Source organism: Haliscomenobacter sp. (genome assembly GCF_033763495.1).
Classification (GTDB): Bacteria; Bacteroidota; Bacteroidia; order Chitinophagales; family Saprospiraceae; genus Haliscomenobacter.
On record NZ_JANRKL010000197.1, the window covers coordinates 1 to 52,153 of the forward strand.

General features: G+C 46.8%; 46 protein-coding genes and 3 tRNA genes. 25 read left to right on the forward strand and 24 right to left on the reverse strand.

What is annotated here, in order from left to right; translation table 11 throughout:
- Positions 1 to 781: OmpA family protein (locus tag SFV55_RS22700; protein ID WP_320031852.1), on the forward strand; the 781-nt coding region annotated here is incomplete at its 5' end.
- Between the two features lie 130 nt (positions 782 to 911).
- Here SFV55_RS22700 and apaG read toward each other — a convergent pair.
- The 3 genes from apaG to SFV55_RS22715 are packed head-to-tail and all read right to left on the reverse strand — an operon-like array spanning position 912 to position 2,765.
- Complete coding sequence (gene apaG / locus SFV55_RS22705; protein WP_320031853.1) at positions 912 to 1,298, reverse strand: Co2+/Mg2+ efflux protein ApaG; 387 nt, start codon at positions 1,296 to 1,298, stop codon at positions 912 to 914.
- A 20-nt stretch (positions 1,299 to 1,318) separates the two neighbouring features.
- Positions 1,319 to 1,888, reverse strand: a complete 570-nt coding sequence (gene gmk, locus SFV55_RS22710) for a guanylate kinase (protein WP_320031854.1) — start codon at positions 1,886 to 1,888, stop codon at positions 1,319 to 1,321.
- Between the two features lies 1 nt (position 1,889).
- Positions 1,890 to 2,765, reverse strand: a complete 876-nt coding sequence (locus tag SFV55_RS22715; RefSeq protein WP_320031855.1) for a YicC/YloC family endoribonuclease — start codon at positions 2,763 to 2,765, stop codon at positions 1,890 to 1,892.
- Between the two features lie 200 nt (positions 2,766 to 2,965).
- Here SFV55_RS22715 and SFV55_RS22720 point away from each other — a divergent pair, with 200 nt between their 5' ends.
- The 3 genes from SFV55_RS22720 to SFV55_RS22730 all read left to right on the forward strand — a co-directional run bounded on the left by SFV55_RS22720 (position 2,966) and on the right by SFV55_RS22730 (position 6,301).
- Complete coding sequence (locus tag SFV55_RS22720; RefSeq protein ID WP_320031856.1) at positions 2,966 to 3,292, forward strand: HU family DNA-binding protein; 327 nt, start codon at positions 2,966 to 2,968, stop codon at positions 3,290 to 3,292.
- Positions 3,293 to 3,314: 22 nt separating this feature from the next.
- Positions 3,315 to 4,094, forward strand: coding sequence for a tetratricopeptide repeat protein (locus tag SFV55_RS22725; RefSeq protein ID WP_320031857.1), 780 nt, complete (start codon positions 3,315 to 3,317; stop codon positions 4,092 to 4,094).
- Positions 4,095 to 4,741: 647 nt separating this feature from the next.
- Positions 4,742 to 6,301 (forward strand): Rne/Rng family ribonuclease, encoded by a 1,560-nt coding sequence (locus SFV55_RS22730; RefSeq protein ID WP_320031858.1) that lies wholly within the window; start codon positions 4,742 to 4,744, stop codon positions 6,299 to 6,301.
- A 184-nt stretch (positions 6,302 to 6,485) separates the two neighbouring features.
- Here SFV55_RS22730 and SFV55_RS22735 read toward each other — a convergent pair whose 3' ends face one another.
- Both SFV55_RS22735 and SFV55_RS22740 read right to left on the reverse strand, forming a co-directional pair.
- On the reverse strand, positions 6,486 to 7,139 hold the full coding sequence (locus tag SFV55_RS22735; RefSeq protein ID WP_320031859.1) for a hypothetical protein: 654 nt from the start codon (positions 7,137 to 7,139) through the stop codon (positions 6,486 to 6,488).
- A gap of 77 nt (positions 7,140 to 7,216) precedes the next feature.
- The gene (locus SFV55_RS22740) at positions 7,217 to 8,053 is read right to left on the reverse strand and encodes a DUF6089 family protein (RefSeq protein WP_320031897.1); all 837 of its coding nucleotides are present in this window, start codon (positions 8,051 to 8,053) and stop codon (positions 7,217 to 7,219) included.
- Between the two features lie 214 nt (positions 8,054 to 8,267).
- Between SFV55_RS22740 and SFV55_RS22745 the strand changes: the two genes are divergently transcribed.
- Both SFV55_RS22745 and SFV55_RS22750 read left to right on the forward strand, forming a co-directional pair.
- Entirely contained in the window at positions 8,268 to 8,798 is a 531-nt protein-coding gene (locus SFV55_RS22745; protein ID WP_320031860.1) for a DUF6036 family nucleotidyltransferase, read from the forward strand.
- Positions 8,785 to 9,237, forward strand: a complete 453-nt coding sequence (locus SFV55_RS22750) for a hypothetical protein (protein ID WP_320031861.1) — start codon at positions 8,785 to 8,787, stop codon at positions 9,235 to 9,237. The genes SFV55_RS22745 and SFV55_RS22750 overlap by 14 nt, the downstream gene beginning before the upstream one ends.
- A gap of 45 nt (positions 9,238 to 9,282) precedes the next feature.
- On the opposite strand, the gene SFV55_RS22755 is transcribed toward SFV55_RS22750, so the two are convergent.
- The 3 genes from SFV55_RS22755 to modB form a co-directional block, all read right to left on the reverse strand.
- On the reverse strand, positions 9,283 to 9,705 hold the full coding sequence (locus SFV55_RS22755) for a hypothetical protein (protein ID WP_320031862.1): 423 nt from the start codon (positions 9,703 to 9,705) through the stop codon (positions 9,283 to 9,285).
- A 74-nt stretch (positions 9,706 to 9,779) separates the two neighbouring features.
- Positions 9,780 to 10,661, reverse strand: coding sequence for an ABC transporter ATP-binding protein (locus SFV55_RS22760; protein WP_320031863.1), 882 nt, complete (start codon positions 10,659 to 10,661; stop codon positions 9,780 to 9,782).
- Positions 10,646 to 11,320 (reverse strand): molybdate ABC transporter permease subunit, encoded by a 675-nt coding sequence (gene modB / locus SFV55_RS22765; protein ID WP_320031864.1) that lies wholly within the window; start codon positions 11,318 to 11,320, stop codon positions 10,646 to 10,648. Before modB ends, SFV55_RS22760 begins: the two co-directional genes overlap by 16 nt.
- Before the next feature lie 107 nt (positions 11,321 to 11,427).
- Here modB and SFV55_RS22770 point away from each other — a divergent pair, with 107 nt between their 5' ends.
- Positions 11,428 to 11,949 (forward strand): hypothetical protein, encoded by a 522-nt coding sequence (locus tag SFV55_RS22770; protein WP_320031865.1) that lies wholly within the window; start codon positions 11,428 to 11,430, stop codon positions 11,947 to 11,949.
- A gap of 49 nt (positions 11,950 to 11,998) precedes the next feature.
- Here SFV55_RS22770 and SFV55_RS22775 read toward each other — a convergent pair whose 3' ends face one another.
- From SFV55_RS22775 to SFV55_RS22785, 3 genes are all read right to left on the reverse strand, one after another.
- Positions 11,999 to 12,472: a hypothetical protein gene (locus SFV55_RS22775; protein WP_320031866.1), complete on the reverse strand. Its 474-nt coding sequence runs from the start codon at positions 12,470 to 12,472 to the stop codon at positions 11,999 to 12,001.
- 108 nt (positions 12,473 to 12,580) lie between these two features.
- On the reverse strand, positions 12,581 to 13,288 hold the full coding sequence (locus SFV55_RS22780) for an SAM-dependent methyltransferase (RefSeq protein ID WP_320031867.1): 708 nt from the start codon (positions 13,286 to 13,288) through the stop codon (positions 12,581 to 12,583).
- Positions 13,289 to 13,290: 2 nt separating this feature from the next.
- Positions 13,291 to 14,355 (reverse strand): alkane 1-monooxygenase, encoded by a 1,065-nt coding sequence (locus SFV55_RS22785; RefSeq protein WP_320031868.1) that lies wholly within the window; start codon positions 14,353 to 14,355, stop codon positions 13,291 to 13,293.
- Between the two features lie 254 nt (positions 14,356 to 14,609).
- Between SFV55_RS22785 and SFV55_RS22790 the strand changes: the two genes are divergently transcribed.
- Positions 14,610 to 15,710 carry a ferredoxin--NADP reductase gene (locus tag SFV55_RS22790; protein WP_320031869.1) on the forward strand — a complete coding sequence of 367 codons (1,101 nt, stop codon included), beginning with the start codon at positions 14,610 to 14,612 and terminating at the stop codon, positions 15,708 to 15,710.
- Between the two features lie 24 nt (positions 15,711 to 15,734).
- The gene (locus SFV55_RS22795) at positions 15,735 to 18,116 is read left to right on the forward strand and encodes an OmpA family protein (RefSeq protein ID WP_320031870.1); all 2,382 of its coding nucleotides are present in this window, start codon (positions 15,735 to 15,737) and stop codon (positions 18,114 to 18,116) included.
- Positions 18,117 to 18,239: 123 nt separating this feature from the next.
- Here the strand turns inward: SFV55_RS22795 and SFV55_RS22800 are convergent, their stop codons facing one another.
- Positions 18,240 to 19,952 carry a RagB/SusD family nutrient uptake outer membrane protein gene (locus SFV55_RS22800; RefSeq protein WP_320031871.1) on the reverse strand — a complete coding sequence of 571 codons (1,713 nt, stop codon included), beginning with the start codon at positions 19,950 to 19,952 and terminating at the stop codon, positions 18,240 to 18,242.
- A 47-nt stretch (positions 19,953 to 19,999) separates the two neighbouring features.
- Entirely contained in the window at positions 20,000 to 23,236 is a 3,237-nt protein-coding gene (locus SFV55_RS22805; RefSeq protein WP_320031872.1) for a TonB-dependent receptor, read from the reverse strand.
- 208 nt (positions 23,237 to 23,444) lie between these two features.
- Here SFV55_RS22805 and nadB point away from each other — a divergent pair, with 208 nt between their 5' ends.
- On the forward strand, positions 23,445 to 25,052 hold the full coding sequence (gene nadB, locus SFV55_RS22810; RefSeq protein ID WP_320031873.1) for an L-aspartate oxidase: 1,608 nt from the start codon (positions 23,445 to 23,447) through the stop codon (positions 25,050 to 25,052).
- A gap of 31 nt (positions 25,053 to 25,083) precedes the next feature.
- Here the strand turns inward: nadB and SFV55_RS22815 are convergent, their stop codons facing one another.
- The 3 genes from SFV55_RS22815 to SFV55_RS22825 form a co-directional block, all read right to left on the reverse strand.
- Positions 25,084 to 26,088, reverse strand: a complete 1,005-nt coding sequence (locus SFV55_RS22815; protein ID WP_320031874.1) for a TlpA disulfide reductase family protein — start codon at positions 26,086 to 26,088, stop codon at positions 25,084 to 25,086.
- A gap of 148 nt (positions 26,089 to 26,236) precedes the next feature.
- Positions 26,237 to 26,310: transfer RNA gene (locus tag SFV55_RS22820), tRNA-Asp, on the reverse strand.
- A gap of 29 nt (positions 26,311 to 26,339) precedes the next feature.
- Positions 26,340 to 26,413 (reverse strand) — tRNA-Asp (locus SFV55_RS22825).
- Positions 26,414 to 26,648: 235 nt separating this feature from the next.
- Between SFV55_RS22825 and SFV55_RS22830 the strand changes: the two genes are divergently transcribed.
- The 8 genes from SFV55_RS22830 to SFV55_RS22865 all read left to right on the forward strand — a co-directional run bounded on the left by SFV55_RS22830 (position 26,649) and on the right by SFV55_RS22865 (position 34,526).
- Entirely contained in the window at positions 26,649 to 27,629 is a 981-nt protein-coding gene (locus tag SFV55_RS22830; protein WP_320031875.1) for an acetyl-CoA carboxylase carboxyltransferase subunit alpha, read from the forward strand.
- A 61-nt stretch (positions 27,630 to 27,690) separates the two neighbouring features.
- Positions 27,691 to 28,245 carry a DUF6913 domain-containing protein gene (locus tag SFV55_RS22835; protein ID WP_320031876.1) on the forward strand — a complete coding sequence of 185 codons (555 nt, stop codon included), beginning with the start codon at positions 27,691 to 27,693 and terminating at the stop codon, positions 28,243 to 28,245.
- Positions 28,226 to 29,125, forward strand: coding sequence for a 4-hydroxy-tetrahydrodipicolinate synthase (dapA, locus tag SFV55_RS22840; protein ID WP_320031877.1), 900 nt, complete (start codon positions 28,226 to 28,228; stop codon positions 29,123 to 29,125). The genes SFV55_RS22835 and dapA overlap by 20 nt, the downstream gene beginning before the upstream one ends.
- A gap of 112 nt (positions 29,126 to 29,237) precedes the next feature.
- Positions 29,238 to 29,308, forward strand: a tRNA-Cys gene (locus tag SFV55_RS22845).
- A gap of 217 nt (positions 29,309 to 29,525) precedes the next feature.
- Positions 29,526 to 30,551 (forward strand): TerC family protein, encoded by a 1,026-nt coding sequence (locus SFV55_RS22850; RefSeq protein WP_320031878.1) that lies wholly within the window; start codon positions 29,526 to 29,528, stop codon positions 30,549 to 30,551.
- A 13-nt stretch (positions 30,552 to 30,564) separates the two neighbouring features.
- Positions 30,565 to 31,401, forward strand: a complete 837-nt coding sequence (locus SFV55_RS22855; RefSeq protein WP_320031879.1) for a universal stress protein — start codon at positions 30,565 to 30,567, stop codon at positions 31,399 to 31,401.
- A gap of 6 nt (positions 31,402 to 31,407) precedes the next feature.
- Positions 31,408 to 32,787, forward strand: a complete 1,380-nt coding sequence (locus tag SFV55_RS22860; RefSeq protein ID WP_320031880.1) for a sigma-54 dependent transcriptional regulator — start codon at positions 31,408 to 31,410, stop codon at positions 32,785 to 32,787.
- Between the two features lie 170 nt (positions 32,788 to 32,957).
- Positions 32,958 to 34,526, forward strand: a complete 1,569-nt coding sequence (locus SFV55_RS22865) for a M28 family peptidase (RefSeq protein WP_320031881.1) — start codon at positions 32,958 to 32,960, stop codon at positions 34,524 to 34,526.
- A 111-nt stretch (positions 34,527 to 34,637) separates the two neighbouring features.
- On the opposite strand, the gene SFV55_RS22870 is transcribed toward SFV55_RS22865, so the two are convergent.
- Both SFV55_RS22870 and SFV55_RS22875 read right to left on the reverse strand, forming a co-directional pair.
- A complete protein-coding gene (locus SFV55_RS22870) occupies positions 34,638 to 35,864 on the reverse strand; it encodes a T9SS type A sorting domain-containing protein (RefSeq protein WP_320031882.1) in 1,227 nt (408 codons plus the stop codon).
- A 26-nt stretch (positions 35,865 to 35,890) separates the two neighbouring features.
- Positions 35,891 to 37,552, reverse strand: coding sequence for an AMP-binding protein (locus SFV55_RS22875; protein WP_320031883.1), 1,662 nt, complete (start codon positions 37,550 to 37,552; stop codon positions 35,891 to 35,893).
- A gap of 89 nt (positions 37,553 to 37,641) precedes the next feature.
- On the opposite strand from SFV55_RS22875, the gene SFV55_RS22880 reads away from it, so the two are divergent.
- The 5 genes from SFV55_RS22880 to SFV55_RS22900 all read left to right on the forward strand — a co-directional run bounded on the left by SFV55_RS22880 (position 37,642) and on the right by SFV55_RS22900 (position 43,355).
- Positions 37,642 to 38,682 carry an LD-carboxypeptidase gene (locus SFV55_RS22880; protein WP_320031884.1) on the forward strand — a complete coding sequence of 347 codons (1,041 nt, stop codon included), beginning with the start codon at positions 37,642 to 37,644 and terminating at the stop codon, positions 38,680 to 38,682.
- Between the two features lie 267 nt (positions 38,683 to 38,949).
- The gene (locus SFV55_RS22885; protein ID WP_320031885.1) at positions 38,950 to 39,636 is read left to right on the forward strand and encodes a CPBP family intramembrane glutamic endopeptidase; all 687 of its coding nucleotides are present in this window, start codon (positions 38,950 to 38,952) and stop codon (positions 39,634 to 39,636) included.
- Between the two features lie 51 nt (positions 39,637 to 39,687).
- The gene (locus SFV55_RS22890; protein ID WP_320031886.1) at positions 39,688 to 40,758 is read left to right on the forward strand and encodes a hypothetical protein; all 1,071 of its coding nucleotides are present in this window, start codon (positions 39,688 to 39,690) and stop codon (positions 40,756 to 40,758) included.
- Positions 40,759 to 40,779: 21 nt separating this feature from the next.
- The gene (locus tag SFV55_RS22895; protein ID WP_320031887.1) at positions 40,780 to 41,793 is read left to right on the forward strand and encodes a patatin-like phospholipase family protein; all 1,014 of its coding nucleotides are present in this window, start codon (positions 40,780 to 40,782) and stop codon (positions 41,791 to 41,793) included.
- A complete protein-coding gene (locus tag SFV55_RS22900; protein WP_320031888.1) occupies positions 41,790 to 43,355 on the forward strand; it encodes an FAD-binding protein in 1,566 nt (521 codons plus the stop codon). The genes SFV55_RS22895 and SFV55_RS22900 overlap by 4 nt, the downstream gene beginning before the upstream one ends.
- A gap of 40 nt (positions 43,356 to 43,395) precedes the next feature.
- Here the strand turns inward: SFV55_RS22900 and SFV55_RS22905 are convergent, their stop codons facing one another.
- The 6 genes from SFV55_RS22905 to SFV55_RS22930 form a co-directional block, all read right to left on the reverse strand.
- A complete protein-coding gene (locus tag SFV55_RS22905; RefSeq protein WP_320031889.1) occupies positions 43,396 to 45,885 on the reverse strand; it encodes a penicillin-binding protein 1A in 2,490 nt (829 codons plus the stop codon).
- A 178-nt stretch (positions 45,886 to 46,063) separates the two neighbouring features.
- A complete protein-coding gene (locus SFV55_RS22910; protein WP_320031890.1) occupies positions 46,064 to 46,423 on the reverse strand; it encodes a response regulator transcription factor in 360 nt (119 codons plus the stop codon).
- Positions 46,424 to 46,487: 64 nt separating this feature from the next.
- Entirely contained in the window at positions 46,488 to 46,835 is a 348-nt protein-coding gene (locus tag SFV55_RS22915) for a hypothetical protein (protein WP_320031891.1), read from the reverse strand.
- Between the two features lies 1 nt (position 46,836).
- Positions 46,837 to 48,246, reverse strand: coding sequence for a 23S rRNA (uracil(1939)-C(5))-methyltransferase RlmD (rlmD, locus tag SFV55_RS22920; protein WP_320031892.1), 1,410 nt, complete (start codon positions 48,244 to 48,246; stop codon positions 46,837 to 46,839).
- 93 nt (positions 48,247 to 48,339) lie between these two features.
- The gene (locus SFV55_RS22925) at positions 48,340 to 49,077 is read right to left on the reverse strand and encodes an RDD family protein (protein WP_320031893.1); all 738 of its coding nucleotides are present in this window, start codon (positions 49,075 to 49,077) and stop codon (positions 48,340 to 48,342) included.
- Positions 49,078 to 49,174: 97 nt separating this feature from the next.
- Entirely contained in the window at positions 49,175 to 49,594 is a 420-nt protein-coding gene (locus SFV55_RS22930; RefSeq protein WP_320031894.1) for a hypothetical protein, read from the reverse strand.
- A 282-nt stretch (positions 49,595 to 49,876) separates the two neighbouring features.
- Between SFV55_RS22930 and SFV55_RS22935 the strand changes: the two genes are divergently transcribed.
- Positions 49,877 to 51,121, forward strand: coding sequence for an efflux RND transporter periplasmic adaptor subunit (locus SFV55_RS22935; protein WP_320031895.1), 1,245 nt, complete (start codon positions 49,877 to 49,879; stop codon positions 51,119 to 51,121).
- 78 nt (positions 51,122 to 51,199) lie between these two features.
- Complete coding sequence (locus SFV55_RS22940; RefSeq protein ID WP_320031896.1) at positions 51,200 to 51,877, forward strand: ABC transporter ATP-binding protein; 678 nt, start codon at positions 51,200 to 51,202, stop codon at positions 51,875 to 51,877.
- Positions 51,878 to 52,153 lie beyond the last annotated feature (276 nt).

Below are 52,153 nucleotides of genomic sequence, written 5' to 3' on the forward strand. Positions count from 1 at the left end.
ACAGAAAAACATGCGTCTAGTACTCAACTTACTAGTAGTTGTTCTTGCGCTAGGTTCTATGCAATCTTGTGTTTCTAAGAAAAAGTTCGATGAACTGCTCGCCAGCAAAGAAGCAGCAGACAAGGCTTTGGCTGAAACACAGACAAAGGTAGCCAACCTGGAGAAAGAAAACGCTGACCTGAAAGCCCAATTGGAAGCTGAAAAAGCACGCTTGAACGGCGAAATCGCTAACTTGCGCAAAGATCTTGATGCCACTAAGGCTCAAATCAGCGCAGTTCAGCAAAAATTGGACATGAGTCAGGCTGAACTCACCAAAATCAAGAACGAGGTTAACGGAATTTTCTCTGCTTACAAAAGCAGTGGCTTGACTGCTGAAGAAAGAGATGGCCGTTTGTACCTGATGACCAGTGCACCAATGGACTACAAAACTGGTTCATATGCACTGTCTAAAGCACAACGTGAAGCTGTTGCTCAATTGGCTGCTACGCTGAAAAGCAATCCAAAGTTGAAAATTTTGGTTGAAGGCCACACCGATACTGACAAAGTACGTGGTGGTGCTGCTTACCAGGATAACTGGGAACTGTCTTCCAAGCGTTCTTTGGCCATTTGCCGCGAGTTGATCAAAAATGGTGTTAGCCCTGCACAAGTGGCTACTGTTGGCCGTGGCGAAACCATGCCAAAAGCTGACAACAGCACCAAAGAAGGCAAAGCTGCTAACCGTAGATCTGACGTTGTTGCAGATCCAGAAATGGCACCTCTGCTCCAAATCACCAAGCAATAATCAGCATTAGAGACGCACGGTTGTGCGTCTCCACTTAGGAAAAGACGCACAACCGTGCGTCTCTACCACAAAAAGAAAGCCGGATTGTAGCTCAGCTACAATCCGGCTTTCTTTTTATTATGGCAAAAATTTAGTTGAGTTGGAATGGTGCAATCAATTGAAATGCGGGAATATCTACCTGAAACAGGTCGCCTGAATGAATGTTTTGCATCTCGTACGATCCCACCATACGCCCCATTCCGGTATGTAAGTTGCACCAGGATACATATTGATGTGATTCATTGGGCTCCAGTACGGGCTGTCGGCCAATCACTCCTTCCCCTTCTACTTCCCGTACAATGCCATCTGAATCAGTGATGACCCAATGGCGCCGCATGAGCTGGACCGTCATGTCGCTCAGGTTTTCAATCGTAATCCGATAGGCATGAATGAATTTAGCCTCAACCGGATTCGAGTAGCTGGGTTGATAGAACGTTTCAACCGAAATTTTTATGCCATTGGTAATGAGTGTGTCCATAACGTATGCTAGCTAAGAGCTCATTTATAGGTATGGATAAATCGGCGAACGAGCATTTGGGCTTCGTCGAGTGCATCTTCCAGTACGTCGTTAACCAGAATATGGTCAAATTTGTTTTCAAATGTAAGCTCTTCTTCGGCTTTTGCCAAACGCTTGCGCAAGCTTTCTTCATTTTCTGTCTTGCGTCGGCGCAATCGTTCAAATAAAGCTTCCTTGGAAGGAGGTTTTACAAAAATGGCCAATGACTGATCGGGGTAGGTATTCTTCAGGTTGACGGCCCCTTTTACATCAATGTCAAAAACGATGTGTTTGCCTGTTGCCCAAATTCGATCTATTTCGCTACGCAGGGTTCCGTAAAACTGATCAGGGTAAACTTCTTGCCATTCGGCAAAAGCTTCCTCCGCAATCAGTTGTTTGAATTCAGGTACACCTATATAATAGTAATCTTTTCCTTCCGCTTCATCTGGACGGCGCTCGCGTGTAGTTGCCGAGATGGAAAAAGCCAACTCGGGCATGGTATTCAACAAATGCCGCACAATGGTCGTTTTACCTGCCCCTGAGGGTGCAGTCAAGATGATGAGCTTGCTCATTTTACAAACAATTAGCGACCTGCTCTTTGATTTTTTCCAACTCATCCTTCATCACGACCACCAGGCGTTGAATTTCGGACGAGTATGCCTTGGCTCCCAAGGTGTTGATCTCCCGGCCAATTTCCTGGCTGATAAAGCTGAGTTTGCGGCCTTTCTGGGTGCCCGGCTGGCTTAGTTCTTCAATGAAATACTTGCAGTGTTGAGCCAGGCGTACTTTTTCTTCAGTGATGTCCAGCTTTTCGAGGTAATGGATGATTTCCTGCTCAAAACGGTTTTCATCAATTTTTTCCTTACCTAGCGACTCCTCCAGATTTTGGTGCAAACGCTGGCGCATCCGGACTACCCGCTCACCTTCCAGAGGGCCCACTTTTTCCAGGTTCTCTTGAATTAGTACAATCCGGCTGCGCAATTCTTCTTGCAATACCTTGCCCTCAGAGGCCCGAAACTGTTCAAACTGCTCGATGGCTTCCTTTATGGCCGAATAAACGTTTTCCCACTCTTGTTCCTCAATTTCGTCGTTGGCGGTAGCTACTACGTTCGGTAAACGCAAAACTGCCTGCAACAAATCACCCGTTTCCACCTTCAATTCGGCACTGAGCTGCCGCAACTCCGTAACATACCGTTTAAATAGAGGGATATTGAGCGCAAAACCGTCTTCTCCCGTGGAAGAATTGATTTCCAGGGTAAAATCGATTTTACCACGTTCCAGGCGCTCAGTCAGAATTTTCCGAATATCTGGTTCCTTTTCTTTGTAATGCTGGGGAGCCTTTAGCCTAAGGTCTGTGAATTTACTATTCAGCGACCGAATCTCTACAATAATCGTCTTGTCGCGGTAGTTTCGGCTTACCCTACCATAGCCCGTCATCGATAATAACATAGAGTTGAAAGTATACATTCCTCGCACAGAGTCCGAGGGTGCTAGGTGAGGGGCAAAGATAATGAATTGAAAATTAAAGAAAACTAAAGAAATAAAAGCGCTTTTAGTTTTTAAATAAGGAAGAAAATTACGAAATTTGCCACTCGCTTTCCGAATAAGACGGAAACATTTATAACTTACTATAAACCAAGTATATACCGATGAGAAAAGCTGATCTAGTTGCAGCAATATCTGAGAAGACAGGTGTACCAAAAGTTGATGTACTGGTAACGTTGGAGACTTTCTTCAAAGAAGTAAAAGGCTCTTTAGCCGAAGGGGAGAATGTTTACATTCGCGGGTTCGGTAGTTTTGTGATCAAAAGACGCGCCAAGAAGATTGGTCGCCACATCAAGAAAAATGTAGCGATTGAGATTCCTGAGCACTTTATTCCGTCTTTCAAACCAGCAAAAGTATTCGTTGAGCAAGTAAAAGCCAACGTGGACTCTTTGCCGAAAGACAGCTACGACGAAGACGAAGACGAAGACTAAGCCTACGTAATAACCAGCACCTATGACAAAATTGCAATATGCTGTAATCGCAGCCGCTTTATTGCTGTTGCTGGTTCTCCGCTTCGGTTGTGAAACCAAAGCACCAAATATGAAAGGCCTGGAAAAGTCCCGGTCGTTGGTTGCACAAAACACAGACATCAATGTGCTCTTACCTGCAGCAAAGGATAGCCTGGAGGCGAACGATGTTGCACTGATTGAAGCATTGGAGGATGAATTGGCCCGTCAAAGCAGCGATACCGCAAAAGTTGCGGTACTCAAACGCCTGGCAGGCGAGTGGTACAGTTTGGGCAATGCGGTTATTTCTGGGCATTATGCCCAACAAATTGCTGAATTGCTCAACACGGAGGAAAGTTGGTCAATTGCAGGAACGACGTTTGCCCTTGCCTTACCCGGGTTGAGTGACCCTGTAGTAAAGGACTTCGCCGCTTCACGCGCTAGCAAAGCTTTTGAAAATGCCATCTCTCTCAATCCTGAGGAGTTGTCGCATAAAATCAACCTGGCTTTGGTATATACCGACAATCCACCTCAGGACAATCCAATGAAAGGGATCCTGATGCTCCGTGAATTGAACGACAGCAACCCCGATAATCCGGCAATTTTGGTGCAATTGGGACGTTTGGCAATGCGGACGAATCAATTCGACCGCGCCGTAGAGCGTTTGGGACGGGCCTTTGAACTCGATCCAAGCCTTACTGAAGCAGCCTGTATGCTTGCCGATGCGTATAATGCGTTAGGCGACAAGGCCAAAGCAAATTCGTTTGCAGAAAAGTGTACCCAGTAGAGACGCACGGCCGTGCGTCTCTACTGGGACTCAGGAAATAAATTTATTCACCTTTAAAAGGTCATACTATGCCTTGCGGTAAAAAACGTAAAAGACATAAGATTGCCACGCACAAGCGCAAAAAGAGATTGCGCAAGAACCGTCATAAGAAGAAGAACAGATAGTGAACTATGCTGGTGCGTATCGTAAAGATCGGGCGATTGAAATAAGCCCCAATCACATCGGTGCGCAGCATATTTCATTGATCAACTTATTTTTATAAAGTGGCTCCGGAATTTGTGAGGGGCATTCCTTGCGGCATTAGTCATCAAGTTTGTCATCTGCCGGAAAATCCAGATTATAGGTCGTGTTGCCTATAGTCTGGATTATGTGCTTATGGCCTACTCGAAAATTATAAAGACGGCATTACCATTTTTTATGTCCAGCTTGGACGGAACCGGTCAAGATAAGAGCAGTTGCGAGCTTTTTAATGTTGATGTACTTTTTTTCGTCTCCTTGTCAGCCCCAACAATACAGAAAAAGATTCCTCTTATTTTTGATTTCCACAAGAGCTAATGACCATAGGTACTGCCCGATTATTTTAGTTTACGCTTCACGACCGCATTTGTAAGCTCCCTGCAATCCGGATCGCCTTAAATTGGCAGTCTGTGGAAAAAGATCTTATTATTAATTCTACTCCCACAGAAGTCGAAATTGCCCTTTTGGAAGATGGCAAACTGGTGGAAATACACTACCAGAAGACCAACAACAATTTCACGGTTGGTGATATTTTCCTGGGCAAAGTCCGGCGTTTGATGCCTGGACTGAATGCGGCTTTTGTAGACATTGGGCACAAAAAAGATGCCTTCTTGCATTACACTGACTTAGGACCGAAACTCCGTTCCTTGTTGAAATTCACCCAACAAGTTTCTAACGGACAATCCAATTCCTATAGTTTGGACAATTTTGCCATTGAACCAGAGATCAATAAAAATGGCAAAATCGATCAGGTGCTCAACAAGCGCCAGAATGTACTCGTACAAGTACTCAAAGAACCCATTTCCACCAAAGGCCCACGCCTGAGTTGTGAAATTACCATTCCTGGCCGTTACCTGGTCCTGACCCCTTTCACCGATGTGGTGGCTGTTTCCAAAAAAATTGCCAACAACGAAGAGCGCAAACGTTTGAAGGTGCTCATCGAAAGCATCAAGCCTAAAAACTTTGGCGTCATTGTGCGTACGGCTGCGGAAGGAAAAAAGGTGGCTGACTTGCACGAAGAGCTCTCCTACATGATGGAAAAGTGGGAGGAGATGTACAAATCCATGTACAAAACGGACGGCCCGGCCAAATTGCTGAGTGAACTGGACAAAACCTCCAGTATCCTGCGCGATTTGCTGAGCGATTCCTTCAGCCGCATCGTAGTCAACGACAAGGAGTTGTACCTCAATATCAAGAGTTACCTGGGCTCCATTGCACCGGATCAGGTCAACATTGTAAGCCATTACAAAGGCACCAAGCCGATTTTTGAGACTCATGGGGTCACCCGCCAGATTCAGGCATCATTTGGCAAAACGGCCACGATGTCCAGCGGGGCTTATCTGGTGATCGAATCAACCGAAGCCATGCACGTCATCGACGTGAACAGCGGGCACAAAATGTCCAGCACCAACGCCGAAGAAGCAGTGTCGAAGGTCAACATGGAAGCGGTGGAAGAGATCGCCCGCCAGTTGCGCCTGCGCGACATCGGGGGCATCATCATCATCGACTTCATCGACATGAAAAATCCGGAATACAAGAAGGATTTGGTCAAGGAGATGAAGAATGCCATGAAAAAAGACCGGGCGCAACACACCATTTTGCCGCTGAGCAAATTTGGCTTGATGCAAATTACCCGTCAAAGGGTTCGGCCTGAAGTGAAGATCGACACCACCGAGGTTTGTCCTACTTGTGATGGCACTGGTAAAACAAATGCCTCCATCCTGATGGTAAGCGATATCGAGCGCGATTTGGCTTATATTCAGTCTACTCACCCCAAGTCAAAAATCAAGCTGGTGGTACACCCTTACCTGCAAGCTTATCTGACCAAGGGTTGGTTCAGCAGCTACCAATGGAAGTGGTTCAAACAATACTTCCGGCGCATCGACATTACTGCAGATGGCACCTACCACCTGGGGAAATACCGTTTCTTTGACGACAACGACGATGAAATCAGGCTAAATGCCATGTGATGATGGTAACTCATCTGGATAAAACGCGGGAGAGGATTCTGGGGCAACCTGGAATCCTCTTTCTGTTTGGGCCATGGGGCAACCGCAGCCAGTACGGCAAGATTGTAGGCCAAGTATTAAGAGGGCGATGGCTAAACTCCAGAGTAGGCGTGGGTAGGTGTTTTTTTTTGTCACAAGGTTATTTTTATTCCAATTTAAACCCTTCCTGTTCAATGTAGGCTGCAATGTTTACTTTAACGTTTTCAAAGAGAATTACGTCTTTGTTCCAATCATCCATCTGCCAAGGTTGATTAGGAAGTGCGATGAACACCTTTTTGCTTTTGCTAAAAAACCAGATTACTTTTTCCACCCCATTTTTGAACAGATTTTCAACCTTGTGGATGACGTACTCCTGGAATAGGTCCGAATTGCGATCGGGCAATTCGACGTTGACGTCAATTTCGATGACCACTTTGGGTGCTACGGTTACGTAGCGTGGGGTGATTTGATCGGGAGTAAGTTTTGCGCGGTCAAAAATGACTACCCCCAACTCCATATTGTCATTGTTATTTGCAGTAAACCCTAATTGGCCACATCCGATTCGATACAGTTGATTATTAAGTCCGGCTTTAAGCGCGTCGGCTAAAAAAAGCTTCAAGAAAAATGTGAGCCCTCCATCCCCCCTTATTTCCTCTACTTGCTTCCGCTTGTCCAAAACTTGACGAAAGCCTGGATAATAAAATTCTACCTCATCGATGGTTTCCCGTACGAGATAGGTTGGAATTTTACGGCGTTTCGTTCTGGTTTTGGTTTCCGTGGGTGCGGAAACGGGTGCTGAAATCATGAGCACTTTTTTCAAATATAGAAAGATTGGAGGGAAAAGGCAATAGTGCGGAGGATTTTAGGGCAAGTACGAATGGCAAGTTTATGGTAGCACTAAGGCTTCGGACAAGCCAAATTCCCAAAATACCGTACAATCCCAATCTGGATAAACACCAAATTGTCCTTATTCTTGCTGTTCCCCCGTTGGGAGCCTTCCTTGCCCAATTGACTGCTGTCAACACCAGGAATCATAATCGAGCGATCTGCAAGTGCAGCAGCTACTTCGCCCCGGCTGCGCAGGATGTCTTTGTTGTCCGCATAAACTGTGCTTACATCATCGATGTAATCTGTAAAAGCAGCCCGGGCACCAAGTTCCAGGTTGAGGCTCCAGGTTTTGCTCACGTCAATTTTTAACCCACCGCCGTAGACAAAACTGCCGCTCACGCTGTAATATTCTTCACCTTTAAATTGACCTTCGGTACCCAATTCGCGCAAATTATAGCGGGTACCGTTCAAATCCGCAGTAGGGTTGAAGGAAAAAGCCGAAAAGCCCGCGAAAAGGTAGGGGGTAAAAAACTCCGTGCGGCTGCCGTGCATGTAGGGCAAAAAGTTGATTTCCAGTTGGCCGCTCACGTCAAAAATTTCCGAACGAAAACTGAGGTTACGTGCCTTTTCAAAAGGGTTGCTCGAACGGGCATCATCACCGCTGACGATACCGTAACCGCCTCCCATTTTGAAACAAACCCGATTGTTGAAATTGTATCGGGCAATGATCCCACCGGCTGGCCGGGGATCACTCAGGTTGTAGCTGGTATTCAGATCGCCAAAATAATAGGCTGTTCCCAGCCAAACACCGGCTTCCCAGCCTTTTTGGGCCCATGTTGTAACCAGAAACAAGCTGAAAATAACACCAAAAACAATCCGCAAAAACGGCTTTCCACTCAGAATCATAGTATGCACAGTCTTAATTTTGCATTAGGAACGATAAAAATTGGCGCAAAGGTACAGTGTTGGGTGTTTTTTTCGCTATAAGGTGCTCATTATGTGTTGAATTTTACAGATTCGTACACTTCAAAGTGTTTCAGCCGAAAGTATGTCAAGTTGGAGAACCAAGAATTTAGCTTTAAGATTTTGAAAAAAGTAAACATATGTTTACTTTCGTTCCATGAACAAATTAGTAGAAGCCTTAAACAAAGTAGCTCAGGTACTGGAAAAGGAGCAAATCTCCTACATGCTGGTGGGTGGATTCGCCGTTGGTTTTTACAATCACGTCCGGTTTACACTGGATATTGATTTGATCATCCAGATTCATGTGCATCACATTGACAAAATCATTCCCCATTTTCCGGAATGGGAAGGACAACTGCAAGGCTTAAAAGACAGCGCTACCCAGCTAAAATTCTTCAACATCATTGATTTTTCAACGGGAGTTAAGCTCGATTTTATGCTTTACCAAGATTCCGATTACAATTGGACAGCATTCGAGCGCAGGCGAAAAGTAGATTTTCTGGGTGTTGACTGCTACATCGCAGCCATCGAAGACCTGATCATTGGCAAACTCTTGTGGTATGCAGCCTCCAAAAGTGAAAAACAATTGGGCGATATTCAGTACCTTTTGACCGTTCCGAAGGTCAATTTCGACTATTTAACCTTATGGTGTGACCGCTTATTAATCAATCGTTATGGACTATTTTGAGCTCATCAATTCCCGCAAAGCAGCCGAACTGGCTTATGCCAATTGGTATTACCATTTGTCCAATGAGCGCAAAGCGCAAATCATGTGCGATACCTTTGAATTTGGGATAAATGCCGTAATGCACAACTACCGCAAGGAACACCCATTTTGTACCGAAGCGGAAGCATTGTTGTTTTACATGGAACAAAACCTCAAGCCCCATTTTTCGGAGAGCACCTGGGCTTTTATCCGCAAAACCATGGAAGAGAAGGCTGAGCAAGAATGGAAAAACCGTTTCAAAGCCATGAAAGATGACCTGGATTGGTCTTATACTGATATGGCGAACATCATGAATAGTGACAGTGCGGATGCGGTAAAATCCTCGGTTTCGCGGAAACTTCCTGGCTTTGCAAAGCTGGCCATTGGGGTGTATGAGTCGATGCGGGGGAAGCAGAAGTAGGTGGTCTATTTGTCAATCAACTCATAATCAATGATATTTTTTTTGCTAATCACAATTGAAATATTTATCTAAGAATACTTTTAAACTGTCAGGATACTTTAAATCATATTTGGAATACTGTATCTTTTTGAGAAGCATTTCATTGATTTTGGGGTTTTGTTTATAGTAAATTACCGGAATCTTACTTTGGGCAATTTCTAAATCTTCTTGATATGAACGATACCTCTCGCAGAAGGCACTCTCATAAAAAGATCCATTGAATTTTTGACCATTGACAACAAACTCATAGGTATATGACCTCCCTAGCCTGCCTGAGGGGGGCTTAAAGGAATCAATTATTTGTCCTAAAGTTAGACTAGGATCAGAACGAATTAACTTTTCTTCATAGGCAACTTGGATGATCACAGCGGCAACTGCAACAATAAAAATAGACAATATAATAATGTTCTTGTTGAGTAATTTTTTCATTGTTTGTTATTTTGATTTTCAGATTTATTTCTCTTTTCTTCAGCTTCGATAGTGCTATCTAGCGCTATTGTATTTTAATCCATTGATTTCTTGATGAGATCCTCACATACCTCAAACCACTCCGCCGACACCATCCGAATCCACACCTCCTGCCCAGGAAGGTAGTCTGTAAACACTTTCGCAGGCTGCGGCATCTGCAATACATTGTCCCCCAATTGCACCCGAATCAGCCCATTTTGCGGCGCCAACCAGATGGCGCGCAGCAACAAACCCGTAGGCTTCGCTTCCTGAGTCAAACTTCCATCAATGATCTTTCCTTTTTCTAATACAAGTACCCGATCGGCCAAGCGTTGAATTTCTTCGGGATGGTGGCTGATCAAAAGGGTAGTCAGCGCATACCGCTCATGGAGCAGGCGGATAAAGGTTTGCAAGTGCTCCCGCATTTGGGTATCCAGAGCCGAAAGGGGTTCGTCGAGCAACAACAATTTGGGGCGACGCACGAGAGCACGAGCCAGGGCAACCCTTTGTTGTTGGCCACCAGACAACTCCCGAGGGTAAGCTTTTTTCAAGTCCAACAAATCCATCACCTCCAATAATTCCTCAATCAGGGCCGGGTTTTCGGTTTTAGGCAAGGCAAACTGCAAATTTTGCAATACACTCATGTTGGGGAAAAGAGCATAATCCTGGAATACCAGTCCAATCGAACGCTGCTGAGGAGCTAAAAAAATGCCTTTTTCGGAATCCTGCCACAGCTCACCTTGCACCATCAAACGCCCTTTGGCTCTTTTCTCCAGTCCGGCCAGGATGCGCAGAATGGTCGTTTTACCGCTGCCTGATGGCCCAGTCAAAGCAAGCAGCTCCTTTTGGTAAAGCTGCAAGTCGACTTCCAGGTGGAAGGAGCGTTGGGAATCCACGAGTTGTAAGCTACAATTAAGATGGCTTATCGAGTGATCCATTGTTGCGAGCGGCGATTGAAACGGAAAAATAGCACCAAAAAAACAAAAGTGAGCACAACCATACTGAGGGCATACTGATTGGCGGCGGCAAAATTGAGTGCTTCCACTTCGTCATAAATGGCAATCGACGCCACCCGGGTAACCGAAGGAATATTCCCCCCAATCATCAACACTACCCCAAACTCCCCCACCGTATGTGCAAAGGACAACACGATCCCACTCAAGAGTGCCGGCCGAATGTTGGGCAACAACACCCGCCACAAGGTGACCCAGGTCGATTTGCCCAGGGTATAGGAAGCTTCGGCCAAATGTGGAGGCAAATGTTCAAATCCCGATTGCAGCGGTTGTACCATAAATGGGAAACTGTAAATGACCGAGCCCAAAACCAGCCCTTCAAAAGTAAACACCAGTCGAACGTCCAGGTTGTTTTGCAACCACTCGCCCAAGGCACTATTGGGACTAAAGGCCAGTAGCAAATAAAACCCAATTACCGTAGGTGGCAACACCAATGGCAAACTAACCAGCGCCTCAAAAACGGGTTTTAAAAAACTGCGGGTGTACGCCAAACGGTAAGCAATGGGGATGCCCAACACCAGCAAAATGACGGTGGTGACACCAGCCAGGCGTAGGGTGAGCAATAAGGTGTTGAAAAAATCCATTTACTGAAGTAGATTAAGTGTTCAAATTAGGGCTTTTTGGAAAAATACCCTGGGTTTGCTCAAGAATTTTCCCAAGCCTTGTTACCTTGGTAGTGGGGCAAAAATAAATGTTCATTTTTTTTCGCCCCTTGATCCTACAAAACATCAAAAACTTCTATACCATGCTCAACATGCTCAGATTTTGCGCTTGCCTGATTTTGGCAATCACTTTTGTGGCTTGCCAACCAAAAGCCAAACCAAGCACCGAGGAAGAAACCAGCACAGAAGGCGAATTCACTGTCGAAGACGGGACAACCTGTTATCTTTTCACCGAAGGGCAGGATACTACTTTCCTGACTTTAACGATTGAAGGGACAAAAGTGACCGGGTATATGGCCTGGGAACCCTGGGAAAAAGATGGTGCCCGTGGCAACCTCTCCGGCACCCTGGACGGCAACAAAGTGACTGCCGATTGGGATTACGTTATTGAAGGCAGTGAGCAAGCTGAAGAAAAAGTCTTCGTCATTGAAGCCGATGCAGTAGGTGAAATGACTGGGGAGCTCACCGAAGGTCCCGGCGGAAAACTGGTGCTAAAAGACCCGGCCAATGCAAAGATTGGGACGTATCTGAGTAAGGTGGAATGCAAGTAAGTTGAGGGGTTGAGAAGTTGAGGCTACCGCAGCGGCCTCAACTCCTCAACTAATTGAACTGATCCAAACAATCAATCACTGCCTTCAAGGTCACAAACATTGGCTCGCGGCCTTCTTTGGTGACTGGGGTGTCGTCGTCATCCAGGAGTGCATCCTCCACAAAAGCCAACAAATCTTCTTGTTTGGTGGCTTCAAAAAAGGGATCAAGTCGATCCCGGAATTTTTTGCCTACACTGGTTTCCAAGGTTTCCCAACTGGCCTCCTCGGCATCCGAAATCGCTGAAGCCGGGATCGGGTTAATCTTTTCAACCTTAGTCCGCACTGCTTCCCAAATGATCAGCAGCAGGTACAAAAGGAAATCTTTCTCGTCTTCATTGAAGGTAGCCTCGTCTTCCGCAAACAGATAAGACATCATCTCAGCCTGTTGGCTTTCAATGGATGCGAGTGCAGCATCGTAGCGCTCATCAGAATCACTGATGGCGTCAATGGCGAGGTCGATGGTTTTTTCGTCGATAAAAAGCATGATCGAATGGCTTGGTTCGATGTTTCCAGACGGAAACACCTGATGGCTCAAAGAACGATAAAACCCTTTATTTATGCAAACTATTGTACGTTGTAGGCCTTTGTTTCATTATCCTAACAAAAATATCGCTGGCCGTTTGTGTAAATCGGCTGGAGGATTTCGCTTCCAATCTTCCACCTTTCTGGTTACAATGTATTCGCTAGGCATGGTCAAATCCACAGCAATGCACAAACGGGTTTGCGGGGCCAGATGCTGAAGGGCTGCTGCGACAATCTGCTGATTGCGATAAGGCGCTTCAATAAAAATCTGGGTGCACTGATCGCGCTGAGCCAATTGTTCCAGGCGTTTGAGTTGTTGCCCCAGGTCTTGTTTTTTCGCACTCAAATACCCTTGAAAACAAAACTTCTGGCCGTTCATCCCGGAGCCCATCAACGCCAGCAAAATTGATGAAGGTCCAACGAGTGGTACAACTTGAATGCCTTGCCGATGTGCAAGCTCAACCACTGCTGCGCCGGGATCGGCTACCCCTGGGCAACCCGCTTCTGACATCAAACCAATGTGTTTGCCGTTGAGGGCCGGCGCTAAAAAAGAACGGTATTCGGCCTCTTTGGTGTGTTCACTGAGCTCTACCATTTCCAATTCAGGCAAGGGGCGTGGATGTTGGGCGGCTTTGATGAAATGACGCGCAGTTTTGGCACGCTCAACAATAAAATAGTCCAGTTGCCAAAGGCATTCTTTGACGTATTGAGGAATGGTATGATGTGCAGTTTCACCCAAAGGCACCGGAATCAAATAAAGTTTACCAGCTTGTTGCATCGTTAAGTGTTTGGCGTCGAGAGCCGCAGTTGTTCTTGTTTTACCCTGGGGTTCATCAACATAAACCAAACAGGTGGAAACAAAGCAATAATGATGGAAGTAGGATACCCAAAGGGCAATTGTGGACTTTCGTCAAAGTGTCGCAAGATCTGGTATTTGCGACTGGCTTTAAAATGGTGATCCGAATGTCGGGTCAATTCATACAAAAAAATGCGCCCCAGTTCGTGGTCTGAATTCCAGGAGTGCCAGGCCTGAACGGGTTCGGGGCGGCCATTGGGCAAGGTTTTTCGGCGCAAGCCATAGTGTTCGATGTAATTTACTGATTCAAGCAATAAAAAACCAAACACTGCCACAGCTATCGCATAGGGCAGCATCCACCAAGCATATACCCAGCCCACACAGAACAAATATCCGAGTTGGAATACCTGAAACCGTAGCATCTCATTCTGCCAGTTAAACGCGGGAAGCCCCATTTTATGTAAACGTTCGGCCTCCAGTTTCCAGGCATTGCGCCAGGAACCCCAAACAGAACGCAACCAAAAGGAATAAAGATTTTCTCCAAAACGTGCAGAAGCCGGATCGGCATCGGTGCTGACGTGTTTGTGGTGCCCTCGGTTGTGCTCGATGAAAAAGTGCATGTAAAAGGCACTTAAGAGCAGAATTTTGGCCATGGTTTGTTCACTCTTTTTGGCGCGATGCCCTAGTTCATGGGCCACATTGATACCGATGGTTCCCACAATTAAACCCACGCTACAGGTCATGCCTATCAATTCATAAGTTGCACTGTTTCCACCGTAAACCTGCTGGAAATACACCTGCAAAATGAAGTACAACAAAGGAATGTTGAGGTACAATAAAAGATCAAAAAACCACATACCCAGTTTTTGTGCTTCTTCCTGTGGCGGCAAATTGCGCGCCGAAGCCGGACTGATCAGCTCCGCCAGTGGAATGAATACAAAACCGACATAAATGCCTGCAAAGGACCAGTGGCCTTGCTGATACAGCCCCCAAAGGGTTGCCAAAGGAGCCGTGTAGGCAATCAGGTACTTCAAATCACTCCATTTCATCGGTAAATGTTTTTATGTAGTGGATTGATTAACATAGTTCCTCAGGAACTCCCAAACATTTAATTATTTTTGCCTCCTCAAAACCGAAAACTTGAAACTGTGTTAGAGTGGAGGCTGAGGAAAGTTGAAGAGGTTGAGAAGGTTTAGGCTACTGCAGAGACGTTGACACTGCTAGTGTCAAAATTGCTGCGGTAGCCTCAACTTTCTCAACCCTCTCAACCTTCTCAACTCTTTAACTCCTCAACCACAAAGATATGAGCAAGAAATTTTTTACCCTAACGGTGAAAGAAATCCGCCCGGAAACAGCCGAAGCCGTTACCGTAGTATTTGGCATTCCCGAAGATATAAAATCTGAGTTTGCTTACCAAGCCGGCCAATACCTGACCTTGAAATTTTCCATCAACGGAAAAGAAGTGCGTCGTGCCTATTCCATGTGCAGCAGCCCTTTGGAGAACGACATTGCAGTAACCGTAAAGAGAGTAAAAAAAGGGCTCGTTTCCAACTACATTGCCGACAAACTCCATGTAGGGGAAAAAGTGGAGGTGATGCAACCCGATGGCCGCTTTTCACCTAGCCTTGATGGAGATCAACGCAAAACCTATTATCTTTTTGGAGCAGGAAGTGGCATAACCCCTCTGATGGCTATTTTGAAAACCATTTTGGAAGAGGAACCTCAGAGTACAGTACACCTTCTGTATGGCAACCGCAATGAAGATTCAATTTTGTTCTACGATCAGTTGGAGCAATTGAAAAAACGGTACGATGGGCAATTGAGCGTTACCCACACCCTCAGCCAACCTAAACGCGAAAAACCCAAAGGCCTTTCAGGCTTGTTTGCCAAAGGCGCCATTTCATGGGAAGGTTTGACCGGGCGCATCGACAACACTTTGATCAACCGCTTTTTAACAGAAAACACGAATAATACCCGCGAAGCCGAGTACTTCATTTGTGGCCCCGGCCCAATGATCAATGTCGTGGAGCATGCTTTGCATCAGCAAAACATTGATAAAAAACACATCCACATTGAACATTTCACTGCTGTCGTTGACCCCAATGCCCCCCATTTCAGTGGAGTAAGTGGAGCCCAAGTTACTGCAATCCTAAATGGACAAACCCATACCGTTTCTGTTGCGCCCAACAAAACCATACTGGATGCCCTGTTGGATCAAAAACTGGATCCACCTTATTCCTGTACTTCGGGGGCTTGCTCCAGTTGTATGGCCAAGGTACTCAAAGGTGCTGTAAAAATGGACGCTTGTTACGCCCTTGATGACGAAGAAGTAAGCAAAGGCTTTATCCTGACTTGTCAGTCGCATCCAACTTCTACGGAAGTGGAAATCACTTACGATGTTTAACCAAGTTCCAAGAAAAAACCGTGTATGCCTTTTCACCCCTATATCCTGGCGCTCTTCCTGTGGATGTGGCTCGGTCAAGCCGGCTTACATGCACAGGACACCAGGCGTATGGGAGTTAGTGATCAGCAGCACTTCCCTCATTACGCACCTATTTTAAGTCCGGATGGCAGCCTGTTGTTGTACAGTGAAGTAGGAAACCACGCCAATTTTGGAAAAGCAGACCTTGCCGATATCTGGATTTGCCAATATTTGAGTGAAAACCAGTGGAGCCGCCCGGTCAATGTCGGAATGCCCGTTAATTCTGATCAAAACGACCAATGCCTGGCCATCAACCTGGATGAGAATGAGCTCTACTTGCTGTTGGAAGATGAAACGGGAAAAAAAAGCCTTGCTCAGTCAAAGCTCAGTACCCGTAGTTGGTCTACACCGCAAAATATGGTGATTGAACCCTGGGATTCGGCCTTTCAAATTCAGCATGGTTTTGTCAGCAATGATGGACAAACTTTATTGTTGTGCCTGACTCATCCCGATAGCACCCAGCAGCATAGTGATATTTACGTAGCTCAACGCGAAGGAGATTTATTGTGGAAAAATCTGCAAAACCTCGGACCTACCATCAACACTTTAGGAGACGAACGCAGTGCTTTCTTAGCAGCCGATGGGCAAACCCTTTATTTTGCTACCAATGGACGACCTGGCTTCGGGGGACTGGACTTGTTCATGAGTCAAAGAACCGACAATTCCTGGACTGCATGGAGTGCTCCCGTCAATTTGGGTTCCAATTTCAATTCTGAGTACGACGAATGGGGTTTTTGTACTTCGGTAATTGGCGAAAAAGCCTGGTGGACCCGCACCGAAGCCAAAATTCCTCGCATCCTTAGCACCAGTGTTCCTGCTTCTTTAAGAGCTAAGGCAGTAATTTTGGTAAAAGGTCAGGTTTATCTGCCCCAATCCAAGAGCCCGGCCAGCGATGTCACGGTGAGTCTGAATTACTATGATCCTCAACGCAATACCAGGGTACTCAGGCAAGGCATCAGCAATCAGCAGGGAAAGTACCAGTTGCTTTTGCCGCGTAACGCGGAAATGACCATCAACGCCTTATCTGGCCAGCTTTTTTCGCCCACCTACAATTTACTGCGCAAAGGGCCCGCGGCCATCGAACGTGAGGACAACGATGAAAAGATGAATGCCATGTTGGCCGCCAACCCTAATTATCGACAAGTGGAGGAAGAAATTGAAGCCCTTCAATTGGCGTATAATCAAAATCTGGTGGCCATCAAAAATCTACACAAGGAGCGCCAGGGGTATGTAAACTCAATTTTGCAGCAATGGGAGGACACCGCCTCAATCAGTTTTACCAAAACCCTGGAGTCTGGGCTGAATAAACTCCGTGAAGATTACCTGGCTACCCAAAAGCAACAGGCTTTGCTGAAATTTCATGATGGACAGTCCAGATTCAATGACCCCTCAACTGCCATTGAAACCTTAATCCCGACCACTTTTGAAGATTTTGTTCGCCTCATTGAAATCCAACAACGTTGGGAAATTTTGCCAGCTACAGCTCAGTCCCTGATTTTACAGATGTTGAATGAGGAAATCAAAAGGCAGGACAAAAAAGTCAAACCCGATGAAAGAGCCGTTTGGCGGGAGCAAAAAGAGCAGATGCTGAAAAATCCAAATTTGTTGTTGCTGCCTGAAGCTGATCTTGCCAAATGGCAAGCCAGTTTTAGTCCTTGTTTTGAATGGCAAGAAGAGTCTGCCCGGGATATCTCCAATTACATTTTGCAAAAAAATCAAAATGAACTGACTACCCAGATCAAAACGGATGTACGAAACTATCTGCGAACCCTACTAGATATGCGCATGCTCTCGGCGCAATCAGCAGTTATGAACCAACAAATTCGAGCTAAAATTGAAGGTCAACTGCGCATCGAACGAGGTTTTCAATACCGCCCAGGTAACCGCCCCGCCTCAGAAGAATCGAGCATGATGTTGGATACATTTATGGTTATTGCCAGGAATGAATTGGAACAGGACATCCAACTTTTTAATCCTATCGTGGAAAAAACCATTGTTCTTGAAAACATAGTGTTCCTGCCCAATCAAAGTGAGTTGGACTCATCAGCCTATGCAGAAATACACCGTTTGGCTACTTTTTTGAAAGAAAATCCTGGCCTCGCCATCGAAATTGTGGCCCATACCAATAATCATTGCACTTACAATTTCGCTACGGAACTGACCAATCACCGGGCTGAGAGGATTGCAGATTTATTGGTGTTGGACCAGGTGCCAATCGAACGGATTCGGGCCAGGGGTTCAGGTAAAGAGCAACCCATCGCCACCAATAGCTCACCAGCGGGAAGGCTGGCCAATCAGCGGATAGAGATAGTTTTTATTGATCAATAGGCTTGATACAATTTGATGATTAGGCAATTGATGGCTTTCTTTTTTGAGCTTAGGAACATGAGTCATCCCAAAAATTCGGGATGACTCATGCTTCGGAACTCACAAGAGTCTTTTGATCAACTCTTAATACCCCGGATTCTGCACCAAAGTAGGATTCCCATTGATAGCACTATTGAGAATCTCCTGAGCAGGGATTGGGAAATATTCGTGTTTGCCCTTGACAAACTTTGCACCTTTCAAATAAACGCGGCGGTTTTGCTCAACGCTCAAATAATCATTGATCACCTGATCGGCAATGCCCCAACGCACCAGGTCAAAGAAACGGTGTCCTTCCATTGCAAATTCCAGGCGTTGCTCAAAACGTACCGCATTGCGGGCTACACTTTTGTCGGTCCAGGCTGTTGCGTATTCTTTTACAACATAATTGCCTGCCGGATTTCCATTGGCCAATTTTACAAAGCCATCAGGGTTGGCTGCTCTTTTACGAATTTGGTTCACCAATTCCCGGGCTTTTTCCAGACTACCAATTTCCACTTCACATTCAGCCAACCAAAGGATCACATGAGACAAACGAATCAATCGGTAGTTGTTCGCATTCATCCGGGGATTTCCTGTCCAGGTATTGGTACCATTTTCAGAGCGGTATGGCGACTGTTTTTTGGGCGTATACGGCCCACCATATGCGCGGTCACGGACGTATTGGGGGTTGTGTACTCCCCAATCCAAATAGGGTACTCCGTCACGCCCTACTGTCCAATCAAGCCGAGGATCCAATGCTCCGGCGTAAGCCTGGGAGTTGTCTCCAGGTACATCCACTTGGTTAAAATCATTCAACAATGGGAGGCCGTTGGCATCGGTTTTGAAAGCATTGACCAGGTTCTGGCTAGGTTGAAAAAAACCGCAGCAGGTAGTCAAAGCGCCACCACCATAAGGAAAATTAAGCGTGTGACCACGATTACCATTGTTCGAAATCGCCGCACCATCGTTAACGGAGAACTGAATCTCGAAAATTGATTCACTATTGTTGTTGGTGGCTGCACGGTGATTATCGTGGTATTTGTCCACCAGTTTGTAGCCACCCGTATTGATAATGGCTTCCAAAATGGGTTTGGCTTCGGCGTATTTACCCTGGAAAAGATAAGCTTTGGCCAGAGTAGCACCAGCTGCCCATTTGGTAGCCCGGCCAGGTGCACCTGCCCAGCGATTGGGTAAGTTGTCATACGCAAACTTCAAATCCGCTTCGATGTTGGGCCAAATTTCCTTGTCATTGGGCAATTTGGTGCTCAATGCATCAGCAGCATTGTAGGTCTGATCGTCTACGTAAGGCACCTTGTTGAACATTTTACGCGCCTCAAAGTGGTAGTGCCCACGTAGGAAACGTGCTTGGGCAATGGCCAGATTTTTATCTGCATCGCTCAAGTCAGTGGCTTTGGGTGCCAGTTGGATGACGTCATTGGAACGGGCTATGCCGTCGTAAACGGCCCGCCACTTACCCCGGAAGTGGGTCAAATCAGCCGTATGCGTAAAAGCTTCGATAAGTGAAATTTCGGGTTGGTCCCCCGCATTGGTGCCCTTATACGCATCGTCAGAAGTGACGGAACCGTACACCCAGTTGTCGGCTGAACCCGTCCAGTCGGGGAATGCTGAACCTACGTTGGTTTGTACGCCGTCCAGAAGGGAATAGGCACCAGTCAGTACCAGATTGACCCCGGCAGCATTGCTCAGGGTGGCTTCACTCAATACACCCAAAGGGGTAACTGACAGAAATTCATCGTTGCAGGAAGCAGCCGAAAGCATGGTTACCATTACTGCACTTATGATTTTTATTTTTTTCATGGTTGAAATCATTTTTTTAATCCAAAAGACGGCGCTTTTGGAATGAATTAGAACGTTAAGCCCAGGCCAAAGTTGATAGAACGGAAAGCTGGATAGGTTCCTTCGTCTACCCCGATTTGCCGGTCAGAACCAGCGCTGTAGTTGCGCAGGTTTACTTCAGGATCAAGCCCTTCATATTTGGTGATGGTCAGCAGGTTTTGACCCTGCGCCCATACCCGCAAGCCACCGATGCCAAAACGGGACATCAGTTGTTGTGGCAGGTTGTAGGTCAGCTGCACGTTTTTCAAGCGGAAATAGGAACCATCTTCCAGGTAATAAGTGGAAGGGTTGGAGCTGATTACGTCGTTGGAACGTGGAATCGGCAGTTTGGCATCGGTTTTGCCAGGGCGCCAGGAATCTTCGTACATGCGCTGAGAACGGTTGCCACCAAAAGTGGGGAAGTCGGTCCAGTAGCGAACATAGTTGAACAGTTCGTTGCCTTGTACCCCTTGACCAAAGATATCGAGCTGGAAGTTTTTGTAATTGAAACTCAGGTTGATCCCGTAAGTAAAATCAGGGTGTGGACTACCGATGATGGTGCGATCTGCGGAGTTGATGATGCGGTCACCGTTTACATCACGGTATTTGAAGGCACCTGCTTTGTTCATCGCGCCACCGCCAAATTGTACAGGAGCTTCAGCTGCTTCAGCATCCGTCTGGAAAATGCCCAAAATGTCGTAGCCAAAGAAAGAAGCCAATGGGAAGCCCTGTTGGGTAACCGAAACCGTACCAGTTGGCAAACGCAGGTTGCTGAAGCCAAAGTACTGGGTTTTGGGGTCGCCATTGGTTTTGATCACGGTATTTTTGTAAGTAGAGAAATTGGCGCCAATAGTATAAGAAAACTCTCCACTTTTGCCACGGTAGTTCAAACCCAATTCAACCCCGGTGTTTTGCATTTCGCCGATGTTTTGGAACGGGTTGATTGCCACGCCTTGAGTAAACTGAACTTCAACCGGGAAGAGCATATCGGTGGTGCGGCGGTCAAACCAGTCGAAAGCAATATCAAACTTACCACCCCACATGGTCACGTCAAACCCTGCATTGATGGAGGTTGTGGTTTCCCACTTGGCTTTGGCGTTGCCAAATTGCCCCAGTTCGTAGCCAGGCTGTGAAGAGGTTCTGGAACCAGCCAAGTCGTAAAAAGAGGATTCAGGAGAAGTTGCAAAAGTAGAGAAGGCGTTGTAGTTACCAATTTCCTGGTTACCCGTTTGTCCCCAACCTACGCGCAGTTTGGCAAAGGTAATGGCTTGACTGTTTGCGAGGAATCCTTCTTTTGACAAAATCCAACCCGCACTAACTGCCGGGAAAATGGCTGTCCGGAATTCTGGAGCAAAACGGGAAGAGCGGTCGCGACGAACGGTTGCATCGATCAGGTATTTGTCGTCGTAAACGTAGTTCAGGCGTCCAAACTCAGAGGCGAGCAACCATTCGGCAGCCCCGCCAGTGTTGTTGATACCCGCCCGGCCTGCACTGAGGTAGCGGTTGGGTAAATCATCCACGGCGAAACCATTCCTTTCACCAGTGAAAAACTCAAAGTAGTTTTTGATGGCTTCAGTACCAATCATGGCATTGATGCGGTGTTTTTCCCCAAGCTCCTTGGTATAGGTAAGGGTGTTGTACCAGGTCCAGGTTACATCGTAACTATTGGCTGTGTTGAGGTTGTTGTTTCCAACTGGCTCTGGTGATTCAGGGTCATTGGCACGGTAGCGGCGAATGTTAAAGAGGCCATAATCTACCCCAAACTGGCTGCGGGCAGTCAAATCCTTGAGGATGTCGGCTTCAATAAAGGCATTGCCAAACAAACGAATTTCCTTGCCTTTGTTGTCTTTGTTGCGGTACAATTCAGCCACAGGGCTACGCGAGTTGTCCAAAACGGTAGGAGAGCCAGCGAAATATCCCCTCACGTCATAGACTGGTGTGATGGGAGGAACCCGGTATGCAAAAGAAATCGGGTTGCTTTCGCTTTGATTACCATTGGGCTGGCCAATCTGTTCGCCATAGGCTAATTGCATGTTTTCCCCCAAACGGATTTTTTTACTCACCTTAAATTCGGTATTCGCCCGCAAGGAATAACGCTTGAAACTGGTGTATTTCATGATCCCTTGCTGATCGAAATAGTTCAGCGACATGGAGTACCTAGCCTGTTCATTTGCACCACTTACCCCAATTTGGTGGTTTTGAATGGGGGCAGAATCGAAGATTTCGTCAAACCAGTCTGTCCCCACCTTATTGGCTTTGGTGATCAGGTTTTTGGGCGATACGCTGTACTTACTTTCGTCCACGGTGCCCACTGCACCAACTGGGAAAATGTAATCAGGGATAATCGGAGTAGCTACTCGACCACCAAACATCGGGATGTTGGGGTAAACGATCTTGGAAGGATCGGAAATTTTACCGTCCACGAGCAAGCCCGGGTTTTCTGCATTGATCCGCGATTCCCAGAGCAGGTTAACGTATTCCTGGGTATTCAAGAGGTCCAAAAACTTGATCGGCGTTTGGTTCCCGTAGTAGGCATCGTAGCTGAACTTTGGCTTGCCGCTTTTGCCCCGCTTGGTGGTGATGATCACTACCCCGTTTCCGGCACGTGAGCCATAAATAGAGGCAGCAGAAGCGTCTTTCAGGATTTGGATGGATTCTACGTCGTTCAGGTTCAAAGTGTTCAGGTTGCCTTTGGTGGGCATCCCATCGACTACAAACAGCGGTGAGTTGTCGTTGATGGTACCAAAACCCCGGATGCGTACCATCACGCCGCCACCCGGAGCATTTTCGTTGCTGACGTTCACCCCGGCCACCCGGCCTTGCATGGCCTGAGCCACGTTGGTGGAGGGCACCGAGAGCAATTGTTTGGTGTCCACACTGGCTACCGCACCAGTGATGTCGCGCCGCGATTGGGTACCATAACCCGTAACCACGGCCTCTTGTAGTAAGGTAACATCGGACTTGAGCTGCAAATCGAAACTGGTCTGCGTACCCATGTCGACTTCAAGGGTGGAATACCCGGTGTAAGAGACCACCAGGGTGTTGGTAGATCCCTCGGGAATTTGTAAGGTAAAAGCTCCGTCAAGGTCGGTGACTGTACCTACAGTGCTTCCTTTGATAAAGACCGAGGCACCAATGAGGGCGGAACCATCATCAACGGCCGTAACTTTGCCGGAGATGGACTTTTGCGCAAAAGCGCAGGTGCCTATCAAAAACAGGCACAAACTCAGGAAAAGCCTGAATGGGTGGGTGTGAGTGTTCTTCATGAATGGAATTTTATTTGGTAAATATAGTTGGCAATGCAATAACTAGGCAGATTTTTTTTAGTGTGTTTACTGAAAATTTCATCAGATTTACTTTTTATTATGCTTGGCTTAACACAAATTTTCATCTTCCGATTTTTTTTCGATCTTGGCCCTGCAACTCAAATACGAGCTGGCTGTTTTCGTTAGTAGTTCAACCAATTTCATACACATGATCGAAACCGACGTTCTTATCATTGGCTCCGGCATCGGTGGCTTAAGCACTGCCATCAAAATTGCCGAAGCACGCCCTGATCTATCCATCACTGTACTTACCAAAACCATTGAGGGCGAGAGCAATACCCGCTATGCCCAGGGCGGAGTGGCCGCAGTATGGGATGTGGAGGTGGACTCCTATACCAAGCACAAGGAGGATACCCTGGATGCCGGCGACGGATTGTGTGATGAAAAAATAGTCGACATCGTGGTTTCAGAAGGGCCCGATCGGGTCCAAGACATCATCGATTGGGGGGCCAGATTTGATAAAAAAAAGAACGACGCCGGGGAATATGACCTAGCGCGGGAAGGAGGCCACTCCGAAAAACGCATTCTGCATTACAAAGACCTCACCGGTTGGGAGATGCAACGGGCCGTCATGGCCAAAACCGATGAATTTCCCAACGTCACCATTTACGAGCACTATTTTGCCATCGACCTGATTACCCAACACCACCTGGGGCATTCGGTTACCCGCCTCAAGCAGGACATCCAGTGTTATGGCACCTATGCCCTGAACAAAAAAAACAACGTCATCGAAACCATTCTGGCAAGGGTGACCGTGGTGGCTACGGGTGGCGCCGGGCAGGTGTACCGGGCGACGACCAATCCAGTCATTGCTTCTGGTGATGGAATCGCAATGGCTTATCGGGCCAAGGGCTGGACGGAAAACATGGAGTTTGTGCAATTTCACCCGACTTCCTTGTATAATCCGGGTGGAGACAATCCGGTGTTTTTGGTTTCAGAGGCCGTGCGTGGATTCGGCGGCATCCTCAAAAGCAAAGAGGGGGAGGAATTCATGCACAAATACGACGAACGCAAGTCCCTCGCTCCTCGCGATATCGTAGCACGGGCCATCGACAACGAAATGAAAATTCGGGGCGAAGACTGCATGTACCTCGACTGTCGGCACCTCAATCCGGAAGATTTCATTGCCCATTTTCCCACCATCTACGACAAGTGCAAAAGCATCGGCATCGATCCCATGAAGGACATGATTCCGGTAGCTCCGGCTTGCCATTACATGTGTGGGGGGATCAAGGTAGACGATTTGGGGCAAACCACCATTCAGCGCATGTACGCAGTAGGGGAGTGTACTTCCACTGGCTTACACGGGGCCAATCGCCTGGCTTCCAATTCACTCCTGGAGGCGATGGTTTTTGCTCACCGCATTGCCGCGGATGTTTTGCCCAAAATTGACCAGTGGAGCATCCAAAAAGGTATCCCCGACTGGAACGCCGGGGGCACCACCGACCCCAAAGAAATGGTGCTCATCACCCAGAGCATCAAAGAACTCAAAGAGATCATGAGCAGTTACGTGGGCATCGTACGCTCCAATGTGCGCCTCAAACGGGCTCTCGATCGCCTGGAGTTGCTGTACCACGAAACAGAAGAAATTTACAATACCACTACGATCAGCCCACAATTGTGTGAATTGCGGAATTTGATCACCATTGCGTATTTGATTACGCGTTCGGCGAGGCTGCGCAAGGAAAGCCGCGGCTTGCATTATACGACGGATTATCCGGAGAAGGCGGGATTTGTGCAGGCGAATGTGATTTGAGGGGGATGCCCAACATTTTCCAAATAAAGGTTTAGCTCAAGTTCAAAAACTTTAACACAGACTGGAAATCATTGTAATACCCCACAATTTTTCCAGTCTTGTCCAGAATGACATAAGTGGGATAACCAAAAATACCCAAATCTTTGGTAAGTTTTTGAGTTCCGTCTTCCCGATAATTAAGCCAATCGTACTCGTGTTGGCGAAGATAGGTCTGCCATTTTTTTTGGTTTAGGTCTGTGGAAATACCAATCATTTCAATGTTATGTTGTTTCAACAGTGGCAGTTTTTCCTTAATTTCCTGATGCTGCTGAACACAGGGAGGACAAGCCAAAAACCACATGTCTAGTACCGTATAGTCTGCCGAAGTCAGGGCAAGGCTCCCTTTTTTTCCCTTAGGGTCGATACAAGAATAATTTTCTAATTGGGGTTGCTGAATAGCCAGAATTTTGTCGATCCGCTCCAGTGAACGGTAAAATAAAAACCAGCTGAATTGATCGCCCTGCTTTTCCAGATAAGGTTTTAATTTTAAGAGATTTAATTTTGAATTTTGATTGGCACGAACAAAGTGGTCGGCAGCTATCAAGGAGAAAGGATTTTGAATGTTTTTTTGCACGGACTCCAACAAAAATTCATTTAAACGGGTGGTGTCTTTTGTTTTGTACAAAGCAGCAATTTGCTTTCCAAAATCGAGCACCTCGTAATATAAAGGAGCATTGATGACTGTATCAATGACCAAGCGTTGGGTATCCAGGTGCCCTTTAATGACAATGTTTGCGACATCCAACCACATTTGTTGACTCAATATTTTCCCTCCAACATGATAGCGAATATTGTAGCAATCTGCATGGTCCTTAAAAAACGTAACATTGATGGTATCTTGATAAGGGAAGGTGTAAAACTCTTTTTGGCTCAAATCGAAGAACTCTACCTTATCAATTTTCCGGGGCAATAAGTCCCTGGTTACTATCTGAATATTGGTTTGAGCAAATAAAGAAGAAGCAAATAATGCAAGGAAAAACAGGGAAATAGTTTTCATACCACTAGATTTTAGTTGGAATGAGTAATGCGACGAAAATATAATGCTAAAAAGGGTTGGCGTTACACGAACGAAATAAAAATATTGAACTCTTCAAATACATTTTGCCCTAAACAAAAAAAGCCCAGCAACTTGCTGAGCTTTTTTGCGGTCCGGACGGGACTCGAACCCGCGACCCCCTGCGTGACAGGCAGGTATTCTAACCAACTGAACTACCGAACCAACGGTATTTTTTCGTTTCGATCTATTTGCGGTCCGGACGGGACTCGAACCCGCGACCCCCTGCGTGACAGGCAGGTATTCTAACCAACTGAACTACCGAACCATGTTTGGGCAGCCTTGCGGTTGCCCGATAGATCGAAACTTTTATATAGTAACAGAGGCGGCAAATCTGGCACCTCTGGAACGCACGCAGGCGCTTTTCGCTAGCGTGGCTGCAAATGTAAAATGAGTTCCGCTAACTTGCAACTCATTTTCATCAAAAAATAAAAAAAAACTGCGCTTTCCATTTTCGATACAGGTAATTGTTAATTTTGCCCCTCTAATCTAATTGCACAGCTATGGTCTTTTTGGAGTTTGAAAAGCCGTTGGAAGTATTATACGAGCAACTGGAAAAGCTCAAGGAAATCGGCGCTAGCGGAGAAATCGACGTTTCAGAGTCGATAAAAGCCCTGGAGACCAAGATTTCCGACAAGCGCAAGGAACTGTATGACAACCTTACGGGCTGGCAGCGCGTGCAGCTTTCGCGCCACCCGGAGCGGCCCTATACCTTATTTTACATCAAGGAAATGTGCAACAAGTTCATCGAGTTGCACGGTGACCGCTATGTAAAGGACGACAAAGCCATTGTAGGCGGTCTGGCCGAAATTGATGGCCAAACCGTGGTGATCCTGGGGCACCAAAAAGGGACCAACACCAAAATGCGGCAATACCGCAACTTTGGGATGGCCAACCCCGATGGGTACCGCAAGGCGCTGCGCCTGATGAAAATAGCTGAACGTTTTGGTTTTCCGGTTATTACCCTGATCGATACTCCGGGGGCTTTCCCGGGTTTGGAAGCTGAAGAACGAGGACAAGCTGAAGCGATTGCCCGCAACCTTTTTGAAATGGCCCAGCTCAAAACCCAGATCATTTGTGTGATCATCGGGGAAGGTGCATCGGGCGGTGCCATTGGAATCGGATTGGGTGATAAAGTGTTCATGCTGGAAAACTCCTGGTATTCGGTAATTTCCCCGGAAAACTGCTCCACCATCCTTTGGCGCACCTGGGACTACAAAGAACAAGCTGCGGAGGCCCTCAAATTGACGGCAGAAAACATGTACGCCAATGGCCTGGTGGATGGCATCATTCCAGAGCCTATTGGTGGAGCCCATTCTGCGCCGGAAGAAATGGCGCAGATTCTGAAGAACGCCATTTTAAAGTCTTTAGCAGAGCTCAAAACCATGACAATTGACGAACTCATCGACGCACGGGTAGACAAATACTCCAACATGGGCGAATATGAATACGTCGATGAACCCGTAAAAACGGACGAAAAGTAAGCCCAGCAAAGTATGACGCAAAATCGGGAGGTTGATTTCTCTGCGTTACAAAGCAAAAACAATGGACATCATTCGCAATATTCAAAACTACTTTCGCAACAACACCCTCAAAAGCAAACTGCAACTGCAAAAAGTACAGCAGCGCAAAAGGGTGAATTTTGAAGAAGCTCAAACCGTTGGCCTCATTTTTGACGCCACCGACAACGATAAGCGGCAAACCGCCCTCAGTTACGCCGAAAAGCTGAGCAAACTGGGCAAAAAGGTAAAACTCCTCGGCTTTTTTGACAGCAAACAGGAAAGCCCCGACTTTACCTTTGGGTATTTCAACCGGAAAAACATCGACTGGGCGCTGCGCCCGGGGGGGAAAAGTGTAGAAAGCTTTTTGCAAGGTGCTTATGATATCCTGATCACCCTCAACCCCCTGACCAATCAGCATGTGGAGTACATTTCTGCCCTGGCCAATGCCCACCTCAAAATCGGCCCGAGTACCAATAACATTTACTGCTACGATCTGATGATCGATGTACGCAATAAAAATAGTGTGATGGACTTCATCCGCGAGATGGAGCAGTTGTTGACCAAGACAAATATCAAACATGGGGCTAGCAAAGTTTAGAGGAACGGGTGTAGCACTGATTACCCCTTTTCGCAACAAAGCAGTAGATTATGATGCCCTCGAAACCATCATTGAGCATGTCATCCAAGGGGGCGTCGACTACCTTGTGTCGCTGGGCACCACTGGAGAGGCGATCACGCTCAGCAGCAAGGAATGTCGGGAGGTATTTGATTTTACCATCAAAGTGGTGAAGGGGCGCAAGCCGCTGGTTGCTGGTCTGTTCGGCAGCAATTTTACGGAGGCACTGGTAGAAAAGATCCGCAATTACAATCTGGAAGGCTTCGACGCCATCATGTCGAGCAGCCCGGCGTACAGTAAACCGCCACAGGAGGGAATTTTCCAGCATTACATGCAGATCGCCGGGATTTCACCAGTGCCGATTATCATTTACAACGTCCCGGGACGCACGTGTAGCAACGTCAAACCCGAAACCATCATCCGCCTGGCGGAAAGTAGCGACAAATTTGCGGGGGTAAAAGAAGCCTCTGGCAATTTGGAGCAAGCCATGAAAATCCTCAAACACCGCCCCGAGCATTTTGCCGTCATTTCTGGGGACGATCCACTTACCGTACCCATGATGTCCTGTGGGGGCGATGGGGCCATTTCGGTGATCGCCAATATGTATCCGGCCCAATTTTCTTCGATGGTCCGCAGCGCGCTGGAAGGTGATTTTGTCACTGCTGCCCGTCTGAATGCAGAATTACTGGACATCCATCCCTGGTTGTACATCGAAAACAATCCAGTAGGGGTGAAAGCAGGTATGGAAATTTTGGGCTTGTGCAGTAAGGAGGTGCGGATTCCATTGGTGCCCCTTTCGGAAAGTAATTACCTGAACCTGCAGCAAGAAATGGCGAAAGTCGGGGCATTCAGTGCCGTGTAAGGAAGCTTTTTACAATTAACTTTTCATTTTTTCTCACAAGTACTTGCACAGCATTTCTAGTTCACCTATCTTTGCATCTCCAAAGCGCAATCGCGCGTTTTGACGACGACAGGGTCGGGTGGCCGAGCGGCTAGGCAGAGGTCTGCAAAACCTCGTACAGCGGTTCAAATCCGCTTCCGACCTCATAATTTCGACCAAAAGGGCAATCCATTCGATTGCCCTTCTTTTTTTCCCTGAACTCCTGCTCTCTTTAGGATGTTGAATGAAGACTTTGTATTTCGGAAGAAATCATTGAATGGAAAAACCACTATCATTAATTTAGTAGTGAGATTAAAATGGCCCCTTTTTTTTATCACACCTTAGCCTGGCATTTGCTTTACCATCAACAGAATTTGAAATTATGTTAATCTGGATTGGCTTTTTGGTTTTAGTTGCAGCCTTACTCGCTCTGGATTTGGGCGTTTTTAATAAAGACGCACACAACATCAGCGCCAAAGAAGCTTTTCGTTGGACGGGTGTGTGGGTTTCTTTTTCCCTTTTATTTAGCATCTTCATTTACTTCGCTTACGAAAACCACTGGGTTCATGAAAATGGTGCTCCATTTTCGGGTGAAAAAGCGGTTATTACCTACCTGACTGGTTATTTGGTAGAACAATCCCTGAGCATCGACAACATCTTTGTTATCGCGGTCATTTTTACGTACTTTCGGATTCCTCAGAAATACCAACACCGGGTATTGTTTTGGGGGATCATCGGTGCTGTGCTATTCAGAGGCCTCATGATTGTGATTGGTGCTGCTCTTTTGCATCGCTTTAGCTGGATTACCTATATTTTCGGGGGTATTCTTTTGTACACGGCTTATCGGATGTTGCGCCAAAAGGATCACGATGAAGATGTAGAGGTCGATAAAAATCCTCTGGTGGCTTTGGCCAAACGTTTTTTTCCAGTTACGGATCGTTTTCATGATCAAAAGTTTTTTGTGAAAATTGGCGGCGCTACAGCGGCAACCCCTTTGTTTATTGCCCTTTTAGTGGTTGAAACGACGGATATCCTTTTTGCCTTCGACAGTATTCCGGCCATCTTTGCCATTACCACCGATCCATTTCTGGTATTTACATCCAATATTTTTGCTATCTTAGGGCTGCGTTCTTTGTATTTCGTTTTGGCTTCTATGCTCGACAAGTTTCAGTACTTGCGTTACAGCCTCGTGGTTATCCTTGCTTTTGTGGGCATTAAGATGTTTTTGGTGCACCATATTGATTTACCGGAATGGCTATCACTTGCCGTGATTGCACTTTCTCTGGCAGCAGGTATTCTTCCTTCTTTGCCTGAAGTTTTGCAGCAGCGCCGGGAAGAAGTAAAAGATTCAATCCGGGAAGTTGAGGGAGCCACTGAGCGAAGTCGAAGCGCTGAAAAAGCAGAATAAAAGACCCTTTTCAATGGACTCCATTTTATGTCTTACGGATTATCACCTCAATAGTGCTCAGCCTTTTTTATACGGCCTGCACCTAACCCGCCATTTACACAACGACTTGTACATTGCCCATATCAAAGACGGTGCTGACTTTGCAGTCCAGGAAGACGCGGGGGACCTGACGGAAATCGAAGACAAAGAGCAAATTGAAGAGTTGCAAAAATTGAGGCAATTCATCCAGGCCAATACCACTCCCGCCGATAAAAAATTGCCCATTCGAGGTGTAATTGCGGGAGGTGGATTGTGGGATAGCATAGAAGCGCTCACCAAGCAATATGATGCAGACCTCATCATCATGGGGATGCGCAATCGCATGGGACTGGCTGGCCGAATTTTTGGTGGGCTGGCTGCGAAGATGATCAATTTTTCCGAAGCTCCAGTATTGATGACGCCTCCTGGAACCAAATTTGCACCGATTCAGAGTGTAGTCTACGCCACGGATTTTGATGTAGCCAATTTGGCTTCCATTGAAAAAATGGTGGCCTGGTGCCAGGCCTTGAATGCTCATTTGCACCTCGTCCATGTTAATGATGACCCTGCCGAAAAAGCCTGGGTCAAACAACAAATGGAAAAGATAATGCGGGCGCTGGAAGAGGACAATGAAGACCGCCAAGTGGGTTTTTCCATCCTGGAAGGTGAAGACATCATGGACCATCTCGAGAACTACATGCAGGAAGTAAAAGCTGACCTCATTGCCCTGACGGCCCACCGCAAAGGTTTTTGGGACCGCATTTTCCGCAGTGGCCTGGCACACGAAATCATCGAAGAAGTCAATATTCCTGTACTCATCTTTAAATCCTGATCCACCTTGATCCTTCTGATTGACGACGATCACGCGATTCAAACTTCTCTTTCACTCCTGTTTCAACAAGAGGGCTTCGAAGTACATGCTACCAGCTCTCCTCAAGAAGCATTGGCTTTTTTGAAAAAACACACGCCCCAACTGGCCATTCTGGACATGAATTTTTCCATTGAAACGGTGGGAACCGAAGGTTTGGATACACTCCAGAAAATCAAAACCTTGCAGCCCCAATTGCCAGTCATTTTACTCACTGGCTGGGGAACTATTGAACTGGCCGTAGAAGGGATGAAAATTGGTGCGGCGGATTTCCTGACCAAACCCTGGCAAAATGAGGCCTTGTTGCAGTCGGTACGTACCATCCTTAATTTGGCGCAATCCAAGGCCCAATCGCCCAATCGCAAACGTCTGGACGAACAATTCCATTTTGAAAACATTGTGGGTGAAGATCCCCAATTGTTGGAGCTGCTTGAATCGATTGGCCGGGTAGCACCAACTGATGCCCCAGTACTGATTACCGGAGAAAGTGGGGCCGGGAAAGAACTCATCGCCGAAGCGGTACACCTCAACAGCAAGCGCAGCAAGGCGCCTTTTGTCAAAGTCAATTTGGGTGGGATCTCATCCAGTTTATTTGAAAGTGAGCTCTTTGGCCATGTGCGTGGTGCCTTTACTGATGCCAAAACGGACCGAATTGGTCGATTTGAAATGGCCCACAAGGGCAGTATTTTTTTGGATGAAATTGGTGATCTGGACTTGGCCAGTCAGGTCAAACTCCTGCGGGTGCTGCAAGACCGCACTTTTGAGCCCTTGGGGAGTAGCCGCAGCAAAACGGTGGATGTTCGCATCGTTTGTGCCACCAACCGCAACCTGGAAGAAATGGTGGCACAAGGTACTTTTCGCGAAGACCTTTTTTACCGCATCAACCTCATAACAGTCAAACTGCCCGCACTTCGCGAGCGCCCCGGGGACATTCCAGCGCTGGCCAATTTTTTTGTCAACAACCTCAAAGCCCTTTACCAGCGCCCCAACTTGTATGTCAACAAAGAGGCGCTACAGTGGCTAAAAAACCTACCTTTGCCTGGTAATATCCGGCAACTAAAAAACCTGGTTGAATGCAGCGTTTTGTTGAGTACTGGAGACGAACTAGGGATTGCCAATTTCCAAAAAAACCTTCAACCACAAAGCTCTAGCACGAAAAGCAGCACCAAATTTCCTGAGGTAGGCAGCATGACCCTGGAGGAAATGGAATTGGAAATGATTAAACGTGCCCTGGCTTTCCACCAAAATAAATTGTCCAAAGTGGCGAGGTCGCTGGGCATCACCCGCTTTGCCCTGTATCGGCGTTTGGAAAAATATGGAATTGTGGTGGAGGGGGAAGAGGAGGATTAGAAAAAGTGACTCCAGATCAATAACTTGTCCAGTTGAGGTCACATCAGTACCAATTCCTCTAAAATGCTTACAAATCCCTATCTTCGTTCCAACAATCACCGATTGTTCACTTTCAACGGCATACGCCGGCTCAACCGTACTAATCAAAACTGTACTCAATTAAAAGTAGTATGAAAAAACCACTTGTTCTCAGTTTGCTCTTGCTTTTGGGCATAGCCCTGCGGGCACAAATGGATCAGAACGCTCAACGTTTTGCCAATACCATCAGCGCGGATGACTTACGCCAACATTTGTTCAAACTCACCTCTGCTGAATTTGAAGGACGAGAAACAGGTACGGAAGGCCAGCGCCGTGCAGCCGATTACATTGCTGCACAAATGAAGTCCTGGGGTTTGCCCACAATAGGTGAAAATGGCGGCTATTTCCAGTCCATCACTTTTACGAATCAAAGCTGGCGCAAAATCGAGATGAAAGACGCCGATAAAGACCTGCGCCACCTTTGGGATTATTATACTTACCCTGCTACCAATCCTAAACAATTTGATGCCAAATTTGAAGATGCCATCTTCTTGGGCTTTGGAATTGACGCGCCTGAATACAGCGACTACAAGGGTGTCAACGTAAAAGGCAAACTGGTAGTGGCATACGATGGCGAGCCCATGAAAGCTGGGAAGTCCACGATTACTGGTACCAGCACTGCTTCCGAGTGGGCAAGTGATTGGCGTAAAAAAGCCCGTGCTGCCAAAGCCAATGGTGCTGCGGCCCTATTTATCATTGACCGCAAATTCAAGGAAAATGTAGCCGAAGCGCGCAAAGCCATCCTCAATTCGCGCATGGATATGGCCAAGGACGAAGACCCGGAAAACAATTTTGCCCCCAATTACTTCATCACCACGGATTTGGCCAAAAGTATGTTTGGCAAAATGGTGGGGAAAATTACCAGCGCCCGCGACAAAATTGAAAGCAAAGGCAAACCGCGCAACGTGGAATTCAAGTGTGCAGTGAACATCATCGCTGAAAAAAATTACAGCCAACTCAAAGGCGCCAATGTATTGGGCTTCATAGAAGGCACTGACCCAAAACTCAAGGACGAATACGTGGTAGTTACTGCGCACTACGATCACTTGGGCAAACGCGGCGATGACATGTATCCGGGGGCTGACGACAACGCCTCCGGGACTTCCACTGTTCTTGAAATTTGCCAGGCCATGGTGGAGGCAAAAAAGGCCGGAGTAGGCCCACGGCGCAGCGTGTTGTGCATGCTGGTATCGGGTGAAGAAAAGGGCTTGTTGGGATCGCAGTACTACGCGCAATTCCCCATTTTCCCATTGGCCAAAACGGTAGCCAACGTCAATGTGGACATGGTAGGCCGGGTAGACGATGAGCACAAGGACAATCCCGACTACATCTACGTGATTGGTGCCGATCGCTTGAGTTCGGAATTGCACCAAATCAACGAAACAGCCAACTCAACTTACACCAAGTTGACCCTGGATTACAAATACAACGACGAAAAAGATCCCAACCGCTATTACTACCGTTCGGATCATTACAATTTTGCCAAAAATGGCATTCCGGCCATCTTTTACTTCAATGGCGTACACCCGGATTACCACCGTACCAGCGATACACCGGACAAAATCAATTTTGACAAAATGGTTAAGATTGGAAATTTGGTGTTTCATACCGCCTGGGAGTTGGCGAATCGGGAGCAAAGGATTAAAGTAGATAAAAAATAAACCCGATATAACTTCTAAGGTGCCCCTTGAGTGCCTTAGGATTCTTAGGTGGTGAAAGATTTTTTCTTTTTCACCACCTAAGAATCCTAAGGCACCTAAGGGGCACCTTAATTAGGGTTTGAAGATTTTTCCCAGCAAAACCTCAGTTCCTTTCCGCGCCAGTACCCAATACATCCCACTGTTCCAGTCACGAATATCCAGGGCCTTTTGACCATTCATGACACCCGACGCCTGTAATTGCCCACTGGCGTTGAAGACCTGGAAACTGGCGCCCAAAGGCAAGTCCAAACGGACTTCATCCGCACTGGGATTGGGGCTAATTTTAAACAACTTTGGAGCAAGGGCGGGGTCACGCAAGGAAGAAGCCATGTCGTAGAAATAAAACTTCTTGCTATCCAGGCTCCATTCGATGGGGCTTCCACTGCCTTGATAACTTTCCTCGCGTGCAATCTTCCCATTGACCGTATAAAAAAAATCGGTCCGGCTTATTTGCTCCTCCGCTGCAGTACTCAATGTAGTCACTTGTGATTGGACTTGTTGTTCAGCATTGTAGGTGTAAACCGTGTTGTTGTTTTTTTTCCATGCTTTGGCTGCAATATCCCAGATAAATCCTTCCGTACTACTGATGAGTTTATTGGGCGTGTAGGTAATGAGGAGCCTGCTCAGTGGCACTGAATCGGCTGGCGGAACAGGTGCATAACGGGTACTACTGCGCAGCTGTTGATTATCAAAAATTTGCACAGAAAAACCTGTACGAGTATATTGCCCATTGAGAAAAGTGTAATTTTCGATCCTGGTATTGTTGCCTGTGGCATCATAAAAATTCAGATCGCGGTTGCGAAAACTCTGCCCTGAAAAGGCAATAGAAGTTATGGTTTCAATCAGCTGATTTTGTGCGTTAAAACGATTCCTTTGAGCAATCGACAATTCCCAGGCTTGCTGGCTGTCGGACCAATTGTAAGTTAATATTGAATCAATCTGGCTAAGGGAGTTGCCCCTGGGAAAATTTTGGGTTCGAATTTGAGGGTAAAAAACTTTGGCACCAGGGTTGTAACGTTCTAAAATGTTTCCGATCGTTCGCCCCATAGCATCAAAAGTATAATTGAAACGGATTTGCGGTACCCATAATCCTGCTTCAAACTGATAAGTTGTTTCGATGCGTTGGGTTGGAATGGGGTAATCGTATTGCACCCGTTGAAATACAGCAGAATCAAGCTTGGTGTAATTCCGATACGAATCAATCCGCAGCAATTTTCCATCACTACCCGTGATTTGCGACAACAACACAAGTGGAGTAAGCCAGCAGCAGCTCCAAAGAAATAGGGTCAATCGGTTCATGGTTTTTGGTTTATAAGGGGCCCTTATCAGGCATCTTTTAATGCACGACGCAAAATTTTCCCCACATTTGTTTTGGGCAACTCGTCCCGAAATTCTACCAAACGAGGCACTTTATACGCCGTCAAGTTTTCTTTGCAATAGGCAACGATCTCATCCTTGCTGAGTGATTTGTCTTTTTTGACAATGAATACTTTGACGGCTTCACCCGATTTTGCATCTTCAACGCCGACAGCCGCTACCTCCAAGACCTTGGGGTGGGCCGCAATAACATCCTCCACCTCATTGGGAAATACATTGAAGCCCGATACAAGAATCATGTCCTTTTTGCGGTCGACGATCTGGAAATATCCATCTTCGTGCATCAAACCAATATCGCCAGTAAGCAACCAACCATCAACAATGGTTTTGGCCGTTTCTTCGGGATTATTGTAGTAGCCTTTCATGACCTGGGGGCCTTTGATCTGGATTTCGCCGATCTGGTTGGGTCCCACCACGTTGCCCTGATCATCCACAATGCGCAGATCAGTGGAGGGCAGGGGGATACCGATGGATCCAATTTTTCCCGAACCGTCATAAGGGTTGCTGGTTGCAACAGGTGAAGACTCGGTCATCCCGTATCCTTCGGCCAGGTAACAACCAGTTACTTTTTGCCAATTTTCGGCTACCGCTTTTTGCACGGCCATACCACCTCCGGCGCTTACTTTGAGTTTGCTAAAGTCGAGTTTCAGGAATTCCGCGTTGTTGGTCAAGGCATTAAAAAGAGTATTGACCCCGGTGATCAAGGTAATTGGGTGTGATTGCAGGGCTTTGACCACCGAAGGAATATCCCGCGCATTGGTCACCAGCACATTTTGCCCGCCAATACTCATAATCGACAACACGTTGACTGTAAACGCAAAGATGTGGTACATCGGCAAAGGGCAAAGCGCGATCTCTTCGCCTTCTTTAAAAAAGGGCTTGCACCAGGCTGCCACCTGCAGCATATTGGCTACGAGGTTGCCATTGGTCAACATTGCACCTTTGGAAACCCCGGTGGTGCCCCCTGTGTATTGCAGTACGGCTACATCGTCGGGTTTGCCCACATGTGGTGGAATTTGAAATTTTTTCCCCTGGGTCAGGGCTTCCGTAAACGAAACGGTATTGAGGATTTCGTATTTGGGCACCATCCGCTTCAGGTTGCGCACCACAAAGTTGACCACTACTTTTTTGGGAAACCCCAGGAGTTCGCCAATGCTGGTGGTGATGACCGTTTTGATGGCTGTATTGGGTAAAATCTTTTGCAGGTTGGCCGCAAAGTTTTCGGCGATGATGATAGCAGTTGCCCCAGAGTCTTTGAACTGGTGTTCCATTTCCCGGGGGGTGTACAATGGATTGGTATTGACCACTACCAATCCCGCCCGCATGGCGCCGAAAAGTGCAATGGGGTATTGCAACAAATTGGGCATCATGATGGCTATTTTTTCGCCGGGCTCCACGCCTCTGGACAATAAATAGGCTCCGAAATCGCGGGAGTAACGGTCGATTTGTTCATAGGTCATCGACTTGCCCATGCAGGTAAAAGCAGTATTTTTAGCGTACTTCTTAAAAGCTTTTTCCAGTAAGTCGACCACTGTTGCGTACTCCTCAGTGTTGATATTGGCCGGAACCCCGTGTGGGTATTTTTTCAGCCAGGGGCGAAATTCACTCATGGATCTGTGTAAGTATAGATTTGAAATTTTATTTGCCACTCAAAGCAAAAATAACAATATTGCGATAGGAATGCTTAAAAACAAGCGCTATGAATCGCCGATTTTTTACCCGTAATTTAGCTTTGGGCTCTTTTTTGCCATTTGTTATGAATGGTCAAAAGAGCAATCGTCGCCCCGAACGGCCAGCTTTACTCAAACCCCGTCGGTTGAAAGAAGGCGATTTGGTGGCCCTGATCACGCCGGGAAGTTACATTCCAGATTCCAGTTTGGAAAAAGCGGTAAAAAACCTGGAAGCACTGGGATTAAGGATCGCACCGGGCAAAAACCTACGGGCAAAGTACGGCTTTGTTGCTGGTACCGACGCACAACGCCTGGAAGATTTACACGCGGCTTTCGCCAACCCTGAGGTCAAAGCAGTCTGGTGTGCCCGGGGTGGTTATGGTTGCACCCGGCTTTTGCCGTACATTGATTATCCCTTAATTCGTAAAAACCCCAAGGTATTCATAGGGTACAGTGATATTACTGCCTTGCATCTGGCGTTCTTGCAACGTGCTGGCCTGATCGGGTTTCATGGCCCGGTGGCATCTTCCACGTTTAATCCCTATTCGGTAGAACATTTTAGAGCCGTAGTGATGGAAGGGCTTTCCCCACATACCATTCCACTGGCTGAAGCTTACCTGGAGCCAAAAGATGATTTGTATAAGTATTTCACCCTGCGCAGTGGGCGGGTCCAAGGCGAATTACAAGGGGGGAACCTCTCTCTCCTGGCCGCGATGGCGGGTACAGAATTTGAACTGGATGCGACAAATAAACTGGTTTTTTTGGAAGACATCGAAGAACGCCCTTACCGGGTGGATCGGATGTTGACCCAATTGCGGCAGTCGGCCAGTTTTCATCAGGCTGCTGGTTTTGCCCTGGGCATTTTTGATGGATGTAACCCGGATGAGGGCGAAAATTCTTTGTCTCTAAAAGATACCGTAATTGATCGTTTGGCAGATATCCCGGTGCCAGCAGCCTATGGGCTTTCTTTTGGCCATGTTTCGCAGCAATGCACCTTGCCACTTGGGGTGATGGCAGAGCTGGATACGGAGGCGAAGACGCTGAGGTTGTTGGAGAGCGGGGTCAAGTGAGGAGTTTTTCGAATGACGAATTTTTCGAATGACGAATGACGAATAGGGTGGTAGCACCTGGTATTTTTTGAAGCGCTAGACTTTGCTTACATTTATTTGAACTTACAAACAAATTTTGGGGGCAATGTGCAAAATTCGTCATTCGTCACTCGAAAAATTCGTCATTCCCATCCCTATTCTAGTTGTTATTAAAAAAAATCGAGGTCTTATACAATTTTTGGTGCATTATAAATGTCATATGCATAACTTTGTACAAACCTCAGTATTATGAACACCAACCCGATATACCTGCTATTTAGCGTGGTTATCATTTATCTGGCCTGGCATTTCTTGCATCAGGTTCTTTTCCACAAGGACTTTTGCCGTCCCCTCAATCGGATTGTGGAGTATTTCTCTTATCGGCTTTCCGGTTTTTTGTTTCTGGGTGCACTCAGTTATTGGGTTGCCTTGCATTGGCTCAATTTTTCCCCCATCGAAGTTGGCATTGGGTTTACACTGGGTCCGGTGGGCAAAAAGTGGGTTTTGATTGCTGCCATTGTACTTCCTGTACTGATGTTATTCATTGGACGGAGCAAGGAGAATCTTTGGCAGAACCCTAAAATTCGGGCCAAACATTGGACCTGGTCTTTGGTGGTATTGAACACCCTGAGCTGGATCATTTATTTGTTTGCTTACGAGTTTTTTTTCAGGGGCTTTTTGCTTTTCCCTTGTATTGCTGAATTTGGTTGGCTGTGGGCCCTTGCCATCAATGTCATTTTGTACACCCTTGCCCATGCTGATCAGGGGCGGACCATGATGGTGGGGGCAGTGGTTTTTTCCATCATCCTTTCGCTCATTAGTTACCACACCGGGAACTTTTACGCGGCCTTTTTGATTCACGTAATTAATGCTTGCGCCAATGAATGGATTTCATTGTATTATCACCCGGAAATGCGGGTAAAAGGAATTGTATAAATTACTGATATAAGGAATTTTATTTTAACTACTGACTAAACCTTTACACAGATGAACCTAAAACAAAAAAGTCGTACTTCTTCTCCTATTTGGTCCATGGTCTACCTGGTCCTGGTTTTATTCGGCCTGAATGCTTGTGCCTTGTCCAAGAACCTCAATAAAACCCTGGGCAATATAGATACCACTAATATCAAGAATCTGACTCGGGCAGCAGGCAATGGCCTCATCTCAGGAATTGATCTCAACGCCCTCAAAACCGATCAAGTCCTCAAGGGTTTGTTACAAGGTTTGGACACTTTGGTCAATCAGGAACTGGATGGCATCAGATTGAATGCCTTGCAAAAACGACTTGCCTTTGCCCTTGATTCTATTTTGACCAGTACGGTAAGTGATACTACCAAGTTCAAGCTCCTGCAAAGGCAACTGGGGGGGCTACTTTCAACGGTCATATCTGGCCTGGAAAAGGACTTAAACAGCCTTGACTTAAGCCCGGCCAATCAAAAACTACGGAATGATTTAGCGGCGCTTCGCGACGAATTGTTGGGGGCGAAAACTGCGGCGCAACTGGGCTTCGTGCTAAATACAGCATTGGATAGTATCGCTCAAGGGGGAGCTTTGGTGAGCATTACCACCAAAATTGACGATATACTTGATGACGCGAATAAAAAGGCTGATCAACAAATGAAAAGTTTGCGTTCAACCATCAACAGGCTGGTCTATGGTTTGATTGGCCTTGGTGTGGTGATTTTTCTGATTGTTGTTTATGCTTTTTGGAAACGGCGCCAATTGCAGCAATATAAGGAATTGTCGGTGGTATTGACCAAAGGGATTGACCAAATTTCCAACCAGGCCGAATACGATCGGGTACGCAATGTGATCAGCAGTGAAGCTGACGCACGCCAGGTACGAAGCAATCTAAACACTGTTTTAAAAGAGAACAAAGGAGAATACCTCAAAAAAAACCAATATGCGAACTACAGCGATCGGACCCTTGAGCTTTTTCGGGAAGCCCTCAATGGAAATCAGGAGGTACGCAACCGGATTTTGGCTCAGGCCCAAACGGACCCTGAATTGTTGAATTTTATCCAACAAAAACTGAATAAACCTCAAAGCATAAACTAACACCTAAAACCAAGCCAAGTCATGTCAAAAACCATAAAAATATTATCAATTGATGGGGGTGGAACCCGTGGCCTTTTTCCTGCAACTTTGCTGGATTGCCTCGAAAAGGAGACTGGGAAAAAAATCCCTGAGTTATTCGACGTCATTGTAGGCTCGGCTACGGGGGGGATCATTGCAACCGCCCTTGCTGCAGGTATGGATGCCAAAGACATCGCTGAAGTATATCTACACCGGGCCAAATACATTTTGCCAAGAACCTGGGTTCGAGGCGTATGGAACTTCCTCAATCTTTTTGCCCCCAAATACCGCAATACCAATTTAAAAGCCTTGCTGGAAAAAAAATTTGGGGAAACCAAAACCTTAGGGCAAATCGACTCAAGCCTATTGGAAAAAAACATCAAGGCTCCAGTGTTTTTGATTCCTACACTGGAATTGAATCCAAAGCTGCCTGATGGACAAATGAAAGCCTTTAAAGTGGTGGTTTACAACAATCGGGAAGAGCAGTATGCCGAAGAGCCCCTGGTCGATGTAGCCTTAAAAACCTCAGCTGCGATCATGAATTTGCCGATTTACGACGGCTTTGTCGAAGGAGGAAATTATGCCAATGACCCCGCCTTGGTCGGTTTGTTCTATGCCCTGGGTAAGTCAGAAAACGGCGGCCTGGGCGCTGACTTGGCTGATGTAAAAATCCTTTCCCTGGGTTGTGGTTCTGACGAAAAATCGTTCATCTCAAGTAAAGAAATTGGGAAAGGGAATTGGGGGTTGGCCCGCTGGGTGAATCACCTGGCCCCGATGGTCATCGAAACCAAAATGGTAGCCACCCAGTACTACCTCAATCAAGTGTTTGCCAAGGATCAATACCTGCGCATCAATGTCAACTACAAGTCACCCAATGCGCCGCGGGCACTCCGCAAAGAAAAAAAATTGGCCATTGACGTTCGTGAGGACAAATTACTTCGTGCGATTAGTGAGTATGCTCATCTGACTTACCAGGCTGAAAGCCAAAATATTAGAAACTTCATCGGCCAACCATGAAAACAATAAAAGACCCTTTGAGTTTTATCTCTTTTTTCGATAAAACCTGGCGCAATGCCACCAGCAATGTAGAGGCTACACCAGAGCTTACCTTCAAACCAGGCTCAAAAGAGGACATTATTGCCATCATTCAAGATGCCGAGTCAAAAGGGCGCAGGGTAAGGGCGGTAGGTGCAGGGCATTCCTTTTCCCAGGTCGCAGAACCGGCCCGGAAGGATTATTTTGTCGAAATGTTTCGCCTGAATGCCTGTGGTAAATACGAGGAAGCACTTTCTCCAGAAGGTTTGCGCACCAAAGAAGACGGCGAGGTGCGCCATTTTGTAAAAGCTCAGGCCGGTATTCGGATCAAATGTTTGAACAGGGCACTGGATAAAATGGGCCTGGCCCTCGACAACATGGGGGCTTTTGATTGGCAAACTGTATCCGGGGCTTTATCTACGGGCACACATGGAACCGGGATTCATCAACCTGCTTTTCCTGATATGGTCAGGTCCATTGTCATCATTGGTACGGGTGGAAAAATCACCCAATACGAACCAACAAATGGGATCACGGATAAGGCGAAATTTGAGGAGGCGCGCAAAAATGATGCGATCAAGGTTGAGCTGGTTCAAAAGGATGAATTGTTTTACAGCGTGGTGCTTGGCCTCGGTGCCATGGGACTTATTTACGAATTGGTATTTGAAGTAAGTCCCAGGTATTGGATCAAAGAAAACCGCACTTATGTGGATTGGGATACCGAATTGAAACCTCAACTATTGAACGGTTATTTCAAAAAATTGGTGGAGGAGCAATACGACTTTGTCTCTTTTCGAGTAAATCCATATAAAACGTATTACAAAAAATTACGCAAGCAAACACGTTTATGCGCCTTCGTGGTGCAAAAAAAATACAAGTGGAATGAACGCCCACCAGAACGGGGCCTAATGGCGCGCACCAGAAACTGGATGGGCGGTATTGGTGGCAATCTTAGGTTGTTCTCCTGGCTGGTAGTTCGTTCTTTGAACCGCAAAATCAGTGGTGCCCCAGCTTCTATCAATAACGCCATCAAATTTACCAGTGACCCCCTGTTTGTAGGGAAAAGCTACAAGGTGCTTTACCAAAGTGGGGTGGCGCTGCGCAAACATGGCATCAGTTCTGAATTTTCATTTGATGTTGATTACAAAAAACTGGTTGACATCATTGATGGAGCCTGCGATCACTTAAAAAATTGCTGCAATGAACATGGCTTATACCAAACCTCCCACATTCCAGTTCGGTTTGTACAACAATCCAAAGCCTATTTATCTCCGTGTTTTACAGGACCCAAGATGTTTGTAGACTTCCCTACCCTGGAGGATGTGCAAGGAAGAGCAGAAATCATGCAGTACACCCAGGAATACATCGTTAATAAGCACAATGGGGTGCCGCATTGGGGAAAAGTGAACGATTACATCTACGGGTGCAGGGACTTTATCAAAGAGCATTATCCGATGTCGGAAAAATGGAAAGAAGTACGGCACCAGCTGGATCCTAAGGGCACTTTTTTGAGTGACTTTGTAATAAAAATGGGTTTGAGGTAGTGCCTCAAACCCATTTTTATAAAGTATTTTTCAAAGACGACTAATTCTCGTCGTTTTCTCCGTTGCCCCCTTCTTCTTCTTCCTCCTTCTTGAGCATTTTTTCCTGTTGTCGCTGTTCCCTACGTTTGCGGCGCTGTTCCCTTTTCTCTTCTGGCGAAAGTCCCTGGTTCGACTCAATCTCGATGCTGTCAGCTCTGAATTGTTCCAGTTCGGCCTTTGCACGTGCTAAACTATCCAGCAAAAGAGAATCGGTTGGATACCAAATGCGGTGGGCGCAACTGATACGATACTTTACCGAGTCGGGCAATTCTGCCATTTTTGCATCCTTCCAGGAGCTGAATTTTGGATCTTCGTACACCCGCTTCATGAAGGAACCCCAGATGGGGAGCGCAGTTGCAGCGCCTTGGCCCGAGTCCAAACTTTTGAAGTGAATAAAGGGGCTTTCCCCGCCAACCCAAACGCCAGCCACCAGTTTTTGGGTAAGGCCAATGAACCAACCATCGGATTGGTTTTGGGTTGTTCCTGTTTTGCCCGCAAAATCACTATTGATGCCAAACTTCCAGCGTACACTGGAGGCTGTTCCTCCTGAGGTAACCGAGCGCATCATTTTGAGCATGATGTCGGAGGTACGTTCAGAAAGTACCCTTTTTTCGGGCTCTACATTTTTATTGGGACCAAATTGGGCGATCAATTCGCCATCAGCAGTTTCAATTCGTTCGATGAAATAAAAAGGTCGCTTGATGCCACGGTTGACAAAAGCCGAGTAGGCTTGCACCATTTCCATCAGAGAGGTTTCCAAGGTGCCCAAAGCGATCGAAGGGGCATAAGGTACTTTGGTTTTGATGCCCAGGTCGGCAGCCAGTTTGCGCACAGGGTTGATGCCCGTTTCCATGATGATTTGCACCGAAACGGTGTTGACCGATTTGGTCAGGGCACCTTCCAGGGAGTAACCACCGCCGTAACTATTGTCCGAGTTTTTGGGCTGCCAGTTTTCGTACTCAGGGTACATTTTGGGCTGGTTGGGGAAGTACTTACAAGGGTCCATCCCACTTTCTACCGCTTGAGCATACAGTATGGGTTTGAAAGTAGAACCAACCTGGCGCCGCGATTTGACGTGGTCGTACTTAACAAATTGATGGTCGAAGCCGCCTACCCAAGCTCGAATGGCGCCGGTTTCAGGATCGGCGGCAATTAAGCCGGTATTCAATTGATGCAAGTAATATTTGATGGAGTCGATCTGGCTCATTTCCCGGCGAATCGAGCCATTTTTCCAATCAAACAACTCCATTGGGTATTTTTCGCTCATTCGGTTTACAATGCCCTGATGGGAGTAGCCTTTGGCTTTCCAAGCTTGGTAAATCGGATTGGCTTCCAGGATTTTACGAAAATTTTCGGGCTCTTCCCAGGGGTCCTGGTTGCTCCACTCACCGTTGAAACGACGTTGAATTTTGGGCAATTGTTCGTTCACTGCATCCTCAGCATGTCTTTGCAAACGTGCATCAATGGTGGTGTAAATCTTCAGGCCGTCAGTATAGTGATTATAAGGTTCGCCGTTGGCTTTTTTGAAATTTTTCAGCACTCCTTCCATTTCCATCCGAATGAACTCGCGGAAATAGGTAGCTAGCCCTTCGTTTTGTACATCTAAAGAGTCGTATTCCAATTGAATGGGCAAACCTGCCAGAGAATCCAATTCTGCGTCGCTAAGGTAATTGTACTTGTGCATGCGCTCCAGTACCAGGTTACGGCGCTCTTTGGCTTTTTCGGTGTTCTTGCGCGGATTGTAGGAAGTTGTTGCTTTGAGCATGCCCACCAGAATAGCGGCTTCTTCAATCTTGAGGTCCTTAGGGGATTTATTGAAAAAACGTTGTGCAGCCACCTTGATGCCGTACACGTTTTCGCTGAAAGGCACCGTATTGAGGTACATGCCCAGCAATTCTTTTTTTGTATACACATCCTCCATCCGGCGGGCGATGATCATCTCCCGGATTTTGTTGAGGAGCATGGTCGCAACGCGGTAAGTGCGTCGTGGATAAAGGTTTTTGGCCAATTGCTGACTCAGTGTACTCCCCCCACCCGAAGCTTCTTCATTGAGGATTAAGGAACGGAACAATACCCGAAACAAAGCCCGCAAATCGATGCCACTGTGTTTCATAAAGCGGGCATCTTCGGTGGCAATGAGCGCGTTGGCCAGGGTTTCCGATATTTCATCCAACTCGGCATTGACCCGGTTGGTGAGGAAGTAACGGCCGATCAGCACCTCGTCGCGGGAATAGACTTCGGAAGCGGTGCTGTTGCGCACTTGACGCAACTCTGATTTGGGAGGAATGTAGCCAAAAAAACCACCTGCTACAAAGGTAATGAGGACAGCCAGACCCAGGCCGATGCCTGCAAATCCAACCGTGAGGTAGCCTAGTGCAACTTTCCAGGTGATTGGCCAAATGAACACACTGCGCAATGATTGCCAGAGCGGATCAAGCCCCTGGCCTATGTAACGCCCAATTGTTCGTAGCCACTCGCTGATACTTTCCATAGGTTTTCCATGATTAGACCCCCGGTTGCTTCTCGGTTTGATTCACCTAGTCCGCAACAAGAGTCGCACAAAGTTACAAAGTTTGTGGATGAAATTACCCCTGTCCTGATGCTCTTAACGATTTGTGCGGCTGGTTTTTTTCCACAAAACCGATCGGTTTTCCACATTAGTATGTGAATTACAGGATGTTGAGGGCTTTTTTTACCCGCAAAATCAATTCGGCTGGTTTGAATGGTTTTGATAAAAAATCTACAATGCCCATTTTGAGGGCTTTGATGGTTTGTTCTTCTTCATCGGGGTCGATCAGCAATAAAATATTGGCAGCAGCATCCTGATCCTGGATTTGTTGAATGATTTCCAAACCCGCCTGTTTGCCCATGTCTGCATCCACAATGATGAGGTCGGGTTTTTCCAGGCTGATTGCCTCCAAGATGGAGCCTCTCTTTTTGCTGTAAATGACTTCCAGCCCTATTTTTTTCAAGCGAAATTCAATGGCGGCCAGTAATATTTCTTCACTTTCACAAATCAATACTTTCATAAATCGGGCTTTTGATGATGCGTTAAACTTAGGCCCATGGCTTTAGCCGTGGGGTTATGTGGGTTTATACGTCGTCTTCACGCGGCAAAAAGATGAATTGGGCACCTTCGTCACTGAGTACAAACAGGCAGAAAAACTCACGCGGATTTTTGTAAACCCTTCTGAAGTCGTCCACCCGATCTGCTTGGACCAGCTTTTTGGTGACCATTTCTTCCAGGGTTGAGGCATGAATCGACCATTTTGCAGCGTTTTCACTGCGCTGTATTAAAAGAATACCCAATTCCAGTTCCAGTTGGTGCACTGCAAAAATTGGGTAGCGTGATACGTCTTCGTCCATGATGGTATCCGCTGCCTGTCCCATCATTTTTTGGTAGGGGGCGAGTTCCTTCGGTAGGCGTTCGTAAAGTGTCATTTTAATTAATTAATTCTAGTAATGCCACACTCTCAATGTGATGCGTATGTGGAAACATGTCCACTGGTTGTACTTTCAGCACTTTGTATTTACTGGCCAAACGGCCCAGATCACGTGCCTGGGTGCCCGGGTTGCAACTCACGTACACAATGCGGGGAGCAGCCAGTTCAAGCAGCATATTGACCACATCCTCGTGCATACCCGCCCGAGGGGGGTCGGTGATCAAAAGGTCTGGTTTGCCATGTTTTGCAGCAAAATCGGCGGTTAAAATGGCCCGCACGTCCCCCACATAGAACTGTACATTGGCCACCTCGTTGATTTGGGCATTGATCTTGGCGTCGTCGATGGCTGCGGCCACTTCTTCGATACCCACCACTTGTCTGCAGTCTTTGGCTACATACAAACCGATGCTGCCAATGCCAGTGTACAGGTCGTAAACATTCTCATGGCCTTGTAAGTTGGCAAAGCGGCTTACAACGTCGTATAAATTTTGGCCTTGTCGGGTATTGGTTTGAAAAAAAGACTTGGGCCCAATGCGGAAAACCACGTGTCCGAGGCGCTCTTCAGCGTAGCCCTTACCTGACCAGGTGTGTACTGGCAAATCCCAAATGGTATCGTTCATTTTGAGATTGATGCAATACAGCAAGGTGGTGATTTGGGGCAGGCGACGCTGCACCTCCTCCAGGAAAGGTTTGCGCAAATCGGGATTGTCCTCGCCGAAAGAAATCAAAGCCATGGTTTCACCCAGGGTGGTGATGCGCAACATGAGAGTGCGCATAAATCCTTCGTGTTTTTTGACATCATAAAAACTCAAGCCTTGCTCAATGGCAATGCTGCGTATGGTGTTGCGGATCTCGTTGGAAGGATCGGGTTGTAGCCAGCAATGATCGAGATTGATTACCTTGTCAAAACCACCTGCAGGGTGGAAGCCCAGTACATCCGCGGCATTACTGATTCCGGATTTGATCTCGGCGTTGGTCAGCCATTTTTTGCAAGAAAAGGCAAACTCCATTTTATTGCGGTAGTAAAAGGGTGTTTCAGCACCGAGAATAGGCAGCCATTCCCCTACTTCCACTTTTCCCAAACGGGTCAGTGCATTTTCTACCACTATTTCTTTTTGTTGTAATTGGGTGGCATAATCCAGGTTTTGCCATTTGCAGCCCCCGCAGGTGCCAAAATGCTGGCAGGCGGGTTCAACCCGATGGGGCGAGTAGGTCGTGATCGCTCGCAGGAGCCCTTCGATGCGGCCTTTGCGTTTTTTGAGTACTAAAATTTCTGCACTATCGCCAGGCACTACCCCTTTGGCAAATACCACTTGCCCATCGTCGGTTTTGCCCACCGCTTTTCCTTCATCAGCAATGCCAAAAAACTGCACATTGGAAAGGATTACATCTTTTTTCTTTCTGGCCATCCATTTGAATTAAAAGGGCGATAAAAAAATAAATGTACATTTCGCCCCACTACAAAGCGCGAAGATACAATCCTATCTCAATTTAAGTGTGTATTATCTGGTAAGCACGATGTAGTCGCGCAAGAGGGTACGCAGGAATTCCAGATCATCACTTTTGCGTACTTCATGGATGTCCAGGTGCTCTCTAAGTTGGGCTGCCAGCGACTCCACCACTTCCCAGTGGGCATCATTGGGGTATTTGCGCACCCGACTAATGACTTGTTTGATGCTGAGCATGTCCTGCTCGCTGAGCACTTTTACCTGCGGATAAACGGGCTCGTAACTTTCGAGGGTATCAATATTGAGGATGTTGCGCAGATGCATGCGGGTGTTGTTGCGTTTGCGGATCACGGTGGTACCAGCAGTCATATCGCCCAGGCGTTGCTGGCGGGTGGTAGAACTGATGAGCATGGCTGCCAAAATCCCCCCCGAAAGAATGGTATCCACATATTGAAAAACGGCTCGGAGGAGGTAATCGTTTACGGTTGGGATTTCACCATCCAGCCGAACTACGCGGATATTGGTCATTTTTTTGCCCAAAGTTTGCCCCCCCATCATACTTTCCAACAAAAAGAAATACCCAAAGAAAAAACTGAGAAAACACAGGGTAAAAAGCAGCTGAAAAGGAATCAGGGCAAACAAACCTGCCAGGCCCAAAAGTGCCGGTACGAGTACACTGGCGACTGCAATGATGATCAAATCGATAAAGGTAGACAGGCCTCGTTCCCACAATGAGGCCAATTCGTATTCAATGGTAACATTCTGGGTGGTTTTAATTTCGATGGTTTGCATGAGCGTACTTGAAGATTGACGGAAATACTCAGGATATCCCACGAAAATACAGCAGGTTTTAGCACAAAGCAATTTTTTGTACAAAAAGTAATTCCCATTACTCTTGTTCACGGTAATCGCTTTGTTCTTCATCCGCAGGATTGTGCTCGGTATCGGCTGTGTTTTTGGCTCCTTTCACCTCTTGTTCAGCCAAAGTCAGATGATCACTCACCGAGGTTTCCAGCCAAATTGAACCCGATTGCCGGAATACCTGCACGTGTAAATTAAAAACTTCTTCAAAGCTTTTTTCCAGCGCCCAGGTGATGATATCGGGTGTGATGCTGATGCTGCTAGCTCGGAGCGCAGGGTTGAGATCCCGCAGCTGAGTGTTGCGATCGTGAATCATAAATTTGGCAAAACTGCCCTTACTTTCTCCATGTGGCTTGGAAAAAAACTGTAATTTCAGGTGAGGGTACGCAGCTGAAAAGGCATTCTGCACATCACTGATGTGGTCATTCGGACTGATTTGGATGGTCATGGTTTTGATTTTTGGTATAAGTTGTTCTGCATCACAATAAGGAGGACTGATGGAGCGACGAAAAAAAAGTGATCTTTGTCAGTACATTTTAACCGCTTTAAACTGGTGTCCGTTTTCGAACACTTTCTGTCCGCTTCTGAACAAGAAATTTTGATTTTGACTATTTCAAGATATTGATTTTCAGTTTTTTAAAACTTTGGCATAGGGCTTGAATCTACATGGACAGGATAAGGAATGGTGACAAAGCCATCATTCCAAGAGAACAACAAGCCAAACATTACCATGGATAGGAAGATTGAAAAGAAATTTTGGACTACCCAACGAATTGTACTTTTTGTACTTGGTGCTGCATTTGTAGGGTTTTTCGGTTGGCAATTGCTGAAAGATCACAAAACCACACTTAATGTCGAGCAAGACAAACTCACCATCTCGGAGGTCATGAATGGTACCTTCGATGAAACCATTCCCATCACGGGCAATGTGCAACCCCTTAAAACCATCCGCCTGGATGCTGTAGTAGGAGGCTATGTCACCCAGAAAATGGTAGAGGGAGGTAATGCGGTAACCAAAGGACAAACCTTATTGAAGTTGGAAAACCAACAACTCAAACTCAACTTTTTGCAGTCCGAAACCGAAGCCAGCCGCCTGGTCAATGACCTTCAGAACACTCGCCAACGGCTCAAAGTGGAGCGCTTTACCCTGCGCAGCAGCTTGAATGAACTGGACTTTCAAATTGAACAGGCCAAGGATTTGTACGATCGCAATAAGCAACTATTTGCCGATAAAGTGGTCTCTGAACAAGAGTACCTGCGCGCCAAACGCGATTATGAACGCCTGACGAAACAACGAGAAATCGCCATCGAATCGCAAAAGTACCAGGAAGAAAACGCAGTCATCCAGATCAAACAACTGGAGGGTACCCTGGAGCGCACCCAAAGAAACGTGGAACTCTGGCGTCAAACCCTGGAAAACCTGGAGGTAAAAGCACCTGTGCCCGGCCTTTTGTCATCGATGGATGTGGAAGTGGGGTCAAACATTAGTCAAGGCCAGAACATCGGCCAGATTGACGACCTGAGTGGTTTCAAAATCCGGGCGGCTATTGATGAATACTACATCAACCGGGTATTCAGCGGTTTGCCAGGAAGCTTTGATTTCAATGGAAAATCCTACACGCTCGAAATCATCAAGATTTATCCGGAAGTGCGCAGTGGCCGTTTTGAAGTAGACATGAAATTTATGCAGGGTGCTCCAGAGGGCATCAAACGTGGGCAATCCGTGACCATTCGTTTGCAATTGGGTCAGCCTACCCAGGCGGTTTTGCTGCCCACCGGAGGTTTTTTCTCCACTACGGGCGGCAATTGGGTCTACGTGCTGGAAAAGGGTGACAAACGCGCGATACGCCGCAGAATCTCCCTGGGACGTAAAAATCCTGAATATTTTGAAGTATTGGAAGGTCTGAAACCTGGCGAACGGGTGATCACCTCCTCTTACGATACCTTTGGTGACAACGAAGTACTCGAATTTTAAAAGATGAAAGATGAGAGATGAGAGATGACACGCTCTCGTCCTTCATCTTTCATCTCTCATCTCTCATCTTTCATCTTTATGATAAAGACCGTCAACCTACAAAAGGTTTTCACTACCGAAGAAGTAGAAACCACCGCCCTAAACGGCATTAGTCTGGAAATCCAAGACGGAGAATTTGTGGCCATCATGGGTCCTTCTGGTTGTGGAAAATCAACTTTGCTCAACATTTTGGGCTTGTTGGACAACCCATCTGTGGGGGAATACCATTTTTATGGCACTGAAGTCGCTAAAATGCCCGAACGCAGCCGCGCCCAATTGCGCAAAGGAAACATCGGATTTGTATTCCAAAGTTTCAACCTGATTGATGAACTTACGGTGTACGAAAATGTGGAGCTGCCCCTCTTGTACCTCAAAGTTCCTGCTGCTGACCGCAAAAAACGCGCTGAAGCAGCCCTTGAGCGCATGAACATGATGCATCGCCGCAATCACTTCCCACAGCAACTCTCGGGTGGTCAGCAACAGCGTACGGCCATTGCCCGTGCCGTAGTGGCAAGCCCCAAGATGATCCTCGCGGACGAACCTACGGGTAACCTCGACTCCTCCAACGGCGAGCAGGTGATGAACTTGCTCCGTGAACTGAATAACGAGGGGACGACCATTGTGATGGTAACGCACTCTCCTCATGATTCCGGATTTGCTCACCGAGTGATCAACTTGTTTGATGGCAAGGTGGTGACGGAGAATTTTCATGTGTAAATTCGTTGGGGCACCCCTCGCGGGTGCCCTCGGTCCATTTTGGGCGCCCGCGAGGGGTGCCCAAAATGGACCGAGGGCACCCACAAAGGCGTACCCGACCGTTTCCGTTTCCAAAAATGGGCACCCACGTAGGGATGCCCCCATCGCCATTAAGTTAAGCATCAAGCAAGCTTTGTAAAAAACGGGGAAAAGAGGAACTTGTGAAAAATTCCGTTAATCATGCGTTCCCCCCTTCCCACTTATCTTAATGGCTTGAGACATTTTCCTAGCTATGCT

Bases quoted from the DNA above. Each gene is read 5' to 3' on its own strand.
- SFV55_RS22875 (WP_320031883.1), bottom strand. From the start codon at position 37,552: ATGAGTGAATTTCGCCCCTGGCTGAAAAAATACCCACACGGGGTTCCG.
- SFV55_RS22745 (WP_320031860.1), top strand. From the start codon at position 8,268: ATGAACAAATTAGTAGAAGCCTTAAACAAAGTAGCTCAGGTACTGGAA.
- SFV55_RS22890 (WP_320031886.1), top strand. From the start codon at position 39,688: ATGAACCTAAAACAAAAAAGTCGTACTTCTTCTCCTATTTGGTCCATG.
- apaG (WP_320031853.1), bottom strand. From the start codon at position 1,298: ATGGACACACTCATTACCAATGGCATAAAAATTTCGGTTGAAACGTTC.
- modB (WP_320031864.1), bottom strand. From the start codon at position 11,320: ATGGATTTTTTCAACACCTTATTGCTCACCCTACGCCTGGCTGGTGTC.
- SFV55_RS22795 (WP_320031870.1), top strand. From the start codon at position 15,735: ATGCCTTTTCACCCCTATATCCTGGCGCTCTTCCTGTGGATGTGGCTC.
- SFV55_RS22750 (WP_320031861.1), top strand. From the start codon at position 8,785: ATGGACTATTTTGAGCTCATCAATTCCCGCAAAGCAGCCGAACTGGCT.
- SFV55_RS22740 (WP_320031897.1), bottom strand. From the start codon at position 8,053: ATGATTCTGAGTGGAAAGCCGTTTTTGCGGATTGTTTTTGGTGTTATT.
- SFV55_RS22865 (WP_320031881.1), top strand. From the start codon at position 32,958: ATGAAAAAACCACTTGTTCTCAGTTTGCTCTTGCTTTTGGGCATAGCC.
- SFV55_RS22880 (WP_320031884.1), top strand. From the start codon at position 37,642: ATGAATCGCCGATTTTTTACCCGTAATTTAGCTTTGGGCTCTTTTTTG.
- SFV55_RS22895 (WP_320031887.1), top strand. From the start codon at position 40,780: ATGTCAAAAACCATAAAAATATTATCAATTGATGGGGGTGGAACCCGT.
- SFV55_RS22800 (WP_320031871.1), bottom strand. From the start codon at position 19,952: ATGAAAAAAATAAAAATCATAAGTGCAGTAATGGTAACCATGCTTTCG.
- SFV55_RS22905 (WP_320031889.1), bottom strand. From the start codon at position 45,885: ATGGAAAGTATCAGCGAGTGGCTACGAACAATTGGGCGTTACATAGGC.
- SFV55_RS22755 (WP_320031862.1), bottom strand. From the start codon at position 9,705: ATGAAAAAATTACTCAACAAGAACATTATTATATTGTCTATTTTTATT.
- SFV55_RS22720 (WP_320031856.1), top strand. From the start codon at position 2,966: ATGAGAAAAGCTGATCTAGTTGCAGCAATATCTGAGAAGACAGGTGTA.
- SFV55_RS22780 (WP_320031867.1), bottom strand. From the start codon at position 13,288: ATGCAACAAGCTGGTAAACTTTATTTGATTCCGGTGCCTTTGGGTGAA.
- SFV55_RS22885 (WP_320031885.1), top strand. From the start codon at position 38,950: ATGAACACCAACCCGATATACCTGCTATTTAGCGTGGTTATCATTTAT.
- SFV55_RS22715 (WP_320031855.1), bottom strand. From the start codon at position 2,765: ATGTTATTATCGATGACGGGCTATGGTAGGGTAAGCCGAAACTACCGC.
- SFV55_RS22925 (WP_320031893.1), bottom strand. From the start codon at position 49,077: ATGCAAACCATCGAAATTAAAACCACCCAGAATGTTACCATTGAATAC.
- SFV55_RS22785 (WP_320031868.1), bottom strand. From the start codon at position 14,355: ATGAAATGGAGTGATTTGAAGTACCTGATTGCCTACACGGCTCCTTTG.
- SFV55_RS22850 (WP_320031878.1), top strand. From the start codon at position 29,526: ATGTTAATCTGGATTGGCTTTTTGGTTTTAGTTGCAGCCTTACTCGCT.
- SFV55_RS22900 (WP_320031888.1), top strand. From the start codon at position 41,790: ATGAAAACAATAAAAGACCCTTTGAGTTTTATCTCTTTTTTCGATAAA.
- dapA (WP_320031877.1), top strand. From the start codon at position 28,226: ATGGGGCTAGCAAAGTTTAGAGGAACGGGTGTAGCACTGATTACCCCT.
- SFV55_RS22830 (WP_320031875.1), top strand. From the start codon at position 26,649: ATGGTCTTTTTGGAGTTTGAAAAGCCGTTGGAAGTATTATACGAGCAA.
- SFV55_RS22915 (WP_320031891.1), bottom strand. From the start codon at position 46,835: ATGACACTTTACGAACGCCTACCGAAGGAACTCGCCCCCTACCAAAAA.
- SFV55_RS22855 (WP_320031879.1), top strand. From the start codon at position 30,565: ATGGACTCCATTTTATGTCTTACGGATTATCACCTCAATAGTGCTCAG.
- SFV55_RS22775 (WP_320031866.1), bottom strand. From the start codon at position 12,472: ATGCTTTTTATCGACGAAAAAACCATCGACCTCGCCATTGACGCCATC.
- SFV55_RS22725 (WP_320031857.1), top strand. From the start codon at position 3,315: ATGACAAAATTGCAATATGCTGTAATCGCAGCCGCTTTATTGCTGTTG.
- SFV55_RS22935 (WP_320031895.1), top strand. From the start codon at position 49,877: ATGGATAGGAAGATTGAAAAGAAATTTTGGACTACCCAACGAATTGTA.
- SFV55_RS22790 (WP_320031869.1), top strand. From the start codon at position 14,610: ATGAGCAAGAAATTTTTTACCCTAACGGTGAAAGAAATCCGCCCGGAA.
- SFV55_RS22815 (WP_320031874.1), bottom strand. From the start codon at position 26,088: ATGAAAACTATTTCCCTGTTTTTCCTTGCATTATTTGCTTCTTCTTTA.
- SFV55_RS22770 (WP_320031865.1), top strand. From the start codon at position 11,428: ATGTTCATTTTTTTTCGCCCCTTGATCCTACAAAACATCAAAAACTTC.
- gmk (WP_320031854.1), bottom strand. From the start codon at position 1,888: ATGAGCAAGCTCATCATCTTGACTGCACCCTCAGGGGCAGGTAAAACG.
- SFV55_RS22835 (WP_320031876.1), top strand. From the start codon at position 27,691: ATGGACATCATTCGCAATATTCAAAACTACTTTCGCAACAACACCCTC.
- nadB (WP_320031873.1), top strand. From the start codon at position 23,445: ATGATCGAAACCGACGTTCTTATCATTGGCTCCGGCATCGGTGGCTTA.
- SFV55_RS22940 (WP_320031896.1), top strand. From the start codon at position 51,200: ATGATAAAGACCGTCAACCTACAAAAGGTTTTCACTACCGAAGAAGTA.
- SFV55_RS22870 (WP_320031882.1), bottom strand. From the start codon at position 35,864: ATGAACCGATTGACCCTATTTCTTTGGAGCTGCTGCTGGCTTACTCCA.
- rlmD (WP_320031892.1), bottom strand. From the start codon at position 48,246: ATGGCCAGAAAGAAAAAAGATGTAATCCTTTCCAATGTGCAGTTTTTT.
- SFV55_RS22930 (WP_320031894.1), bottom strand. From the start codon at position 49,594: ATGACCATCCAAATCAGTCCGAATGACCACATCAGTGATGTGCAGAAT.
- SFV55_RS22760 (WP_320031863.1), bottom strand. From the start codon at position 10,661: ATGGATCACTCGATAAGCCATCTTAATTGTAGCTTACAACTCGTGGAT.
- SFV55_RS22910 (WP_320031890.1), bottom strand. From the start codon at position 46,423: ATGAAAGTATTGATTTGTGAAAGTGAAGAAATATTACTGGCCGCCATT.
- SFV55_RS22805 (WP_320031872.1), bottom strand. From the start codon at position 23,236: ATGAAGAACACTCACACCCACCCATTCAGGCTTTTCCTGAGTTTGTGC.